General features: G+C 67.0%; 50 protein-coding genes and 1 pseudogene (1 of these 51 only partly in view). 23 read left to right on the top strand and 28 right to left on the bottom strand.

The features are described 5' to 3' along the window. From nuoE to ACJASC_RS06590, 7 genes are all read right to left on the bottom strand, one after another. Positions 1–528 carry the 5' portion of an NADH-quinone oxidoreductase subunit NuoE gene (gene nuoE / locus ACJASC_RS06620; RefSeq protein ID WP_021693261.1) on the bottom strand. Its footprint begins 531 nt before the window's first position, so only the first 528 of its 1,059 coding nucleotides appear in the window; it begins with the start codon at positions 526–528; its stop codon lies beyond the left edge, outside the window. Between the two features lie 73 nt (positions 529–601). Then, on the bottom strand, positions 602–931 hold the full coding sequence (locus tag ACJASC_RS06615; protein ID WP_415144589.1) for a hypothetical protein: 330 nt from the start codon (positions 929–931) through the stop codon (positions 602–604). An 82-nt stretch (positions 932–1,013) separates the two neighbouring features. Beyond that, positions 1,014–2,240: an NADH-quinone oxidoreductase subunit D gene (locus ACJASC_RS06610; RefSeq protein ID WP_415144587.1), complete on the bottom strand. Its 1,227-nt coding sequence runs from the start codon at positions 2,238–2,240 to the stop codon at positions 1,014–1,016. 3 nt (positions 2,241–2,243) lie between these two features. Further along, positions 2,244–2,861 (bottom strand): NADH-quinone oxidoreductase subunit C, encoded by a 618-nt coding sequence (locus tag ACJASC_RS06605; protein ID WP_415144585.1) that lies wholly within the window; start codon positions 2,859–2,861, stop codon positions 2,244–2,246. A gap of 53 nt (positions 2,862–2,914) precedes the next feature. Continuing rightward, complete coding sequence (locus ACJASC_RS06600) at positions 2,915–3,439, bottom strand: NuoB/complex I 20 kDa subunit family protein (protein ID WP_045319773.1); 525 nt, start codon at positions 3,437–3,439, stop codon at positions 2,915–2,917. Then, positions 3,439–3,804, bottom strand: coding sequence for an NADH-quinone oxidoreductase subunit A (locus tag ACJASC_RS06595; protein ID WP_017927374.1), 366 nt, complete (start codon positions 3,802–3,804; stop codon positions 3,439–3,441). The genes ACJASC_RS06600 and ACJASC_RS06595 overlap by 1 nt, the downstream gene beginning before the upstream one ends. Before the next feature lie 113 nt (positions 3,805–3,917). After that, positions 3,918–4,331 (bottom strand): DUF1622 domain-containing protein, encoded by a 414-nt coding sequence (locus tag ACJASC_RS06590; protein WP_045319778.1) that lies wholly within the window; start codon positions 4,329–4,331, stop codon positions 3,918–3,920. Between the two features lie 94 nt (positions 4,332–4,425). On the opposite strand from ACJASC_RS06590, the gene ACJASC_RS06585 reads away from it, so the two are divergent. Beyond that, positions 4,426–4,893 (top strand): CreA family protein, encoded by a 468-nt coding sequence (locus ACJASC_RS06585; protein WP_415144582.1) that lies wholly within the window; start codon positions 4,426–4,428, stop codon positions 4,891–4,893. A 121-nt stretch (positions 4,894–5,014) separates the two neighbouring features. On the opposite strand, the gene ACJASC_RS06580 is transcribed toward ACJASC_RS06585, so the two are convergent. After that, on the bottom strand, positions 5,015–5,674 hold the full coding sequence (locus ACJASC_RS06580; RefSeq protein ID WP_415144580.1) for an HAD-IA family hydrolase: 660 nt from the start codon (positions 5,672–5,674) through the stop codon (positions 5,015–5,017). 114 nt (positions 5,675–5,788) lie between these two features. On the opposite strand from ACJASC_RS06580, the gene glmU reads away from it, so the two are divergent. Next, entirely contained in the window at positions 5,789–7,141 is a 1,353-nt protein-coding gene (gene glmU / locus ACJASC_RS06575) for a bifunctional UDP-N-acetylglucosamine diphosphorylase/glucosamine-1-phosphate N-acetyltransferase GlmU (protein WP_415144578.1), read from the top strand. Between the two features lies 1 nt (position 7,142). After that, entirely contained in the window at positions 7,143–8,963 is a 1,821-nt protein-coding gene (glmS, locus tag ACJASC_RS06570; RefSeq protein ID WP_415144576.1) for a glutamine--fructose-6-phosphate transaminase (isomerizing), read from the top strand. A gap of 62 nt (positions 8,964–9,025) precedes the next feature. On the opposite strand, the gene ACJASC_RS06565 is transcribed toward glmS, so the two are convergent. Then, entirely contained in the window at positions 9,026–9,502 is a 477-nt protein-coding gene (locus tag ACJASC_RS06565) for a D-galactarate dehydratase (RefSeq protein ID WP_415144574.1), read from the bottom strand. Positions 9,503–9,617: 115 nt separating this feature from the next. Between ACJASC_RS06565 and moaA the strand changes: the two genes are divergently transcribed. From moaA to ACJASC_RS06545, 4 genes are read left to right on the top strand one after another with little or no spacing between them, the layout of a single operon-like run. Next, the gene (moaA, locus tag ACJASC_RS06560; RefSeq protein WP_415144572.1) at positions 9,618–10,646 is read left to right on the top strand and encodes a GTP 3',8-cyclase MoaA; all 1,029 of its coding nucleotides are present in this window, start codon (positions 9,618–9,620) and stop codon (positions 10,644–10,646) included. After that, a complete protein-coding gene (locus ACJASC_RS06555) occupies positions 10,643–11,929 on the top strand; it encodes a 3-deoxy-D-manno-octulosonic acid transferase (protein ID WP_415144570.1) in 1,287 nt (428 codons plus the stop codon). The genes moaA and ACJASC_RS06555 overlap by 4 nt, the downstream gene beginning before the upstream one ends. Next, positions 11,926–12,915 (top strand): polysaccharide pyruvyl transferase family protein, encoded by a 990-nt coding sequence (locus ACJASC_RS06550; protein WP_415144568.1) that lies wholly within the window; start codon positions 11,926–11,928, stop codon positions 12,913–12,915. The genes ACJASC_RS06555 and ACJASC_RS06550 overlap by 4 nt, the downstream gene beginning before the upstream one ends. Then, positions 12,912–13,526, top strand: a complete 615-nt coding sequence (locus ACJASC_RS06545) for a glycosyltransferase family 29 protein (RefSeq protein WP_415144566.1) — start codon at positions 12,912–12,914, stop codon at positions 13,524–13,526. Before ACJASC_RS06550 ends, ACJASC_RS06545 begins: the two co-directional genes overlap by 4 nt. Before the next feature lie 2 nt (positions 13,527–13,528). Here ACJASC_RS06545 and ACJASC_RS06540 read toward each other — a convergent pair whose 3' ends face one another. The 3 genes from ACJASC_RS06540 to ACJASC_RS06530 form a co-directional block, all read right to left on the bottom strand. Beyond that, positions 13,529–14,692, bottom strand: a complete 1,164-nt coding sequence (locus ACJASC_RS06540; RefSeq protein ID WP_415144564.1) for a M20 aminoacylase family protein — start codon at positions 14,690–14,692, stop codon at positions 13,529–13,531. Between the two features lie 89 nt (positions 14,693–14,781). Next, entirely contained in the window at positions 14,782–15,585 is an 804-nt protein-coding gene (locus tag ACJASC_RS06535) for a glycosyl transferase (RefSeq protein WP_415144562.1), read from the bottom strand. A gap of 72 nt (positions 15,586–15,657) precedes the next feature. Beyond that, on the bottom strand, positions 15,658–16,929 hold the full coding sequence (locus ACJASC_RS06530) for a DUF3422 family protein (protein ID WP_415144560.1): 1,272 nt from the start codon (positions 16,927–16,929) through the stop codon (positions 15,658–15,660). Positions 16,930–17,113: 184 nt separating this feature from the next. Here ACJASC_RS06530 and ACJASC_RS06525 point away from each other — a divergent pair, with 184 nt between their 5' ends. Then, the gene (locus ACJASC_RS06525) at positions 17,114–18,118 is read left to right on the top strand and encodes an LLM class flavin-dependent oxidoreductase (RefSeq protein WP_021693243.1); all 1,005 of its coding nucleotides are present in this window, start codon (positions 17,114–17,116) and stop codon (positions 18,116–18,118) included. 81 nt (positions 18,119–18,199) lie between these two features. Here the strand turns inward: ACJASC_RS06525 and ACJASC_RS06520 are convergent, their stop codons facing one another. Continuing rightward, positions 18,200–19,369, bottom strand: a complete 1,170-nt coding sequence (locus ACJASC_RS06520; protein WP_415144558.1) for a type III PLP-dependent enzyme — start codon at positions 19,367–19,369, stop codon at positions 18,200–18,202. Between the two features lie 286 nt (positions 19,370–19,655). Between ACJASC_RS06520 and ACJASC_RS06515 the strand changes: the two genes are divergently transcribed. Beyond that, positions 19,656–20,204, top strand: a complete 549-nt coding sequence (locus ACJASC_RS06515; protein WP_415144556.1) for a pseudouridine synthase — start codon at positions 19,656–19,658, stop codon at positions 20,202–20,204. Between the two features lies 1 nt (position 20,205). Here ACJASC_RS06515 and ACJASC_RS06510 read toward each other — a convergent pair whose 3' ends face one another. From ACJASC_RS06510 to ACJASC_RS06495, 4 genes are all read right to left on the bottom strand, one after another. Next, a complete protein-coding gene (locus ACJASC_RS06510) occupies positions 20,206–21,105 on the bottom strand; it encodes a DMT family transporter (RefSeq protein ID WP_415144554.1) in 900 nt (299 codons plus the stop codon). 83 nt (positions 21,106–21,188) lie between these two features. Beyond that, positions 21,189–22,688, bottom strand: a complete 1,500-nt coding sequence (locus ACJASC_RS06505; RefSeq protein ID WP_415144552.1) for an NAD(P)(+) transhydrogenase (Re/Si-specific) subunit beta — start codon at positions 22,686–22,688, stop codon at positions 21,189–21,191. A 12-nt stretch (positions 22,689–22,700) separates the two neighbouring features. Beyond that, positions 22,701–24,272, bottom strand: a complete 1,572-nt coding sequence (locus ACJASC_RS06500; protein ID WP_415144550.1) for a Re/Si-specific NAD(P)(+) transhydrogenase subunit alpha — start codon at positions 24,270–24,272, stop codon at positions 22,701–22,703. A 103-nt stretch (positions 24,273–24,375) separates the two neighbouring features. Continuing rightward, a complete protein-coding gene (locus tag ACJASC_RS06495) occupies positions 24,376–24,822 on the bottom strand; it encodes a methyltransferase family protein (RefSeq protein WP_415144548.1) in 447 nt (148 codons plus the stop codon). Positions 24,823–24,924: 102 nt separating this feature from the next. Between ACJASC_RS06495 and kynU the strand changes: the two genes are divergently transcribed. Then, positions 24,925–26,118 carry a kynureninase gene (gene kynU / locus ACJASC_RS06490; protein ID WP_415144546.1) on the top strand — a complete coding sequence of 398 codons (1,194 nt, stop codon included), beginning with the start codon at positions 24,925–24,927 and terminating at the stop codon, positions 26,116–26,118. Between the two features lie 64 nt (positions 26,119–26,182). Here the strand turns inward: kynU and ACJASC_RS06485 are convergent, their stop codons facing one another. Continuing rightward, the gene (locus tag ACJASC_RS06485) at positions 26,183–27,508 is read right to left on the bottom strand and encodes a cytochrome-c peroxidase (RefSeq protein WP_415144544.1); all 1,326 of its coding nucleotides are present in this window, start codon (positions 27,506–27,508) and stop codon (positions 26,183–26,185) included. Positions 27,509–27,741: 233 nt separating this feature from the next. Here ACJASC_RS06485 and ACJASC_RS06480 point away from each other — a divergent pair, with 233 nt between their 5' ends. The 3 genes from ACJASC_RS06480 (at position 27,742) to ACJASC_RS06470 (ending at position 33,709) form a co-directional block, all read left to right on the top strand. Further along, on the top strand, positions 27,742–28,374 hold the full coding sequence (locus tag ACJASC_RS06480; protein WP_415144542.1) for a hypothetical protein: 633 nt from the start codon (positions 27,742–27,744) through the stop codon (positions 28,372–28,374). 156 nt (positions 28,375–28,530) lie between these two features. Continuing rightward, positions 28,531–30,381 (top strand): Y-family DNA polymerase, encoded by a 1,851-nt coding sequence (locus ACJASC_RS06475; RefSeq protein ID WP_415144540.1) that lies wholly within the window; start codon positions 28,531–28,533, stop codon positions 30,379–30,381. A gap of 4 nt (positions 30,382–30,385) precedes the next feature. Next, positions 30,386–33,709: an error-prone DNA polymerase gene (locus ACJASC_RS06470; protein ID WP_415144538.1), complete on the top strand. Its 3,324-nt coding sequence runs from the start codon at positions 30,386–30,388 to the stop codon at positions 33,707–33,709. Positions 33,710–33,781: 72 nt separating this feature from the next. Here the strand turns inward: ACJASC_RS06470 and ACJASC_RS06465 are convergent, their stop codons facing one another. The 4 genes from ACJASC_RS06465 to ACJASC_RS06450 form a co-directional block, all read right to left on the bottom strand. Further along, positions 33,782–34,564: a gamma-glutamyl-gamma-aminobutyrate hydrolase family protein gene (locus tag ACJASC_RS06465; RefSeq protein WP_415144536.1), complete on the bottom strand. Its 783-nt coding sequence runs from the start codon at positions 34,562–34,564 to the stop codon at positions 33,782–33,784. Positions 34,565–34,684: 120 nt separating this feature from the next. Continuing rightward, on the bottom strand, positions 34,685–35,113 hold the full coding sequence (locus ACJASC_RS06460; protein ID WP_415144534.1) for a GlcG/HbpS family heme-binding protein: 429 nt from the start codon (positions 35,111–35,113) through the stop codon (positions 34,685–34,687). Beyond that, a complete protein-coding gene (locus tag ACJASC_RS06455; RefSeq protein ID WP_415144532.1) occupies positions 35,113–37,281 on the bottom strand; it encodes a malate synthase G in 2,169 nt (722 codons plus the stop codon). Before ACJASC_RS06455 ends, ACJASC_RS06460 begins: the two co-directional genes overlap by 1 nt. Positions 37,282–37,413: 132 nt before the next feature. Then, entirely contained in the window at positions 37,414–37,674 is a 261-nt protein-coding gene (locus ACJASC_RS06450; RefSeq protein WP_021693228.1) for a hypothetical protein, read from the bottom strand. Positions 37,675–37,798: 124 nt separating this feature from the next. Here ACJASC_RS06450 and pepN point away from each other — a divergent pair, with 124 nt between their 5' ends. The 3 genes from pepN (at position 37,799) to ACJASC_RS06435 (ending at position 42,015) form a co-directional block, all read left to right on the top strand. Continuing rightward, positions 37,799–40,351: an aminopeptidase N gene (gene pepN / locus ACJASC_RS06445; protein WP_415144530.1), complete on the top strand. Its 2,553-nt coding sequence runs from the start codon at positions 37,799–37,801 to the stop codon at positions 40,349–40,351. A gap of 83 nt (positions 40,352–40,434) precedes the next feature. Further along, complete coding sequence (locus ACJASC_RS06440; protein ID WP_415144528.1) at positions 40,435–40,995, top strand: type 1 glutamine amidotransferase domain-containing protein; 561 nt, start codon at positions 40,435–40,437, stop codon at positions 40,993–40,995. 156 nt (positions 40,996–41,151) lie between these two features. Further along, on the top strand, positions 41,152–42,015 hold the full coding sequence (locus tag ACJASC_RS06435) for a lysophospholipid acyltransferase family protein (protein ID WP_415144526.1): 864 nt from the start codon (positions 41,152–41,154) through the stop codon (positions 42,013–42,015). A 7-nt stretch (positions 42,016–42,022) separates the two neighbouring features. On the opposite strand, the gene ACJASC_RS06430 is transcribed toward ACJASC_RS06435, so the two are convergent. Both ACJASC_RS06430 and ACJASC_RS06425 read right to left on the bottom strand, forming a co-directional pair. Next, complete coding sequence (locus tag ACJASC_RS06430; protein ID WP_415144524.1) at positions 42,023–42,652, bottom strand: transglycosylase SLT domain-containing protein; 630 nt, start codon at positions 42,650–42,652, stop codon at positions 42,023–42,025. A gap of 350 nt (positions 42,653–43,002) precedes the next feature. Further along, positions 43,003–43,629: a transglycosylase SLT domain-containing protein gene (locus ACJASC_RS06425; protein WP_415144522.1), complete on the bottom strand. Its 627-nt coding sequence runs from the start codon at positions 43,627–43,629 to the stop codon at positions 43,003–43,005. A 253-nt stretch (positions 43,630–43,882) separates the two neighbouring features. Here ACJASC_RS06425 and gatB point away from each other — a divergent pair, with 253 nt between their 5' ends. The 3 genes from gatB (at position 43,883) to ACJASC_RS06410 (ending at position 46,592) form a co-directional block, all read left to right on the top strand. Next, positions 43,883–45,406: an Asp-tRNA(Asn)/Glu-tRNA(Gln) amidotransferase subunit GatB gene (gatB, locus tag ACJASC_RS06420; protein ID WP_021693222.1), complete on the top strand. Its 1,524-nt coding sequence runs from the start codon at positions 43,883–43,885 to the stop codon at positions 45,404–45,406. 20 nt (positions 45,407–45,426) lie between these two features. Then, entirely contained in the window at positions 45,427–45,837 is a 411-nt protein-coding gene (locus ACJASC_RS06415; RefSeq protein ID WP_021693221.1) for a DUF4177 domain-containing protein, read from the top strand. A 104-nt stretch (positions 45,838–45,941) separates the two neighbouring features. Continuing rightward, positions 45,942–46,592, top strand: coding sequence for a DnaJ domain-containing protein (locus ACJASC_RS06410; RefSeq protein ID WP_021693220.1), 651 nt, complete (start codon positions 45,942–45,944; stop codon positions 46,590–46,592). A gap of 85 nt (positions 46,593–46,677) precedes the next feature. Here ACJASC_RS06410 and ACJASC_RS06405 read toward each other — a convergent pair whose 3' ends face one another. Both ACJASC_RS06405 and ACJASC_RS06400 read right to left on the bottom strand, forming a co-directional pair. Beyond that, complete coding sequence (locus tag ACJASC_RS06405) at positions 46,678–47,370, bottom strand: anti-sigma factor (RefSeq protein ID WP_415144519.1); 693 nt, start codon at positions 47,368–47,370, stop codon at positions 46,678–46,680. Next, a complete protein-coding gene (locus ACJASC_RS06400) occupies positions 47,367–47,918 on the bottom strand; it encodes a sigma-70 family RNA polymerase sigma factor (RefSeq protein WP_415144517.1) in 552 nt (183 codons plus the stop codon). Before ACJASC_RS06400 ends, ACJASC_RS06405 begins: the two co-directional genes overlap by 4 nt. Before the next feature lie 169 nt (positions 47,919–48,087). On the opposite strand from ACJASC_RS06400, the gene cobS reads away from it, so the two are divergent. From cobS to ACJASC_RS06380, 4 genes are all read left to right on the top strand, one after another. Then, entirely contained in the window at positions 48,088–49,074 is a 987-nt protein-coding gene (cobS, locus tag ACJASC_RS06395; RefSeq protein WP_415144515.1) for a cobaltochelatase subunit CobS, read from the top strand. Between the two features lie 106 nt (positions 49,075–49,180). Next, complete coding sequence (cobT, locus tag ACJASC_RS06390; RefSeq protein ID WP_415144513.1) at positions 49,181–51,052, top strand: cobaltochelatase subunit CobT; 1,872 nt, start codon at positions 49,181–49,183, stop codon at positions 51,050–51,052. Beyond that, entirely contained in the window at positions 51,052–52,869 is a 1,818-nt protein-coding gene (locus tag ACJASC_RS06385) for an aminopeptidase P family protein (protein WP_415144511.1), read from the top strand. The genes cobT and ACJASC_RS06385 overlap by 1 nt, the downstream gene beginning before the upstream one ends. Before the next feature lie 33 nt (positions 52,870–52,902). Further along, on the top strand, positions 52,903–53,244 hold the full coding sequence (locus ACJASC_RS06380; RefSeq protein ID WP_021693214.1) for a DUF427 domain-containing protein: 342 nt from the start codon (positions 52,903–52,905) through the stop codon (positions 53,242–53,244). A gap of 22 nt (positions 53,245–53,266) precedes the next feature. On the opposite strand, the gene ACJASC_RS06375 is transcribed toward ACJASC_RS06380, so the two are convergent. Next, complete coding sequence (locus ACJASC_RS06375) at positions 53,267–54,964, bottom strand: chloride channel protein (RefSeq protein WP_415144509.1); 1,698 nt, start codon at positions 54,962–54,964, stop codon at positions 53,267–53,269. Between the two features lie 469 nt (positions 54,965–55,433). Beyond that, a pseudogene (locus ACJASC_RS06370) lies at positions 55,434–55,559 on the bottom strand (IS5/IS1182 family transposase); the annotation flags it as partial. Positions 55,560–55,809: the final 250 nt, after the last annotated feature.

The raw sequence follows: 55,809 nt of genomic DNA, 5'->3' as shown, positions 1-55,809 counted from the left end.
GGTCGGCACACGGCCCGCCGCCATCTCGTCGATGATCTCGGACAGCCGTTCGGTGGTCAGATCCTCGTAGTAGTCCTTGCCGATCTGGGCCATCGGCGCGTTGGCGCAGGCGCCGAGGCACTCGACCTCCTCCCACGAGAACTTGCCATCCGCCGAGATCTCGTGCGGCTTCTTGGCAATCTTCTCCTGACAAACCTTCATCAGGTCCTCGGAGCCGCACAGCATGCACGACAGCGTGCCGCAGACCTGGATGTGGGCCACCGAGCCCACGGGCTGCAACTGGAACATGAAGTAGAAGGTCGCGACCTCAAGCGCCCGGATATAGGCAAGATCGAGCATTCTCGCGACCTCCTCGATCGCGGGACGCGAGAGCCAGCCTTCCTGCTCCTGGGCACGCCACAGCAGCGGGATGATCGCGCTGGCCTGACGCCCCTCGGGGTACTTCGTGATCTGCGCCTCGGCCCAAGCCTGGTTGGCCGGGGTGAAGGCGAAGCTCTCGGGCTGGTCGGGGTGAAGTCTGCGCAGCATTCGCTCGATCCGGTGTTCTGGGCGCCCCCCATTCTGCGGGCGGCGCGTGTCATGTCAGGAAGGGCGCGGGCCCTCAGATGCAGTTGTTGGTCAGCACCCGGATGGTGCCGTCATCGGTGACCTCGGCACGGCCCTGAGCAGTGAGCTGTGGCCCCAGCTCCAGAAGCTGCTGCTGGGTCAGGTTCGCGCTGAGAAGGACTTGGCCCACATTGTCCGCGGTGATCGCGCAGCCCTGCGCCTCGATCGCAGCGACCAGCCGGTCGGCCGGGGCCGCCTGCGGCGCGCGGGCGGCGACAGAGGTCGCCCCGAAGCTGCCGACCCGCCCCTGCGCGCCGACGCCGCCGATCTGTGCGCCCGCCGTGCAGGCCCCGAGCGCGCCGAGCGCCACAAGAGCCATCGTCATCCGCATCGCCGTCATCTCGATCGTTCCCGCCTTGTGTGTCACCGGGGCACGCGGCACCGGCCTGTTGTCCGTATTGCCCGCCTCAGCGGTCGACCTCACCAAACACGATGTCCATCGTGCCGATGATCGCCGCCACGTCCGCAAGCTGGTGGCCCGAGGCGACGTGGTCCATCGCCTGCAGGTGCAGATAGCCCGGCGCGCGCAGCTTGGCGCGGTAGGGTTTGTTCGACCCGTCGGCCACGAGATAGACGCCGAACTCGCCCTTGGGCGCCTCGACGGCGGCATAGACTTCGCCCGCGGGCACGTGGAAGCCCTCGGTGTAGAGCTTGAAGTGATGGATAAGCGCTTCCATCGAGGTCTTCATGTCGGATCGCGTCGGCGGCGTGACCTTGCCGCGGGCGAGGACGTCGCCCTTTTCGACGCGCAGCTTCTCGCAGGCCTGACGGATGATCTTGGTGCTCTCGCGCATCTCGGCCATGCGGACGAGATAGCGGTCGTAGCAGTCGCCGTTCTTGCCGACCGGGATCTGGAAGTCGAACTCGTCATAGCATTCGTAGGGCTGTGCGCGACGCAGATCCCAGGCAAGGCCCGAGCCGCGCACCATGACGCCGGAGAAACCCCAGTCCTGAATTTCCTGCTCGCTCACCACGCCGATATCGGCATTGCGCTGCTTGAAGATGCGATTCTCGGTCAGCAGCCCGTCGATATCCTCGAGAAAGGCCGGGAAGCTCTCGGCCCAGGCGTCGATGTCCTCGATCAGATCGGGGGGCAGGTCCTGATGCACGCCGCCGGGCCGGAAATAGGCCGCGTGCAGACGCGCGCCCGAGGCCCGCTCGTAGAACACCATGAGCTTTTCGCGCTGCTCAAAGCCCCAAAGCGGCGGGGTAAGCGCGCCGACGTCCATCGCCTGTGTGGTGACGTTCAGCAGGTGCGACAGGATGCGGCCGATTTCGGAGAAGAGCACCCGGATCAGCGAAGCGCGGCGCGGCACCGGGGTGCCGGTAAGACGCTCGATAGCGAGGCACCAGGCATGCTCCTGATTCATCGGCGCCACGTAATCGAGGCGATCGAAATAGGGCAGGTTCTGCAGGTAGGTGCGGCTTTCCATCAGCTTTTCGGTGCCACGATGCAGCAAGCCGATATGCGGATCGCAGCGCTCGACGATCTCGCCGTCGAGCTCGAGCACGAGACGCAGCACGCCGTGCGCCGCCGGATGCTGCGGTCCGAAGTTGATGTTGAAGTTGCGGATCTTCTGCTCGCCGGTCTTCGTATCCTCGAAGCCCTTGGCGTTGATGGTCGAGCCGTCCATGACTTACCCCTTCGCGCCCGCGTCGCCGGCCTTGTCGTCGCCGGGAAGCACGTATTGCGCCCCTTCCCAGGGGCTCATGAAATCGAACTGCCGGTATTCCTGCACGAGCTTCACGGGCTCGTAGACCACCCGCTTCTGCACCTCGTCGAAGCGCACCTCGGTATAGCCCGTGGTCGGGAAGTCCTTGCGCAGCGGAAAGCCGCGGAAGCCGTAATCGGTGAGAATGCGGCGCAGGTCCGGATGGCCGGTGAAGATGATGCCGAACATGTCGAACACCTCGCGCTCGAACCAGTTGGACGAGGGGTGGAGCTCGATGATCGAGGGCACCATCTCGTCCTCGCGGACCTCGGCACGGATGCGGATGCGGTGGTTCTGGTACATCGACAGGAAGTGGTAGACCACGTCGAAGCGCTTGTCGCGGCCCGGGTAGTCGACCGCGGTGATGTCGATCAAAGTCGAGAAACGGCAGGTCGGATCGGTCTTGAGAAGCTCGACGAAGCCGGGGATCGCCTCGGGCGTGACGGTGACGGTGAGTTCGCCGAAGGCGATCTCCCAGCCGGTCACGCAGTCGGGGCGCTTGGCTTCGAGATGCGCGCCCAGGTCGTTCAGTGCCTCGCTCATGGCGATTCCCCCGAAAAAGATGTCTTGGCGGTCCGGTCCGGCCCGCCGGTGCCTCAGCGGACGATCGTGCCGGTGCGGCGGATCTTGCGCTGGAGCTGCAGGATTCCGTAGAGCAGCGCCTCGGCGGTCGGCGGGCAGCCCGGGACATAGACGTCCACGGGCACGATCCGGTCGCAGCCGCGCACCACCGAGTAGCTGTAGTGGTAGTAGCCGCCGCCATTGGCGCAGGAGCCCATCGAGATCACATAGCGCGGCTCGGGCATCTGGTCGTAAACCTTGCGCAGCGCCGGCGCCATCTTGTTGGTCAGCGTGCCGGCGACGATCATCAGGTCGGACTGGCGCGGAGAGGCGCGCGGCGCGGTGCCGAACCGCTCAAGGTCGTAGCGCGGCATCGAGGAGTGCATCATCTCCACGGCGCAGCAGGCCAGACCGAAAGTCATCCAGTGCAGGCTGCCGGTGCGCGCCCAGTTGATCATATCCGCGGTCGAGGTGACGAGAAAGCCCTTGTCGCTCAGTTCGCGGTTAAGGTTCTGCGTGGCGACCTCGCGGTCGGCCCCCGCGGTGTTGGCGCCGGTCATCACTCCCATTCGAGAGCTCCCTTCTTCCATTCGTAGGCGAAACCGATGGTCAGCACGCCGAGGAACACCATCATCGACCAGAAGGCCATCATCGACACCTCGCCGAAGGCCACGGCCCACGGAAAGAGGAACGCCACTTCGAGGTCGAAGATGATGAACAGGATCGACACGAGGTAGAACCGGACGTCGAACTTCATCCGCGCATCGTCGAAGGCGTTGAAGCCGCATTCATAGGCCGAGACCTTCTCGGGATCGGGCCTGCGCACGGCAAGCACGACGGCCGCCAAGATCAGGATTGCGCCCAGCGCGATGGCAAGGCCGAGAAAGATCAGGATCGGAAGGTATTCCGCAAGAAGCAGTTCCACGTCGGGTCCTTTCACGCGGGAGCTGTCGGTCGTTGCGCGATCCATAAACCCCGGTCAGGGAAGGGTCAACCGAGCCAGAGACCCTCGGGATGCGTCGGATGCGCGCAACGGCGTCAATCTCCGACCGGATCCTCGCGCAACTCATGCTTCACCTGTTCGAGCTCACGGTCGAGGAAGAACGAGATCAGCGAGCGGATGACAACCAGAAGGCCAAGGAACACCAGATCGGCGAATGCGAGGCTGAGGGCCGTATGGATGATGTCCGACACGATGAAGAGTTCGAGCCCGGCAAGGATGTAGCGCCCCAGTTCGATCCGCTCGGTATTGGTGCCGCGCACGCGCGCCTTGGCATTGCGGCGCGTCTCGGCATGCACCACACCCGCGATGAAGCGCAGAGCCCCGACCAGAAGCAACGCGATGGCGAAAAGATCGATCAGCGCCGCGACCCATTCGAGCCCCCCGACCAGCCAGCCGAGATGCTCGTGCAGAACGCCGGCTTCCGCCCCGAATTCCCAGATCGATCCCATCATGGCCTCCTGTTGCGTCGGGGCCTTCATCTGGGCCGTTCGGGCCACAGGTCAACCGGTGGGAACCCTCGAGGCACGAGCGCGTTGGCGGCGCATGACACATCCCCTCCGCCTTGCCGCGCTCGCTCTCGCCCTCTTACCTGCCACCTTGCATGCCGAAGTCGTCGGCAAGGTCGGGGTCGACTGGGTCGGCAACGACGTCCTCGTCGAGGCGATTCCCGACCCCAAAGTCGAAGGGGTGACCTGCCACATCGCCTATTTCGAGCGGTCGGTGATCGACCGTCTGAGCCAAGGCAACTGGTTCGAGGACCCGTCCAACGCCTCGATCGATTGTCGTCAGACCGGCCCGATCGCCCTGGGCAACATCGACCGCTCGCGCGATGGCGAATCCGTGTTCCGCGAAAGCCGTTCGATCATCCTCAAATCGCTCCGGATCACCCGGATCTACGATGAGCAGAACCAAGTGCTGATCTACCTCGCCCATGGCAGCGAACTGACGCAAGGCTCGGCCAAGATGTCCCTCTCGACGATTCCACTCTACGATACCGGCGCAGCGCAATAAGGATACGTTGATCTCTGCGGGCCGCAGAGTATTTGCAGTGAAAAGTCGCACAGTTGTCAGGACTGAGTGGCACACCTTGCCCATTGGCTTGAGTGCTCGACATGGGCGGGCTGGGGGGCGGTCAGCCCAACGCCTGCACCGCCGCCACCAGTTCGTCATAATGGCCGATCAGCGCTTCGGGGTGCAGATCGGCCGTGCGATGTCCGTTGGGACCGAACCGCACGAGGATCGACGGCACGCCCGCCGCCCGCGCGGTGATCCTGTCGGTCTCGGTGTCGCCCACCAACACGCAATAGGCCGGATCGCCCCCTGCCCGGCGCACTGTCTCGCGCAGGCATTCGGGATCGGGCTTGCGCATCCTAAGTGTGTCCGCCCCGATCAGACACACGAAATGCTCCCGCACGCCGAGACGCGAAAGCAGCTTTTCGGCCAACGCCTCGGGCTTGTTGGTACAAATGGCCACCGGATGGCCAAGCCGCTTCAACTCGGCGATCGCCTTCATCGCGCCGGGGAACAGCGTCGAATGCCGGTCGATTTCTTCTTCATAATAGGCAAGTAAGCGCGGGTATTGCCGATCGACCTCCGCCTCATCAACCTCCCCCACCCGGCTCAGCCCGAGGCGCAGCATGGCGCGCGCACCATGCATGGCCGTGGCCGCGTCCTCTTGCGGGTCGAGCAGCGCCCCAAGCCCGATATCCCTGAAACAGCGGTTGGCTGCGGCGATTAGATCGCCGCTGGTCTCGGCCAAGGTACCGTCGAGGTCGAAGATCACGGCGCGCATGGGCGGTTCTCCTGTAACGAAGCGAAGCGGGAAGTGATGCCGCCAGCGGGCGGTCGGGCTTGTGCCTCTAGATGCGGCTAGTAGAAGTCAGATCAAGCAACAAGAGGGGCAGCAATGGGCACGGCATTGATCGTCCTGGCCGCAGGCCGGGGCACGCGGATGAATTCGGACCTGCCGAAGGTCCTGCACGAAATCGGCCAGTCGCCGCTTTTGCATCATGCGATGGCGGTGGGCATGGCGCTCGAACCTGAGCGTATGATCGTCGTTGCGGGGCACGGCGCCGAAGCGGTGGAACGCGCGGCGACGGCGTATGACGAGGGCATCGTCACGGTCCGGCAGGCGACGCAGGAGGGCACCGGCCACGCCGTGCAACAAGCCCGCCCGGCGCTCGACGGCTTCTCGGGCGACGCGATCGTGCTCTATGGCGACACCCCCTTCATCCGGCCCGACACGCTCGAGGCGATGCTGGCCGCACGCGCCCGCGCCGATGTCGTCGTTCTGGGCTTCGAGGCTGCCGATCCGGGCCGCTATGGCCGATTGGTGACAACGGGCGACAGCCTTGAGCGGATCGTTGAGTTCAAGGATGCCGATGAAGCCACACGCAGCGTCACCCTATGCAATTCCGGCGTGATCGCAGCCGATTGCGAGACGCTGTTCACCCTTCTGGACCGCGTGACCAACGACAACGCCTCTGCGGAATACTACCTCACGGACATCGTCGGCCTCGCCCGCGACGCCGGGCTGAGCGCGGAGGTCGTGCGCTGCGACGAGGCCGAAACGCTCGGCATCAACACCCGCGCCGAGCTGGCCGCCGCCGAGGCCGCGTTTCAAAGGCGCGTTCGCGCCGAGGCGATGGAGGACGGGGTGACCCTGCTCGCACCCGAGACCGTGACCTTCGCCCGCGATACGGTGGTGGGCCGCGACACGGTGATCGAACCCAACGTGGTGTTCGGCCCCGGCGTGACGGTGGAGAGCGGCGCAAGGATCCGCGCCTTTTCACATCTGGAGGGCTGTCACGTCTCGCGCGGGGCCATTGTCGGCCCCTTCGCCCGGCTTCGCCCCGGTGCCGAGCTGGCCGAAGACGTGCATGTCGGTAACTTCGTCGAGATCAAGAACGCGCAGATCGGCACCGGGGCCAAGGTCAACCACCTGACATATCTGGGCGATGCCGATATCGGCGCGGGCACCAATGTCGGCGCGGGCACCATCACCTGCAATTACGACGGCGTGTTCAAACATCGCACCACCGTGGGGCGTGATGTTTTCATCGGCTCGAACACCATGCTGGTGGCGCCGGTAACGCTTGGCGACAACGCCATGACCGCAACCGGCACGGTGGTGACGCATAACGTCCCGTCGGGCGACATGGCCGTGGGGCGTGGGAAACAGACCAACAAGCCGGGCTTCGCGACCCGTTTCTTCGACAAGCTGCGCGCCGCCAAGGCCGCCAAGACTAAGGACAACTGAGATGTGCGGAATCGTAGGCGTATTAGGAACACACGAGGCTGCGCCGCTTCTCGTCGAAGCGCTGGGACGGCTCGAATATCGCGGCTATGACAGCGCTGGCATCGCCACGGTAAGCGAGGGCCGTCTCGACCGCCGCCGCGCGGTGGGCAAGCTAGTGAACCTCTCGGACCGACTGGTGCATGAGCCGCTGCGCGGTCTTTCGGGCATCGGCCACACCCGCTGGGCCACCCATGGTGCGCCGACCGAGGCCAATGCCCATCCCCATGCCGGCGCGCGCGTCGCCGTGGTTCACAATGGCATCATCGAGAACTTCCGCGAGCTGCGCACGGAGTTGGCCGCCGAAGGCATCGGCACCCGCACCGACACCGACACCGAGACCGTGGCGCTGATCTGCCAACTGCATCTCGATCGCGGCATGCCGCCGCGCGAGGCGGCCGCCGCCACGATCGCGCGGCTGGAAGGCGCCTATGCGCTGTGCTTCCTGTTCGAGGAAGAGCCCGACCTGCTCATCGCCGCGCGCAAGGGCAGCCCGCTGGCCATCGGCCATGGCGAGGGCGAGATGTTCGTCGGCTCGGACGCGATCGCGCTTGGCAACCTGACCGACCGGATCACCTATCTTGACGAGGGTGACCGCGCCGAGGTGACCCGCGCCGGCGTTATGATCTTCGACGCCGAGGGCCGCGAGGTGTCGCGCGCCGAAAAGCGCATCGCGCAGGCGGCCGCGCAGGTCGATAAGGCCGGACACAAGCACTTCATGGCCAAGGAGATCGCCGAGCAGCCGCGCGTGCTGGCCGAGGCGCTGAAGCACTACCTGACGCCAGAGGACGCGATCACCCTGCCGGAGCCTGGCATCGATTTCACTGCCATCGACCGGCTGACGCTAGTGGCCTGCGGCACGGCCTTCTACGCCTGCAATGTCGCGAAATACTGGTTCGAACAGGTCGCGCGCCTGCCCGTCGAGATCGACGTTGCCTCGGAGTATCGCTACCGCGAGCCCCCGGTCCCGGCGCGCACGGCGGCGCTTTTCGTCAGCCAGTCGGGCGAAACCGCCGACACGTTGGCGGCGCTGCGCTATGCCAAGGGCAAGGCCTCCAGCATCCTGTCGGTGGTGAACGTTACCGAAAGCTCGATCGCGCGTGACAGCGATCTCGCGCTGCCGATCCTCGCCGGCGCCGAGATCGGCGTGGCTTCGACCAAGGCCTTTACCTGCCAGCTGCTGGTGCTCGGCGCGCTGGCGCTCGAGGCGGCACGGCAGCGCGGCACACTCGATGACGCGACCTTGGCCGCCCATGTGCAGGGCCTGCGCGAGTTGCCCGGCCTGATCCATCAGGGCCTCACCATCGAGGCCGAATGCCAGCGCGTCGCGCGCGGTCTCGCGGAGGCACGCGACATCCTGTTTCTGGGCCGGGGGCGGATGTATCCCCTTGCCCTTGAAGGCGCGCTGAAGCTCAAGGAAATCAGCTACATCCACGCCGAAGCTTATGCCTCAGGCGAGCTCAAGCATGGCCCCATCGCACTGGTGGACGAGCATGTGCCAGTGATCGTCATGGCGCCGCATGACGAGCTGTTCGACAAGACCGTGTCGAACATGCAGGAAGTGATGGCACGTGGTGGAAAGGTTCTGCTGATCACCGACAGCAAGGGCGCGCGGATCGCTGGAGAAGGGGCATGGGAAGTGATCACCCTGCCCGAGATCGACCCGCTCTGGGCGCCGATCCTCTACGCAGTCCCCGCGCAACTGCTCGCCTATCATACGGCGGTGGCCAAGGGCACCGATGTCGACCAGCCCCGTAACCTCGCCAAATCCGTCACCGTCGAGTGACATGAAAAAGGGGGCGCAAGGCCCCCTTTTTCTGCAAGTTGCGAGACTCCGACGCCGCCCTCTCAGCCGCGATAGACCGTCAGCTCCGGCAGATCGGTCAACGGCACTTCGAGAAGGCGCATCGCGGGCAGGCTGATCTCGCTGCCGGACCCGGATGCCCCGCCCGAGGGCCGCAGTTCCAGCTTCACCGATTTGCCGTTCGCGGCCTCGACCCGGCCTTGGGCCACGCTGCTCACCAGCGGCGTCTCGATCCACAACCCCGGATCGGCGGGAGACCCCAGCGATGCGACGGTCGTGCCGAGCCTTTGCTCGCCCACGGGTTCGGGTGCCGCGGTGGCGGCGTCGCGCTGTTCGGGCGTGGTGGTGTCGAGCGCCTCGGCGCTGGCCGCACCCGAGGGCGGCGGCGGTGCGGGCTGCGCCACCGGCTGCGGGGCGGGCGTCGGTGCGGCGGCAGCCGGTGCTTCGACCGGAGCACTGGCGGGTTGCAGCTCGGCGCAGCCGGCCAGAAGGCCGAGCGCGGTAAGGGCGGAGGGGAGCATGAGGCGTTTCATGCTCGCAAGGATAGCGGCACCTTCCGTCCGGACAAGGGCGCGCACAAGCGCGATCACCTGCAGTTTGCTTGCCAACGCCCCCCCTCGCACCTACCTTGCGGCCATGACAATCGCACCCGTTCCGCCCCCCGCAGCCCCTCTGATCGACCCCTTTGCACGGGCGATCCGCTACCTGCGGGTCTCGGTCACGGATCGCTGCGACTTTCGCTGCGTCTACTGCATGTCGGAAAAGATGCAGTTCCTCCCCAAGAAGGAGCTGCTGACGCTCGAGGAGTTGGACCGGCTCTGCTCGGCCTTCATCCGACTTGGCGTCGAAAAACTGCGCATCACCGGGGGCGAGCCCTTGGTGCGGCGCAACATCATGGAATTTTTCAGGGCCATGACGCGGCATCTCGAGAGCGGCGCGCTCAAGGAGCTGACGCTGACCACCAATGGCAGCCAACTCGGCAAGTATGCCGAGGAGCTTTTCGCGGCAGGAGTGCGTCGGATCAACGTTTCGCTCGACACGCTTGACGAGGACAAGTTCGCCCGCGTCACCCGCTGGGGCCGCCTGCCGCAGGTGCTTGATGGCATCGACGCGGCGCTGGCCGCCGGGCTCAAGGTCAAGATCAACACGGTGGCGCTCAAGGGCTTCAACGAGGACGAGCTGTTTACCCTGACCGAGTTCTGCGCCGCGCGCGGCATGGACCTGACGTTCATCGAGGTCATGCCGATGGGCGACATCGGCAACGAGGACCGAATCGGCCAGTACTGGAACCTGCGCGAGTTGCGCGACGTGCTGGGCGAGCGCTATTCACTGCACGATCTGCCAGACCGCACCGGTGGCCCCGCGCGCTATGTCATGCTTGGCGAGACACGCCAGCGCGTGGGCTTCATCACCCCGATGAGCCATAATTTCTGCGAAAGCTGCAACCGGGTGCGTGTCACCTGCACCGGCGAGATCTACACCTGTCTCGGGCAGGAGGGTCATTCGGACCTGCGTGGGCCACTGCGCGCCAGCGAAGGCGACGCGGGGCTGGAGCGCGCAATCCGCGCCGCGATCGCGCTCAAGCCCAAGGGGCATGATTTCGATTATGACCGGCAGGAGGTCTCGGGCCGGGTCAGCCGTCACATGAGCCACACCGGGGGATGAGCGACGCCCCTTGGGCGCTCCGGCTCTGGCTCGGCGGATCTCGGGCGCTGCCCCGCATCGCCGAAATCACCCTCGCACGCCGTGTGCATCGCGCTCAGAACTCTGCCCCCGCCCGTCTTGGCGAACGCCTGGGCCGCGCCACGATCGAGCGGCCCGAAGGCATTCTTGTCTGGATCAACGCGGCGTCGGTCGGCGAAGTAGCCTCGATCGCGGATCTGGCGCGTGACCTGATGACCGAAGGGCATCGCGTTCTTGTCACCACCACCACGACCACGGGCGGATCGCGGGCGCGACAGATCGAGGAGGCGCTCCATCAATACCAGCCGCTCGATACGGCCCGCGCGGTGCGGCGCTTCCTCGATCACTGGCGTCCCGATCTGGCCTGTTTCGTCGAGGGTGATCTCTGGCCCCGCCTTCTGGCCGAAGCCTCAAGGCGCCATGTCCCGCTCGCATTGCTCAACGCCCGCCCCTCGCGCTCGCGCAGCCGTGCCCCCAGGCTCAGCGCGGCGCTGTTGTCGTGCTTTGACCTCGTGACGGCGCAGACCGACGCGGTGCGGTCCGAGATCACGAGCCTCGGCGTGCTCGCCGACCGCGTGCTCGTCCCCGGCGATCTGAAATCCGCCGCAGCCCCCCTCCCCGCCGACCCGCAGCGCCTTGCGGATCTGCGCTCCGAGTTCGAGGGCGCGCCGCTCTGGGCCGCCGTATCGACCCATGCCGAGGACGAGGCCGCGGTAATCGCGGCGCACCTGGCGGCGAGGGTGCGGCATCCCGGGCTGCGGCTGATCCTCGCGCCGCGCCACCCCGATCGGGCCGAGGCGGTAGCGAAGTCCTTGGCAGAGGCGGGGCTGACATTTGCCCGAGGCGGCATGCCCGGTCGGGCCGAGGTCTGGCTCGTCGACCGACTTGGCGAAACCGGGCTGGTCTATCGTCTGGTGCCGCTGGTGTTCTTGGGGGGCTCCCTTGGTCCGCAGGGCGGTCACAACCCTTGGGAGGCAGCCGTGCTGGGCGTGGCACTGTTGCACGGCCCGCGCGTGTCCAACGCCGCGCAGGCCCACGCCACGCTCGACGCGGCAGGGGCCGCGCGCGCGGTGCCGGAGGCATCGTCGCTCGGCGCGGCGGTGGGCGACCTGATCGACTCGGAAGAACTTGCGCTGATGGGTGCGGCGGCGGCGCAGGTCATGGCGGATCGCGGACAGGCCCGACCCCGCACGCTGGCCGCGTTGCGCGGGCTGATCGGAGCGAGGCTTGCGCCTGAACGCGCGATACCCGAGACAGCGCCATGACCCTGCGCGCCGTGATCCTCAACGACACCTCTTCGCGTTACCATCATGGCTGTTCGCGGGTGATGCGGCTGCTGGTGGCGGGATTGGAACGTCACGGGCTCACCATCACCGCCCGCAGCCCGGCGCGGCACGACTGGGCCGGGGATGACGGGCTCCTGAGCGCTATGCGCGCCGCGGACGTCATTGTCGTCAATGGCGAAGGCACGCTGCATCATGGCCGCCCGGCGGGGGCGCGGCTCCTTGCCGTGGCGCAGCATGCGGCGCGCGCAGACACACCGCTCGCGCTCGTCAACGCGCTCTGGCAGGACAACCCGGAGGAATGGTCGAAGCCTCTGGCCAAGTTCGACCTGATCGCCGCACGAGACAACGTCAGCGCCGAGGACATGGCTCATACCACGAGGGCTGAGGTACGCTGGCTACCCGACCTGTCGCTCTCCGCCCCTGCCGAGATCACGCCCGGTCCGCGCCGGGGCGTCATCATCGGCGACAGCGTGAAGCCCGGCCCGCGCCGGGTGCTGGGCCGCGCCGCGCGACGGTATCGCGACGCAAGGCTGGTGCCGACCAAGACGCTGGGCGGCCGGCTCTGGCGGTTCGCCCCGACCCGTGCCGCGCTGGCGGCGGCTTGGTTCGGCGGGCTTGGACTGCCGCCACTGGACATGCCCGGCGACGAGGCCGCCTATCTCGACCGGATCGCCCGCGCCGACCTGCATATCACGGGGCGGTTCCATGCGGTGTGCCTGTCGATGCTGACCGAGACGCCGTTTCTGGCGCTGGGCTCCAACGCGTCGAAGATCGAACGGCTGCTGGCGGATGCCGGGCTTGGACAGGCGCGGCTGCTCGGGGCCGAGGCACTGGCCCACCCTCCCGAAGCGGCCCCGTTCAGCACCGGGGAACTGGATGCGATCCGAAGCTTCCGAGAGCGGGCTCAGCGCCAAGCCGAGGCGCTGTTCGCAGATATCGCGGCACTTGCCCGGAGGGAGCCATGAACAGGATCGCCTTCGAGATCGCCAAGCGGCGCGGCGACGAAGCTCGATTGTCGCAGCTTGGTCTGCCCGAGCCGGACCTCTTGTCCCGGCTCGCGGGTCGCCACGTGGCTCTGGTCGGCAATGCGCGCTCGCTGACAGACAAGGCGCAGGGCACAGAGATCGACGCCGCCGAGATCGTCATAAGGCTCAACACCGCACCAATGCCGAGCCCGGTCTCGCACGGACGCCGCACCGATTGGCTTGCCATGTCGATCGCGGTGCCCGCCCCCGTGATTTCGGCTCTGGCGCCCGAACTGCTCCTGTGGATGACGCCCAAGCGAAAGCGCCTGCCATGGCGGGTGGCCTGCATCCCGGGCTTCGCGCTGCTACCTGCGGCCCATGCGGCGATCCTGCATCATGATCTGGGGGCACGACCCACCACAGGCATGCTCGCTATCGATCTGCTCACGCGCTCGGATCTCGCTTCGGCGAGGCTCTACGGGTTCGATTTCTTTGCGTCGAAATCGCTGTCGGGTGGTCGCGCCGCCACTGATGTGCCGCATGACTTTGCAGCAGAGCACGACCGGGTCGCAGGACTTATGGCCACCGACCCGCGCTTTTCACTGACCTGAGGTCAGGCCGCCGGCATCCGGCGCTCGACGATGCCCGCCCACCACGAACAACCCGCCGGGATCGCGTCGTCGGAGAAGTCGTACTCGGGATGGTGCACCGAAGCCGTGTCGCCGTTGCCGACGAGGATATAGGCACCGGGGCGTTCTTCGAGCATGTAGGCGAAATCCTCTCCCCCCATGACAAGCGGCGCCTCGGCGCAATCGCCCGAAACCTCGCGCGCCACTTGTATCGCGAAATCGGTCTCAGCCTCATGGTTGATCATCACCGGGTAGCCCTTGATGTAGTTGACCTTGGCCTCGGCGCCGTAGGCCCGCGCCGTGGTCTCGGCGATGGCGGTCAGCCGCTCCTGCCCCAGCTTACGCAGTTCCGGCGACATGGTGCGCACGGTGCCCTTCATCTGCACCCGCTGGGCGATCACGTTGAAGGCTTTGGACGAGGTCTCGAAGGAGGTGACGGAGACCACGATCTGCTCGGTCGGGTCGGCGTTGCGACTGGCGATCGACTGCAGGGCGAGAACGACATGCGACGCGACCAGCGTGGAATCCACCGTCTCATGCGGTTTGGCCGCGTGGCCGCCACGGCCTTCGACGGTGATCTCGAACTGGTCGGTCGAGGCGAAGAACGCGCCGGGCCGGATCGCGAACCGCCCCAACGGAATGCCGGGCCAGTTGTGCATGCCATAGACCTCCTGGATGCCGAAGCGCTCCATCAGCCCGTCTTCGCACATCTCGCGGCCACCGCCGCCTCCCTCCTCGGCGGGCTGGAAGATCACGACGACCGTGCCGTCGAAATTACGCGTCTCGGAAAGGTATTTTGCCGCCCCCAGCAGCATCGCGGTGTGGCCGTCATGGCCGCAGGCATGCATCGCGCCGGAGATCTTGGAGGCATAGGGCTTGCCGGTCTGTTCATGAATTGGCAGCGCATCCATATCTGCGCGCAGGCCGATCACCTTGCCCGAGGCGGTCTGTTTGCCACGGATCACCCCGACCACGCCGGTGCGGCCCAGCCCCTCGACCACATCGTCGCAACCGAAGGCGCGCAGCTTTTCGGCCACGACACCGGAGGTGCGGTGCGTCTCGTAGAGGATCTCGGGGTTCTCGTGCAGGTCGCGCCGCCACTCGGTGATCTCGGGGAGGAGTTCGGCGAAACGGTTCTTGATCGACATGGGGCGTCCTTCGGAGCGGAATCTCGGCAGCGATGCGAGACTGCGCCCATGCGTGGCCGGGCGCAAGACGGTGCCCGCCTGCCGCGCCGTCAGGGACGCCAGTGCTCCTCCACCCATGGCGTGGGACGGATGTAATGGCGCAGATAGCGCAACGGCTTGTCGTGCCGGTTTTTTGTGAACAGCCCGCGCAGATGCGCGCCCGCGCTTTCGGGTGCATAGGGCGGATAATGACCCTCGATCGCATGGGTCGGATGCAGCCCACCCGGAAAGATCACGATGCGGGCGTCATCGGGCAGCTTTGGCGCGGCAAGGTAGTTGAGCGGAAACGGCCTGCGGCAATGCATGCGGAAATGCCGGACCCATGCCTTGGGAAAGAGCTTCGCTCCGCCCGGCGCGTTGCGGGTCACGAAACGCTGCTCGAAGCGGAACTCGTCGGCGATGCCCTGCGGATCGGCGCGGAACCGCTCCTGCAGTGGTAGCAGCTTGCCTACCGGAAAACGGAACACCGAGGTCTGGCCCAGCTTTTCGAGCGGCGTGTTGGGGTTGCGCGACAGGATCACGTCATCCGCATCGCCATGGCTGAAGAAGTCGTCGAGCGATCCGGTGACGACCAGATCGAGATCCATGAACAGCACCGGCCCGGTCAGATCTCCCAACCTCGGCCCCCAGAGCCGCGACTTGGGCCAGATGCCCTTGGAGTTCTTCGGCATCTCCACGTCGATCGGCGGCAGGTCCTGACAATCCACCTCAGGGCGGATGCCGTCGCAGTTGTCGGTGAAACAGGTGAAGCTGAAGGGCGGCGTGATGTTGCGCGCCACCATGCCGTAGAGCCGGTTGATGAAGGACGCGCCGTATTTCGTGCCCCAGTTGATGCAGATCACCTGCTTGATCATCGCCCGTTCCTTTCGCATCCGCGGCCTGTCTAGCGCGTGGCGCGGCGGGCGACCAGCCGCCAGCGGGGCGGCCTAATGCAGCCGCTTTCGAATGCGTTGCAGCATCAGCCAGACCAGCGCCACCACCGGCAGCACCAGCGCCGCTGTCAGGGCCGTCTTGTCGATGCCCATCGGATAGGCCAGTGGCGCGAGCAGATACGTGGCAAGGCTGACCGCGTAATAGCTGATCGCCACGACGCTGAGCCCCTCGACCGTGTGCTGCAGCCGAAGCTGCGCGTCGGCGCGGCGATCCATTGACGACAGCAGTTCCTGATTCTGGGCCGACCGCTCCACATCGACCCGGGTGCGCAGCAGGTCGCCCGCCCGCGCCGCGCGCTCGGACATGGCGGCAAGCCGGCGGTCGGTCGATTCGACCGTCCGCATCGCCGGATCGAAGCGTCGCATCATGAATTCCTTGAAGGTCTGCCGTCCGCCGAACCGCGCCTCGCGCAACACGCCGATGCGCTGGTTCACCAGCGTCTCGTAGGCCCGCGTCGCGCCGGAGCGAAAGCCGGATTGAGCGCGCAGCTTCTCCAGTTCCGCCGACACCTCCAGAAGCACGGCGAGGGTCGCGGCCGGATCGCCCGGCCCGGCGGCCATTTCGGTGACGAGATCCGACAGGCGGGATTCAAGCGCGCCGATGCGCGGCCCCATGGCGCGGGCCTGCGCGAGGCCCAGCATCGCCATGGTCTTGTAGGTCTCAATCTCGCACAGGCGTTGCACCACCCGGCCGATCCGCCGCTCACCGGTGCCGGGACGGGCAAAGACGGCAAAGCGCATGTGCCCCGCCGCATCGATGCGAAAATCGCCCGCGACGATGAGCTGGTCGTCGAGCACCCGGCTCAGGGCCATGCTTTCGGCCACGAACCAAGATTCCGCGCGCCGCGCGATCTCGTCCTCGCCTGCTGCCAGCTCTACCCGGATCAGCGCCGAGGTCAGCCGCTGGCCCGGCGCGGCGGCGAGCCAGTCGGCCGGAAACCCGGCGAGCCCCTCGCGGAAGGGCGGCTCGGAGGGGCCGTCGCTCAGGATCATGTAGGTGGAAAACTCGGTGTGGCTCTCCCATTTCAGCCGGTGCCGCCCGATCTGGCCCGACCAATGCGTCGCGCCGGGTTGCGGATGCGCCGCGCCGAACCAATCGAGCAGCGCCAGTAGATGCGCGCGCTCGGCCTCGAGATCACGCGGCGCGCCCTCGGTCGGACCTATGGCCAAAAACGCCGCCTGCCCCGGCGCCACGAGGCTCGGGAAAGGCCGTGCATGCAGCTCGTTAGCCAGTTCCTGGCGCAGCGGGTGATCGGCAAGGGTCATGGCGGCTCCGGTGGTTGACGTCGCGGGAGGATGACCGGCGGCGCCCCCCCTGTAAACCGCTGAAAAGGTCGCAGTCACAGGGCTTTAGGGCATGCGTTCGCATACCGCGCCCAAGTTGTGCAGCAGGGGTGCTTTTCGCTCGCATCCCTGCGCCCCATATCGGTTGCCGACGCAGGAGCACGACATGCAGAACTTTTCCCTACTCGATCTCGCCCCGGTGACCGAGGACGAGACCCCGGCACAGGCACTTGCCCATGCTGCCGATCTTGCCCGCCATGCCGAAGCCTTGGGCTATCACCGCTACTGGCTGGCCGAGCATCACAATATGCCCGGCATCGCTTCGGCCGCCACCGCGGTGGTGATCGGACACGTGGCACAGGCCACCTCGACCATTCGCGTGGGCGCGGGCGGCATCATGCTGCCCAATCACGCGCCGCTGGTCGTGGCCGAACAGTTCGGCACGCTCGACGCGCTGCATCCCGGCCGGATCGATCTCGGGCTTGGGCGCGCGCCGGGCACCGACGGGGCGACGGCGCAGGCGCTCAGGCGCTACCACCAGTCGGCCGACGCCTTCCCGCAGGATGTGGTGGAGCTGATGGGCTATCTCGATGACGACGAAGGGCGCGGCCCGGTCCGAGCTGTGCCCGGCATGGGATCGCACCTGCCGGTCTGGATTCTGGGCTCCTCGACCTTCGGCGCGCAGCTTGCGGCCTATCTCGGCCTTCCCTATGCCTTCGCCTCGCATTTCGCGCCGCAGATGCTGGAGCCCGCCATCGAGGCCTATCGCGAGGGGTTCCGCCCTTCGGAGCGGCTGGACAAGCCCCATTTCATGATGGCGGCCGGGCTGCATGCCGCCGACACGGACGAAGAGGCGCGGTATCATCGTTCTTCGCAGATCCTGTCATTCGCACGTCTGCGCACCGGCACGCCGGGCCGCCTGTCCCGCCCAGTCGAGAATGTCGCCGATCACGTGCCCGCCTCCGCCATCGCGGGCGCCGAAGCCGCGCTGTCGGTTTCGGCCACCGGCAGCCCCGACACGGTGCGCCGCCAGTTGCGCGAGATGATCGACCGCTACCAGCCCGACGAGCTGATGCTCACCGGCATGATGTTTGAGCCCGGGGCCCGCAAGCGCAGCTTCGAGATCGGTGCGCAGATCCTGTCGGACATGAAAACGCCCACCATGACCTGAAGCCATGACGGGCGGTGACCTCGTGTGGGAATGCAGCCCCGGGGGTCGTCAGCCGGGCGGCGCGAGGCCGCCCGGTATCCTTCAGAGGATCACGACATCCAGCGGCGGGAAGCCGTTGAAGCAGACCGAGGAATAGGTCGAGGTGTAGGCCCCGGTGTTGCGGATCAGCACCCGGTCGCCGGATTTGAGGTTGAGCGGCAGGTTCATCGGCCGCTTTTCATAGAGCACATCGGCACTGTCGCAGGACGGACCGGCAAGGATACACGGGCCGGTGGCTTCGCCGTCATGCGGGGTCACGAACTGGTAGCGGATCGCCTCGCCCTCGGTTTCGGCCAGCCCCGAGAAGCGGCCGATCGAGAGATAGACCCAGCGGTGCATGTCGCGGTCCGACTTGCGCGAGGTGAGCATCACTTCACAGGCGATGACGCCGGCTTCGGCGACCATGCCGCGGCCCGGCTCGGCCATCACCCGCTCGGCACCCGGAAAACGGGCCTCGACCAGCTCCATCACGGCGGCGGCGTAATCGGTCGGGGCCTGGATCTCCTCGCCGTAGAAGGCCGGGAAACCGCCGCCGATGTTGAGAAGCTGCAGCCGGTGGCCCGCCTCCTGCGCGGCGGTCCAGATGCGCGACAGCTCGTCGAGCACCGGGACCCACATTTCGGCATGACGGGTCTGCGACCCGACATGGAACGAGAAGCCCAGCGGCTCGAGGCCCAGTTCGGTCGCGCGGTCGAGCAGCTTCAGAGCGGTGTCGCGGTCGCAGCCGAACTTGCGGGTCAGCGGCCAGTCAGCCGAGGAGGTCTCGACGATCAGGCGGACATAGACCTGCGCGCCTGGAGCATGCTCGGCGATCTTCTCCAGCTCTTCCTCGGCATCGACCGCGAACATGCGGATGCCCGCATTGTAGGCGAAGGCGATGTCGGAGACGCGCTTGATGGTGTTGCCGAAGGAGACATGCTCAGGGCGCGCGCCTTGGGACAGGCACAGCTCGATCTCACCGCGCGAGGCCGCATCGAAATGCGAGCCGAGCCGCACGAGGCGCTCGATGATCGCGGGATGCGGGTTGGCCTTCACGGCATAATGGATGTCGGCGCGACCGAGACCGGCCTTGAGCGCCTCGAACTGGGTTTCCACGCGGTCCACGTCGATGACCAGAGTCGGCCGGTCGAACTCGGCGGTGGCGGCATAGGCCTCCAGGCGGTTGGCGACGGCGAAAGAGGGGGCGCTGGCGCCCGCGTAATATGCAGTCATGTGCATCTCCGATAGACAGACGGGGGCCCCGTGAGGCCGGCGGTTCCAAGGGAGACGTTACCGTCGCTGCATAAACGCGTGCTGGTCTGTGCGTAGGCCTCCGGATCGGAGACTTGCGTCCAGGCGTGGCCAGAGGCGCGTGCGTTGGCGTCTTGAGGGGGCATTTGGGGCAAAGCCCGAGTCGGATCAAGGGGTAATCTTGCATAGCGCCCGATTTTTTCGCGATCGGTTTTGCATGCGCCTTCCCCTTGTTCTATAGGGCTTTGGCACTAGCCCAAGGACCCCCATGCCGCGTCTCGTTTTGTTCAACAAGCCGATGAACGTGCTGTCGCAGTTCACCGATGCCAAGAGCCCCTCGCCGCGTGCGACGCTGTCTCGGTTCATCGACCGCCCCGGCGTCTATCCCGCCGGGCGTCTCGACCGCGACAGCGAGGGGCTGTTGCTGCTCACCGATGACGGGCGGCTGCAGGCGCTGATCTCGGACCCGAAACACAAGATGGAAAAGACCTATCTCGTGCAGGTCGAGGGCGCACCAACCGAGGCCGATCTGAAACCGCTGCGCCGGGGGCTGCCGCTCAAGGACGGGCCGACGCTACCCGCCCGCGCGCGCCTGATCGAGACGCCGGAATTATGGGAACGCGACCCGCCGGTGCGTATGCGCAAGTCGATTCCCGACAGGTGGATCGAGATTGCGATCCGCGAAGGGCGCAACCGGCAGGTCCGCCGCATGACCGCCGCCGCCGGGTTCCCGACGCTGCGGCTGGTGCGATGGCGCATCGGCGACTGGGCGCTTGATGGGCTGGCGCCGGGGGAATGGCGCGAGATCGGAGCCTAGCTCACTTTGCGCGGCGCGCCGAACCGGCCCCTGGCCGCCAAGTGGCCAAGGTCACCATCACCGCCGCGCCGGTGATCGCGGCCACGCCCAGCATGCCCAGCCCGTCGGGCATCACGCCGAACAGCACCGCGTCGAACATCAACGCCCAGACCAGCCCGGTAAAGTCGAACGGTGCCAGTACGCCGACAGGCGCGCGCGCCACCGCCTCGGTCGCCGCGACATGCGCCAGCCCGCCGGTCAGCCCCGCACCGATCAGCCATCCCAGCATCTGTGCCGAAGGCATCTCCCAGCCAAAGGGCCATGTCGCCAGCCCGGCCAGCGCCGAGACGGCCGCGAACCAGAAGGCGATGGTCGAAGGCCGCTCGCTCGCGGTCATCGACTTGATATGCACCCGCACGAAAGCCATCGTCACCGCATAGCCCAAGCCCGCCGCGACCCCGATCAGCGCGCCCTGCCCCGGTGCCTCAAGCGCCGATCCCAGCATCGCCAGAACACCCCCAAAGCCCAGAGCAGCCGCGACCCAGACGCCCGGCCCGATCCTCTCGCCCAGCACAAGTGCCGCCAGAGGCAGCGTCAGGACCGGCGCGAGATAGCCCAACGCCTGCGCGTTGGCGACCGGCAGGTAGGCGAGCGAGACGAAGGACAGCGCCATCGACAGCGCCCCGAACAGGCTGCGCGTCAGGTGCAGGCCGGGGCGGCGCGTGGCGATGGCGGATGGAAACTCGCGGCAGAGCGCCATGTAGGCGCAGATCGGGATCAGGGCGACGGCGGAGCGCCAGAACACGATCTGCCCCAGCCCCACCTCGCGCGTCGCTACCGCCACCATTGCCGACATCGCGGTGGCGAGAAACGCGGCCAGCAGGCGCAGGCCGATGCCGTTCAGGGGGGAATGTTCAGCCATGACGCGATCATTCCCCGGATGGGGACCCGCTACAACGCGAAAGGCCCCGCACAGGGCGGGGCCTTTCTTCGATGTGACCTGGATCAGGCGATCTTGGTGAGCAGCTCGTCGAGCGACTTCTTGGCGTCGCCATAGAACATGCGGGTGTTGTCCTTGAAGAAGAGCGGGTTCTCGATGCCGGAATATCCGGTGCCCTGACCGCGCTTGGACACGAAGACCTGCTTGGCCTTCCAGACTTCGAGCACCGGCATCCCGGCGATGGGCGAGTTGGGGTCGTCCTGCGCCGCCGGGTTCACGATGTCGTTCGAGCCGATGACGATGGCGACGTCCGTCTGCGGGAAGTCGTCGTTGATCTCGTCCATCTCCATGACGATGTCGTAGGGCACGCGGGCCTCGGCCAGCAGCACGTTCATGTGGCCGGGCAGACGCCCCGCGACCGGGTGGATCGCGAAACGCACGGTCTTGCCCTGCGCACGCAGGCGGCGGGTCAGTTCCGAGACCGACTGCTGCGCCTGCGCCACCGCCATGCCATAGCCGGGGATGATTACCACGCTGTCGGCATCTTCGAGCGCTTGGGCCACGCCGTCGGAATCGATCGCGATCTGTTCGCCCTCGACCTCCATTGCCGGGCCCGACGTGCCGCCGAAGCCGCCCAGGATCACGGAGACGAACCGGCGGTTCATGGCCTTGCACATGATGTAGCTGAGGATCGCGCCCGAGGAACCGACCAGCGCGCCGGTGACGATCAACAGGTCGTTGCCCAGCGTGAAGCCGATCGCCGCCGCCGCCCAGCCCGAATAGGAGTTGAGCATCGACACCACCACCGGCATGTCGGCGCCGCCGATGCCCATGATCAGGTGCCAGCCGATGAAGCCCGCGATGAGCGTCACCAGCACCATGGTCCAGATGCCCGCGCCCGTGAGGTAGAGAAGCCCCAGGGCGAGGCACAGCGCCAGCGCCGCGGCGTTGAGCATGTGGCCGCCCGGCAGTTTCTTGGGCTTGCCGTCGACCTTGCCGGCGAGCTTGCCGAAAGCCACGACCGAACCGGTGAAGGTCACGGCACCGATGAAGATGCCCAAGAACACCTCGACCTTGAGGATGCCGATCTCGGTCGCATCCTTCAGCGCCAGCTTTTTGCCGAAGCCGGTGAGGTCGCCGAAGAAGCCGCCCCCCGCTTCCAGAAGCTCGTTCGGATCGAGCAGCGCCAGCGCCGCGCGATCGAGGCCGTTGATCACCAGAAGCGTGTTGATATCGTGCAGCATGATGTCGGCGTTGAGGCCGATGAAAACCGCGGCCAGACCGACGAAGCTGTGGAGTGCCGCGACCAGCTGCGGCATTTCCGTCATCTGCACCCGGCCCGCGACCATCCAGCCCGCAAAGCCGCCCGCCGCGATGGCGATCAGGATCAGAAAGAGGTTGTGGACGCCGGGGCCGAACACGGTGACGAAGACCGCCACCGCCATGCCCGCGATGCCGTACCAGACCGCGCGCTTGGCGCTTTCCTGGTTCGACAGCCCCCCGAGCGAGAGAATGAAGAGAATGGCCGCGACGATATAGGCGGCCGAAACGATGCCGATGCTCATGATCCGGCCCCCTTACGACTTGCGGAACATGGCGAGCATCCGGCGCGTGACCAGAAAACCGCCGACGATGTTGATCGAGGCGATCAGCACCGCGATGAACGACAAAAACACCACCAGCCAGTTGCCCGAGCCGATCTGAAGCAGCGCGCCGAGGATGACGATCCCCGAGATCGCGTTGGTCACAGCCATCAGCGGCGTGTGCAGCGAATGCGCCACGCCCCAGATCACCTGGAAGCCGACGAAGCAGGCCAGCGCGAAGACGATGAAGTGGCTCATGAAGCTTTCGGGCGCGACAGCACCGATCAGCAGCATGACAAGCGCCCCGCCCGCGAGCAGGCCGATCTGGTCCTTGGTCTGCTTCTTGAAGGCCGTAACCTCGTTGGCGCGCTTTTCCTCGACCGTCAACTCGCGCGGCTTGTCCTTCTTGGGGGCGGCTGCGATGGCAGCGGTCTTGGGCTTGGGCGGCGGGAAGGTGATCTCGCGTTCATGCGTCGCGGTCGCGCCGCGGATCACGTCGTCTTCCATGTTGTGGTTGACGACGCCGTCCTTGGCCGGGGTCAGGTCCGACAGCATGTGGCGAATGTTGGTGGCATAGAGCGTCGAAGCCTGCGCCGCCATGCGGCTGGGGAAGTCGGTGTAGCCGACGATGGTCACGCCATTGTCGGTGACGAACTTCTCCTCGGGCACGGTGAGCTCGCAGTTGCCGCCGCGCTCGGCGGCGAGGTCCACGATCACCGAGCCGGGCTTCATCGCCTCGACCATGTCAGCCGTCCACAAGACCGGCGCGTCGCGGCCCGGGATCAGCGCGGTCGAGATGACGATGTCGACATTCGGGGCGAGCTCGCGGAACTTGGCAAGCTGCTTTTCACGGAATTCGGGGCTGGAGGGGGCGGCGTAGCCCCCCGTCGCGGAGCTGTCCTGCGTGTCCTCGAAATCAAGATAGACGAACTCGGCGCCCATGCTCTCGATCTGTTCGGCCACTTCGGGGCGCACGTCGAAAGCCAGCGTCACCGCGCCCAGCGAGGTCGCGGTGCCGATCGCGGCGAGGCCGGCGACGCCCGCGCCGATCACCAGCACGCGGGCGGGCGGTACCTTGCCGGCGGCGGTTACCTGGCCGGTGAAGAAGCGGCCAAAGTTGGAGCCCGCCTCGATCACCGCGCGGTAGCCTGCGATATTGGCCATCGATGACAGCGCGTCCATCTTCTGCGCGCGGGAGATGCGCGGCACCATGTCCATCGCGACGACGGTGGCGCCCGCATCCTTGGCACGGCCCAAACTTTCGGCGTTCTGGCCCGGATAGAAGAACGAGATCAGCGTCTGCCCCTCGCGCAGTCTTGCCATTTCCTCGTCGAGCGGCGGCCGCACCTTGGTGACGATCTCGGCCTCGCGCCACAGCGCCTCGGCATCCGCGACGACGGTGACCCCCGCCGCCTCATAGGCCGCGTCGGTAAAGCCCGCGGCCACGCCGGCCCCGGCCTCGATCAGGCACTCATGCCCCAGTTTCTGCAGATCTTTCGCCGAAGCCGGGGTCATCGCGACCCGTGCCTCGCCGTCATGGATTTCCCTCGGTGCCCCGATCCTCACGCCCGTCCCCTCCGGTCATTCTGCGGTTGCGAGAGGAGTAGCGGGGGAAAGAATGTTGCACAAGGGCAGCGGCAGACTTTGCTGCCGCCGCGTCATGCCTCGGCTACAGCCAACGGCGAGTGCGCGTGGCCCAGCTTTCGAAGTCCGCACCGAAAGTCCTGCGCAGCATCGCTTCCTCAGGCTCGATGAAACGGCTTTGCAGGATCGCGGCCAGCACCGGCACCAGCACGAGCGCCAAGGGCGCGTCGAAGATCATCGCACCGCCTGCCAGCAGCAACAGGTCGCCGAGATAGATCGGGTTGCGCGAGATGCGGAACGGCCCGGTCGTGACCAGCGCCGCCGCGTCGCGGCGCGGCATGAGTTGCGTACGGTGGCGCAGCATCGTGACGCTCGCCCAGAGCATCAAACCGAGCCCCGTCGCGATGACGACCGCGCCCAGCGCCACGTGATACGGCCCGAAGCCGAGCCAGCCCGGCTCCACCCGCGACAGGCCCCACGCGGCGAGCACTCCGTAAGCGGTCCAAGCGGGGGGAAAATCGATCCAGTACATGCCGCCTCTTCTGCCCTGCCGTCGGGGCGCTGTCACGCGCTGTTGCACCAGTGCAGCCGTGCTGCCACAACTTCTCGGGCCGACAAGAGGAGGAGCGCCGAGATGAACGACTTCCAAGCCACCAAGGCGCTGTTCGACCTGCCTCCGGACGTCACCTATCTCGACGGCAACTCGCTTGGCCCCCTGCCCGCCGCCGCGCCTGCGCGCATGGCGCGCGCGATGACCGGCGAATGGGGCGAGATGCTGATCACCGGCTGGAACAAGGCGGGATGGATGGACCAGCCAGCCAAGCTCGGTAACCGGATCGGCCGGTTGATCGGCGCGCCCGAGGGCAGCACCGTGCTCGGCGACACGCTGTCGATCAAGGTGCATCAGGCGCTTGCCGCCTCGCTTGCGCTGCGCCCCGACCGCCGCGTGATCCTCACCGACAGCGGCAACTTCCCGTCGGACCTCTACATGGCCCAAGGACTGATCGAGCAGCTCGGGCGCGGTCATGAGCTGCGCGTCGTGGCCCCCGAAGAAGCCGAGGCCGCGATCGACGAGGATGTCGCAGTGATGATGATCACCGAGGTCGACTACCGCACCGGACGGCGTCACGACATGCCCGCGCTCATCGCCCGAGCGCACGAGGCAGGCGCGCTGGCGATCTGGGATCTCGCCCATTCGGCGGGGGCGGTCGATGTCGACGTGGCCGCGGCCGACACTGATTTCGCAGTGGGCTGCACCTACAAGTTCCTCAATGGCGGTCCCGGCGCGCCCGCCTTCATCCATGTCGCCCCACGCCTGATCGATCAGGTGCAACCGGCGCTCTCGGGCTGGCTCGGCCATGCCGATCCCTTCGCCTTCGAGCCGGGCTACCGTCCCGGCGCGGCGATCGCGCGGATGCGCGTCGGCACGCCCCCCGTGCTGGCCATGGCGGCGCTGGAGGCGGCGCTCGACATCTGGGACGGGGTCGAGATGGCCGATCTGCGCTCCGCCTCGCTGGCGCTCTCGGACCGTTTCATCGCGGGCGTCGAGGCCGCCTGCCCCGACCTCGCCCTCGCCACCCCGCGCGATCATGCCGCGCGCGGCAGCCAGGTCTCGTTTCGCCACCCACAGGGCTATGCGGTAATGCAGGCTCTGATCGCCCAAGACGTGATCGGCGATTTCCGCGCGCCCGACATCCTGCGTTTCGGCATCACGCCGCTTTATATCGACGAGAACGACATCGACCGGGCGGTCGAGGTGCTGGCCGCGATCCTGCGCAACGGGTCCTGGGACCGCCCCGAATTCCACGCCCGCGCCGCCGTGACCTGAGGTCATCCCTCCGCGAAGGCGCATACTCCCCCGGCGGAGAGTTCGGCATCGCAGCGGCGATGGATCAGGGCATCGCGACCGGCAGGCCGCTGGGCAGCTCCTTTGGTACGCCCAGCCGACCCTCGGTGGCCACCGGATCGGTCAGCGCGCCCAGAAATACCACCAGCGCGTCGATCTCGCCTGCATCAAGCGTCACCGCAGGGCGCGTCACCGCTGCCGCGATCGCCTCGCGTTCCGCCTTGTCGTCAAGGATGCGCCAATCCGTCACCTCCATGCGCGGCAGCACCGCCTGCGCCCGGTCATAGCGGCCCAGCGCGGTCACCGGATCGGCATGATCGGCCACGAAACCGCGCAGCGTCGCGTGGCTCCCGGCATGGCCGTAAGGAGCCGTCAGGGCCACGTTGCGCAAGCTCGGCGTGCGAAACGCATAGAGATCCCCGGCACGGCCCGTTACCCGGAACCGCCCCTCGTCGCGCGCATGGGTCTCGAACCGTGCGCCCTTGCCCGGGCCGACCTGCGGCGCGCCCATCGCGTGAAAGCCGTGATCGGTCTGGAACGGACCCGCATGACACTCGGCGCAGCCTGCCGGGCCGTAGAACAGCGCGAGCCCCGCCTCGGCCTCGGGCGGCAGCGGCACCCCCTCGCGCAGCCGTGCGTCGAAGGGGCTGGTGTCGGAGCGGAACTCGAAGGTGATGAAGGCGGCAATGGCGTCGGAGATGTCCGTGAAGCCGATCTCGTCGGGCGCAAGGCCGTAGACCGCGTCGAAGCGCCTGGCATAATCCGGATGTGCCGCCACGCGCCGCGCGATCAGATCCCACGCCCCGCCCTTCCCGGTGAGCCGTCCCTGCCGCACCGCCTGCGCCACCTCGTTCTCGCTGTAATGCCCGGCCATCTCGTCGGGGCTCAGCACTGGAAACATAGTCTGCGCCGACAGCATCGAGGCGAATCCCTCGACCATGTCCGCATCGAGCGGCGTGCGCATGCCGCCCGGGGCCGAAGGGTCCAGTTCGACCCGGCCATCGTGAAACATCGAGACGTAGTCCCGCGCACCGACATTCCACAGCGCCTGACTGTTGCGCGGCACCCGCTGCTCTGGCGGGTTTTCGAGGTCGATCGCGCGGGCGGGCCCGATGCCGTGCCCGCCGTCGCCCAAGGGCAGCGACAGCCCGTCCGAGGTGCCGAAGGCCGGGTGATGACAGGTGGCGCAGGACACCTCGCGGTTGCCTGACAGGATCGGGTCGTAGAAGAGCAACCGCCCCAGCGCCGCCTCATCCTGGTTCACTGCGGGCCATGCGGCGTCGTCGAGCGGCGCGGGCAGCTCCTGCGCGAGGGCCGCGCCGGTCCAGAACAAGGCCGTCAGCGCAGCAAGACGCGTTGTCATCTGTCTCATGAAGTCTCCCTCTCCCGCGGGCGAAGTTGCCGCAGCGCCGCAGGCCGCGCAATGGCGTCCCCACGTTTCAGGCGGCGCAGAGGCATCACAAAGCGCGGACGCGGCGCAATGACGCAGACAGCATTTGACGCAGGCAGGAACGCGCACTAGAACAAAGTAAGAACATTGATTTGTAGAGAGAACCCGTGACGTGGTCGCCCCCCGCTTCATGCCCTGCCGTTCCTGCCACATCTGTGGAAACACTGTCGCGCCGCCCCGCAACGCTGCGCCAGCCCACCCTGTCGGAGATATTTCCAGAGACGGCGGTCGATGCCGCAGCTCCCGCCTTCGCGCTGGCGCATCTCGAGGCCGCCAAGGGGCCGGTGTTGTGGATACAGGATCGGCTGTCGCTGCGCGAGGCGGGGCGGCTCTTTCCGCCCGGTCTCGGGACCTGCGAGGTCCTGCATCTTCAGGTCTCGCGCGCCATCGACGTGCTCTGGGCCATGGAACAGGGCTTGGGGTGTCCGGGCCTTGGCGGGGTGATCGGCGAGGTTTGGGGCACGGCACCGGCGGTCGATTTCACCGCGACCAAGCGTCTGGCGCTACGCTCGGAGGCGCATGCTGTGCCCGCATGGCTCATTCGTCGCGGCGCATTGCCCGAGCTGAGCGCCGCGCGCGAAAGATGGCGTCTGGGGGCGCTGCCTGCGCGCCCCATGCCGGACGACACCCGCGCGCCGGGTGCCCCGCTATGGAGCGCCGAGCTGTTTCGCGCGCGCTGGCGCGCGCCGGGGCGTTGGGTGGCCGGCCATGACCCGCAGGGCAAGGATCTGGTCTTCGGCCACGCCGTCGGCATGGAAGCGGCAGAGGCAGCGCGCGCCATGGCCTGAGCCGGGTACCCGGTCGCCAGCGCCGCATCATGCGTCTTCGAGGATCGGTGAGACCAAGCGCATGGATATGGCCCTAGGGGTCCCTTGGGGGGAACGGCCGGAGGCACCGCCATGCCCCCAAGGGGGCCTCGGCCCTTTCGCCCCGGGCGGACGACGATGAGCGGCGGGGACAAGCTGCCCGTCCTCGCCTTTCCCGCGCCTTCGGCATCCCTGCCCCGGCCCCGCGCCGCCGACCCGCGCCAGCTCGCACAGGCGACCGAGGCCTTGCGGCAGGCCGTGCAGGGCGGCCCGGCAGCCGGGCGGATCGACACGGCACCGCCCGCGCCCGACAAGTCCGCGAGCGACCAACCGGTGCACGAGGAGAGCTTCACCCCCGTCGGCATCCCGAGCCGGCGGGCCGGGTCTCGTGCGCCGCACGAGCAGGTACGCGGTGCGGCGGTGACGGCGTTGCCCGGCGGTGGCATCGACGCGACGGGCGACGCGGCAGTGGCCCGGCGCATCCTGTCGCTGCACCTGCCGCGCTTTGCCATCGAACGCTGGCAGGCACAGGCCGCGCGTCGCGGCAAGGTCCTGCCCAAGGGCACGCCCTTGGCGCTGGCGCTCGAAGGACCGCATGGCCCGGTGATCCACGCGGTGAATGACGTCGCCCAGGCACTGGGCCTCGCCCCCGGCGCTCGGGTCGTCGACATGCGCGCGATCTGCCCCCAACTGCAAACCCGTTTCGCCGATCCGCGCGCCGATGCGGCGGCGCTCGCCCGGCTGATGCTCTGGGCGCGGCGCTGGTGTCCGTGGACGGCGGTGGACGGGGCGGACGCGCTGGTCATGGATGTCACCGGCTCGGACCACCTCTGGGGCGGCGATGCGGCGATGCGGGCGGAGATCGAAGCCCGGCTCGCAGGCCTTGGCCTCACCACCCGCATGGCCATCGCGCCGACGCGCGGCGCGGCTTGGGCTCTGGCGCGCTTCGCGCCCGCGATCTGCGGCCCCGAGGAGTTGACGGCGCACACCGATCCCCTGCCCGCCGCGGCCCTGCGGCTCGGCGCGGCGACGGTGCAGACGCTCGACAGGCTGGGCCTCTCGACCATCGGCGCGCTGCGCGCCGTGCCGCGCCTTTCGCTCGCGCGGCGGTTTCGCGCGGGGTTGCCCGAGACCGATCCTCTCTTGCGGCTCGATCAACTTTCGGGCCGCACACCCGAACCGATCGACAGCCCCGACGATCCGCCGCGCTTTGCCGTGCAGGCCCGCCTGCCCGAACCCGTGATCGACCCGGTGCCGCATCTGCCGGCCTTGGCCGAGGAGCTTTGTGCCGGGCTGGTAGCGGCGGGCTTCGGCGCGCGCCGCCTCGCGCTGGCGCTCTACCGCATCGATGGAGAGGTGGCGCAGGCGCAGGCCGCGACATCGCAGCCGACCCGCGATCCCGCGCACATGGTGCGGCTCTTCGAGGGGCGCCTCGACGGGCTCGATCCGGGCTTCGGTTTCGACCTGATCACACTGGCTGCCTTGGTGGCCGAGGCCCTGCCCACCCGGCAGCGCCGCCTCGATGGCGCCGCCGACGACGCCGACGATCTCGCGCGGCTGATCGACCGGCTCTCGGCCCGTTTCGGGGTGCGCGCCCTGACCCGCCCCCTGCCCGCGCCGAGCCATATCCCCGAGCGTCAGGTGCTCTGGCTTCCGGCGCTGCATGTGACGCCGCACCGCTTCGTGCCGCGTCCCGATCGCCCCCTGCGGCTGTTCGAGCCGCCAGAGGAGGTGCGCGTGCTCTATGCCGTGCCCGAAGGCCCGCCCGCGCAATTCGTCTGGCGCCGCCAGCGGTTGCGCGTCGCGCGCTTTGCCGGACCCGAGCGGATCGCGCCCGAATGGTGGCGCGACAGGCCCGGCACGCGGCTACGCGACTACTTCCGCATCGAGGATCACACCGGGCGGCGGTTCTGGCTCTACCGCGAAGGGCTCTTGGGCGACGGGCGCGGGGCCGAGCCGCGCTGGTTCGTCCACGGCGCCTTTGCGTGACGCCATGCCCGAGATCGAGAAACATCCCCGCCGCAACGTCGCCCCCGAGGCGGAGTTTCCGCCCAACACGGCATCGGCCTATGTCGAACTGGGCCTCGCCTCGTGCTTTTCCTTCCTGCGCGGGGCCTCCGACGCGGTGGACCTCGCGGTGCAGGGCTGGAGCCAAGGCTACGACGCGCTGGGCATCGCCGATCTCAACACGCTGGCCGGGGTGGTGCGGATGCATGTCGCGGCCAAGCGCGTCAATGTGAGGCCGGTGATCGGCGCGCGGCTCGCGCTGGTCTCGGGCGAGGTCTTCCTCGCCTACCCGACCGATCGCGCCGCCTATGGGCGACTTTCGATGCTGCTGTCCAAGGGCAAGATGCGCGATCCCGAGGGGCGCTGGCAGAAGAAGGGCATCTGCGACATCACCCTGAACGATCTCGCGGATCATGCCGAGGGGTTGCGCCTGACCCTCGTGCCGCCCGAGGACCCAAGCGCGCTTGAGGCTGCCCTACCCCGCCTGTTGCGGCGCCTGCCCGGTCTCACCCATATCGCGGCCGCACATCTCTACCGCGGCGACGACCGCGCCCGGATCAATGCGCTCGACCGCCATGCCCGCGCCGCCGGGCTGTCGCTGATGGCCACGAACGACGTGCTCTACCACGCGCCCGAACGCCGTCCGCTGCAGGACGTGATGACCTGCATCCGCGAGGGCGTGGCGCTGGCAGAGGCTGGGCCGCGCCTATTGCCCAATGCCGAACGGCACCTGAAGTCGCCCGAGACCATGCAGAGGCTCTTTGCCGAATGGCCACACGCGATCCGCGCCACGCGTGAGATCGCCGATGCCTGCCGTTTCGACCTTGAGGAACTGGCCTATGAGTACCCGCGCGAGGTGGTTCCCGAAGGACGCAGCCCGCAGGACTATCTGGAGCGGCTGACATGGGAGGGAGCGCAGGCGCGCTGGCCCGAGGGCATTCCGTCCGCGACCCGCGCCGTGCTCGACAAGGAACTGGCGATGATCGGGCGGCTCGACATCGCGCGGTATTTCCTCACCATTCACGACATCATCCGTTTCGCGCGCGAAACGGCAAGCCCGCCGATCCTGTGCCAGGGGCGCGGTTCGGCGGCGAACTCGGCGGTGTGCTTCGTGCTGGGCATTACGGCGGTCGACCCGGCGCAGCACCAGCTTTTGTTCGAGCGCTTCATCTCCGAGAAGCGAAAGGAGCCGCCCGACATCGACGTGGATTTCGAACACGAGCGCCGCGAGGAGGTGATCCAGCACATCTATGCCAAGTATGGCCGCGAGCGCGCCGGCCTCTGCGCCACGGTGATCCATTACCGCCCGCGAAGCGCGATCCGCGAGGTGGGCAAGGTGATGGGCCTGTCCGAAGACGTGACCGGCGCGCTGGCCAAGACGGTCTGGGGCCATTGGGGCAGCGGCATCGAAGAGGAGAACGTGCGCGAGGCCGGACTCGACCCGCATGATCCGCTGTTGCGCAAGGCGCTGCTGATCGCGGGACAGATGGTCGGGATGCCGCGTCACCTGAGCCAGCATGTCGGCGGCTTCATCCTGACCGAACGCCTACTGACCGAGACCGTGCCGATCGGCAACGGCGCCATGGCCGATCGCAGCTTCATCGAGTGGGACAAGGACGACATCGACGCGCTGGGCATCCTCAAGGTCGATATCCTGGCACTTGGCATGCTGACCTGCATCCGCAAGGGCCTCGACCTGATCGCCGCGCATTGGGGGCGGCGCGAGGATCTCGCCTCGATCCCGCGCGAGGACCCGCGCGTCTTCGACATGCTGTGCCGCGCCGACAGCCTCGGCGTGTTCCAGGTCGAGAGCCGGGCGCAGATGAACATGCTGCCGCGGCTGCGCCCGCGTTCGTTCTACGACCTCGTGATCCAGGTCGCCATCGTCCGCCCCGGCCCGATTCAAGGCGACATGGTGCACCCCTATCTGCGCCGCCGCGCGGGCGAGGAGGCGGTGGAATACCCCTCGCCCGGCCATCCGCACGATCCTTCGGAGCTGAAGTCGATCCTTGGCCGGACGCTTGGCGTGCCAATCTTTCAGGAGCAGGCGATGAAGATCGCCATCGACGCGGCGCGGTTTTCGCCTGCCGAGGCAAACGAGCTGCGCAAGGCCATGGCCACCTTCCGTTCGCGCGGGACCATCGCGCTCTTGCAGGAGAAGATGGTCGGGCGGATGGTGGCGCGCGGCTATGGCGAGGACTTCGCGGCGCGCTGCTTCGAGCAGATCAAGGGCTTTGGCGAATACGGGTTTCCCGAAAGCCACGCGACGAGCTTTGCGCATCTGGTCTATGTCTCGTCATGGCTGAAATGCCATTTTCCCGGCGCCTTCGGCGCGGCGCTGCTGAACTCGCAGCCCATGGGCTTCTATGCGCCCGCGCAGATCGTGCGCGACATGTGCGAGCACGGGGTCGAGGTCAGGCCTGTCGATGTGAACATGTCCGAATGGGACTGCACGCTCGAGCCGATCTCCTCGGGTGGCTTCGCGGTGCGGTTGGGGCTGCGGATGATCGGCGGGCTGGCCGCCGAGATGGCGGCGCGGATCGTGGCCGCGCGCGACGCCCCCTATCAGACGCCCGAGGATCTCCAGTCCCGCGCCGGGGTGAGCGCGGCGGCGATCCGGCGGCTGGCGGCGGCGGATGCGATGCGTTCGATGTTCCTCGATCGGCGGCAGGCACTCTGGGAGGCGCGCGGGCTCAGGGACGCGCCCGACCTGCCGCTGTTTCGCGAGGCGCGCGACGAGGGCGCGGAGGTGCCGGTGCCGCTCCCGGCCATGCCCGTTTGCGAGCAGGTGGTGGCCGATTACCAGACACTGCGCCTGTCGTTGAAGGCGCATCCGATGGCGTTTTTGCGCCGCAGCCTGACCGCGCAGGGTTATGTCAGCGCCGCCGATCTGAGCCGGGCGCCTCAGGGCCGTCGCCTGAAACTCGCCGGGCTGGTGCTGATCCGCCAGAAGCCGGGCAGCGCCAAGGGGGTGTGCTTCATCACGCTGGAGGACGAGACCGGGGCCGCCAACCTCGTGGTCTGGCCCAAGGTCATGGCGCAGTTCCGCCGCGTGGTGATGCAGGCGCGGCTTCTGGTGGCCGAAGGCTATGTGCAGCGCGACGTGGAGATCGTGCATTTCGTGGCGCAGCGGCTGGAAGACCGCTCGGACGCGCTCACGCGTCTCGCGCCGGGGAGCTTCGTGCCGCCGCTGAGCCACGCCGACGCGGTGAAGAACCCGGTGCAGGGCTCGGCCCGCGGCACCGGCGCGCCCGACAACGGGCATCCGCGCAATGCGCGAATCGTCCCGAAGAGCCGGGATTTTCATTAAGAGGGCGCGCGGGTCGCGGCGGGATTTGCGTAGTCGGGAATGGGTGAGAGGCAGGGCAGCCCCCCGAACCGCTCAGGCGCTGCGCCGTGCCGCTTCCATGGGCTGCTTTTTCGCCGCCCAGTCACGTGCCGCTGCGCCAAAAGCCTCGAACAGCGGCCTAGAGACCGGATCGGCCCCGGCGTTCCATTCGGGGTGCCACTGCACCGAAAGCGTGAAGCCCGGCGCGCCCTCGACATAAAGCGCCTCCGGCGTGCCGTCCGGCGCATGACCGTCGATGACGATGCGGCGGCCGGGCTTGTTCACCCCCTGCCCGTGCAGCGTGTTGGTCATCACCTCGCGCGCGCCGAACAGCCGATGGAACGGGCCGTCTTCGCTCAACGTCACCACGTGGCGCAGCGCGAATTTTTCCTCGAGCGTGCCGTCGGGGGGCATGCGGTGGTTGGTCCGCCCCGGCAGGTCGCGGATCTCGGGAAAAAGAGAGCCGCCCATCGCCACGTTGACCTCCTGAAAGCCGCGGCAGATGCCCATGAACGGCTGCCCCCGTTCGACGCAGGCCCGCACGAGCGGCAGCGTGATCGCATCGCGCGAACGGTCGAAGGCCCCGTGCGCGGGCGTCTCTTCCTCGCCATATTCATCCGGGTGCACGTTGGGCCGCCCGCCGGTGAGCAGGAAGCCGTCGCAGGTCTCCAGAAGGTCTCCGACCGAGACGAGCTTGGGGTCGGCGGGGATCACCAGCGGCAGGCCCTTTGCCACCTGCGCCACGGCCGAAGAGTTCATCGCGCCGCCCCCATGAGTGACGTAATGGCCGTCGATGACGTGGTTGTTGCCGATGATGCCAATGACAGGACGGGTCATGATCGCTCCGGTTGCTTCCCCGTACAGATATACAGCCCGACGCCCCCTGAAAAGCATCGCGCGGCCCGAGAGATCCGGACCGCGCGCACATCTGCCGTCAATAAAGGCACATGAAAGGCGTCAGGCGTCGCCCTTCAGCCCCGCCGCCTCGATCCCGGCAAGGGCCGCCGTAGCATCGTTGTCCGAGGTGTCGCCCGTGACACCGACAGCTCCGAGCACGGAGCCGTCCTCGCCGCGCACGATGACGCCGCCGGGGACCGGCACGACCTTGCCGCCGAAGGCGCCGTTGGCCGCGGTCATGAAGTAGTGCTGCGCCTCGGCACGGGCCATCTGCGCCGAGCCGGGCATGCCCAGCATCACGGCGCCGTAAGCCTTGCCCTCGGCAATGGCATAGCGGCCCGGTGCCGCGCCGTCCTCGCGTTCGAAGGCGAGCGGGTGGCCGCCCGCGTCGAGCACGATCACCGACATGGGCTTGAGACCCATCTCGTGCGACTTGGCGAGAGCCTCGCGAATGATGGTGCGGGCGGCGTCGATGGTCAGCTTGGTCATCAGCGGGTCTCCAGATTCTTCAGTTCGAGGCGACGGCGGTGCAGCACCGGCTCGGTGTAGCCCGAGGGCTGTTTGCGTCCCTCGAAGACGAGGTCGCAGGCCGCCTGAAAGGCGAGGCTGTCGAAATGCGGCGCCATCGGCTTGTAAGAGGCGTCACCCTCGTTCTGGCGGTCCACCACTTCGGCCATCTTCTTCATGGCCTTCATCACCTGGTGCTCGGAGACGACGCCATGATGCAGCCAGTTGGCCAGCGCCTGGGACGAAATCCGGCAGGTCGCGCGGTCCTCCATCAGGCCGACATCGTTGATGTCGGGCACCTTGGAGCAGCCCACCCCCTGATCGATCCAGCGCACCACGTAGCCGAGGATGCCCTGCGCGTTGTTCTCGATTTCGCGCGTGACCTCGGCGTCGTCGAAGTTGCGGCCCGTCGCCAGCGGGATCGTCAGCAGGTCCGCGAGCGTGCCGCGCGCGCCGCCTTGGGCGATCTCGTCCTGACGGGCCATAACGTCGACATGGTGGTAATGCGCCGCGTGCAGCGTCGCAGCGGTGGGCGACGGCACCCAGGCGCAGGTGGCACCCGCCTTGGGGTGGCCGATCTTCTGGTCGAGCATGTCGGCCATCCGGTCGGGCATCGCCCACATCCCCTTGCCGATCTGGGCCTTCCCCTTGAGGCCGCAGGCAAGGCCGATATCGACGTTGCGGTCCTCATAGGATTGAATCCAGGCCGAGGATTTCATCTCGCCCTTGGGGATCATCGGGCCGGCTTCCATCGAGGTGTGGATCTCGTCGCCGGTGCGATCGAGGAAGCCGGTGTTGATGAAGGCCACGCGGTTCCTGGCGGCGCGGATGCATTCCTTGAGGTTGGCCGAAGTGCGGCGCTCCTCGTCCATGATGCCGAGCTTGACGGTGTCTTGCGGCAGGCCGAGCATCTTCTCGACGGCCGAAAACATGTCGTTCGAGAGCGCGACCTCCTGCGGCCCGTGCATCTTGGGCTTCACGACATAGACCGAACCATGGGTCGAGTTGCGCGGGCCGTCCTCTTTCCTGAGGTCGTGCATGGCGATGAGAACGGTGATCACCGCGTCCATCAGCCCTTCGGAGATTTCGCGCTTGTCATCCTTGCCGATGATCGCGGGGTTGGTCATCAGGTGACCGACATTGCGGATCAGCATCAACGAGCGGCCCTTGACCGTGCGGGTCGAGCCGTCGGGCGCGGTGAATTCCCGGTCGCCCTCCATGCGGCGGGTCATCTCCTCGCCGCCCTTCATGAAGCTGGCCTGCAGCGTGCCCTGCATCAGCCCGAGCCAGTTGCGATAGGCCAGGACCTTGTCCTCGGCATCGACCGCCGCGACCGAATCCTCGCAATCCATGATGGTCGAGACGGCACTTTCGAGCCGGATGTCGGAGATCCCGGCCCGGTCGGAGCCGCCGATCTGGCTCGACGGATCGACGACGATCTCGATCAGCAGGCCGTTCTTTTCCAAGAGCACCTGCAGATCGGCCTTGCCATCCGTGGCAGAGCCCGCGAACTGCTCGGGCTCCTTCAGACCGTGCTCAGCATCGCCCTTGGAGGCGACGAGCGTGCCGCCCTTGATTTCGAGCTGGTCGATTTCGGCCCAGGACGTGCCGTCGAGCGGGGCGACCTCGTCGAGGTGACGGCGGCCCCATGCGATGACCTGCGCGCCACGCTCCTCGTCATAGCCCTTGCCCTGCGGCAGGCTGCCCAGCGCGTCGGTGCCGTAGAGCGCGTCGTAAAGGCTGCCCCAGCGCGCATTGGCGGCGTTGAGCGCGAAGCGCGCATTGGTGATCGGCACCACGAGCTGCGGGCCCGGAGTATGTGCGATCTCGGGGTCGGTCCCCTTGGTGCCAATCTCGAAGTCGCCGCCCTCCGGCACCAGATAGCCGATGCCCTCCAGCATCCGGCGATACTCCTCCGCGTCGATCTGCTGACCCTTGCGCGACAGGTGCCAGGCGTCGATCTCGGCCTGTAGCTTGCTGCGATCCGAAAGCGCGTCGCGGATGCGCGGGCCGAACTCCTGCGCGAGTGCTGCAAACCCTTTCCAGAACTCGTCGGCGTCGATCCCCGTCCCCGGAAGCGCCTCATCCTTGATGAAGGCCACCAATTCGGGGGCCACCATCAATCCGTGCTTGTCGATCCTCTCGGCCATCTGCCTCTCCTCCTCGCATACGGTTGTGCATTGGCTAATCCATCCCGAGGGGACCGGCAACTAGATGCCGCCGTCACGCGAAAAGGCGCGAGCCCCATGGCCCGCGCCTTTTCGTTTCCCCCTTCGGGAGCGTCACTGCTGCGGCTGCGCCGGTGTCTCGTCGGCAAGCTGCTCGGGCGCGCCGACGATATCAGCATCGTCGGCGGTCTCGACCTCGCCGCTGCCCACGGCCTCGACGGTGGCCTCGGCCTCGGGCTCATTGCCCTGACCAAAGCCCATGAACACGAGAAACAGGATCAGCAGCACACCGAAGATGGCGACGATCGCCATGCCGGTAAGCGGGCCCTTATGGCGCTTTTCCTGTTTTTCGACATCAGTATGGGGGGCGGACATGGGTATTCTCCTCGAAAGGTTGCCGCGCCGCCAATCACGGTCGCGGTCGGGGGCGCGCTTGAAGCCCACCTGTCTCAGCCCTAACGTCCCGCAGGCTCGAAGGTTCAGCGAAAGGTTCCCGGACATGACACAGCACGATCCCCGCACCGTCTATCTGAGGGATTACACGCCCCCCGCCTATCTCGTGGACGAGGTGCGCCTGACCTTCCGGCTCGCGCCGCATGCGACGCGCGTGCTCTCCGAAATCCGGTTCCGCCCCAACCCCGATGCCACCGGGCGCGACTTCTTCCTGCATGGCGAGGGGCTCAAGCTGATTTCCGCGCATATCAACGGGGCGCAGGTCACGCCCGAACTGATCGAGGGCGGGCTGACGCTCGATGCGCCCGATGCGCCCTTCACCTTCGAGGCCGAGGTCGAGATCGACCCCGAGAACAACACCGCGCTCGAAGGGCTCTATCGTTCGAACGGCATGTATTGCACGCAATGCGAGGCCGAGGGCTTTCGCAAGATCACCTTCTATCCCGACCGCCCCGACGTGATGGCCCCGTTTCATGTGCGCATCGAAAGCGATCTGCCGGTGTTGCTGTCGAACGGCAATCCCGGCGCTTCGGGCGAAGGCTTTGCCGAATGGTCCGACCCCTGGCCCAAGCCCGCTTATCTCTTCGCGCTGGTCGCAGGCGATCTCGTCGCGCATTCGGGCAGCTTCACTACCATGTCGGGCCGCGATGTCGCGCTGAACCTCTGGGTCCGCAAGGCCGATATCGACAAATGCGCCTTTGGGATGGAGGCGCTGAAGAAGTCGATGACATGGGACGAGGAGGTTTACGGGCGCGAATACGACCTCGACGTGTTCAACATCGTCGCGGTCGATGACTTCAACATGGGCGCGATGGAAAACAAGGGGCTGAACATCTTCAACTCCTCCGCCGTACTCGCCTCTCCCGCCACCGCGACCGACGCCGATTTCGAACGGATCGAGGCGATCATCGCGCATGAATACTTCCACAACTGGACCGGCAACCGCGTCACCTGCCGCGACTGGTTCCAGCTGTGCCTCAAGGAAGGTCTCACGGTGTTCCGCGACCAGCAGTTCACCGGCGATATGCGCTCCCATGCGGTCAAGCGGATCGACGATGCGATGCTCTTGCGCGCGGCGCAGTTCCGCGAGGACAATGGCCCGCTCGCCCACCCGGTGCGGCCCGAGAGCTTCGTCGAGATCAACAATTTCTACACCGTTACCGTTTATGAGAAGGGCGCCGAGATCGTTGGCATGCTCCGGCGGCTGGTGGGAGATGAAGGCTACGGCAAGGCGCTCGACCTCTATTTCGAGCGCCATGACGGTCAGGCGGTGACCATCGAGGACTGGCTCCGCGCCTTCGAGGATGCCACAGGCCGCGACCTGTCGCAGTTCGCCCGCTGGTATTCTCAGGCCGGCACGCCGCGCGTCCATGTGGCCGAGGACTGGTCGGAGGGGCGTTATACGCTGACGCTCAGGCAGGAGACCCCCCCGACCCCCGGCCAGCCCGACAAGCAGCCGGTGGTAATCCCCGTCGCGGTGGGCCTGCTGAACCCGAATGGCGACGAGGTGGTGCCGACCCAGGTGGTTGAACTGAACGAGGCCGAGCAGAGCTTTGCCTTCGACGGCCTGTCGGCCCGGCCCGTCCCGTCGATCCTGCGCGGCTTTTCGGCGCCGGTGATCCTGCGGCAGGAGCAATCCGACGAGACTCGCACCTTCCTGCTCGCGCATGACACCGACCCGTTCAACAAATGGGAGGCGGGGCGCGATCTGGCGCGCACCAACCTCATGGCGATGATCCAAGACGGCACGGGCCCCGATGCGGGCTATATCGACGCGCTGGGCCGCGGCATCGCCGACGAGAGCCTCGATCCGGCGTTTCGCGCACAGCTTCTGGCCCTGCCAGGCGAGGACGAGCTGGCGCAGGCGATCTTCGAGACGGGCCACGCCCCCGACCCGACCGCGATCCATGAGGCCCGCGAGGCGCTGCGCCATGCGATCGCCGACAGGCTGGGCGACGTGCTAACCCGGCTTTACGACACGCATCAGGTCACCGGCCCCTACAGCCCCGAAGCCGCCGACGCGGGCCGCCGGTCGCTCACCAACGCGGCGCTGTCGCTGCTGTCGCTCACGCAGGGCGGCGACCGGGCGCGGGCGCAGTACCGTGCCGCCGACAACATGACCCAGCAGATCGCGGCGCTGGGCGTGCTGCTCAGGATCGGTGAAGGCGAGGCCGAACTGAAGGCGTTCGAGGATCAATGGAGCCACGAGCGGTTGGTGATGAACAAGTGGTTCGGCTTGCAGGTTGCGGCCTCCGCACCGCGGGACGCCGCCGCCACGGCCGAGGCGCTCACCGCGCATCCGGCCTTCGACTGGAAGAACCCCAACCGCTTCCGGGCCGTGTTCGGCGCGCTATCGGGCAACGCGGCGGGCTTTCATGCCCCCTCTGGTGCGGGCTACCGGCTGCTCGCCGACTGGCTACTTAAGCTCGACCCGCTGAATCCGCAGACCACGGCGCGGATGACGCAGGCCTTCTCGACCTGGAAGCGCTATGATGCGGATCGCAAGACGCTGATCCGGGCCGAGCTGGAGCGGATCGCAAGCACAGAGGGCCTCAGCCGCGATACTTCCGAGATGATCGGGCGAATGCTCGCCGATTGACCCAAGCGTGAGGGGGCGCATGGAACGCCCCCTCACCCCTTGCCGTTTGGACCCCGATACCCCCGAACCGCAAGGAGACGGACATGACCGACATTACCGACGCCAAGATCCTCATCATCGCCACCGACGGCTTCGAGAAGGTCGAACTGGAAGTGCCGCGAGACAAACTGCGTGCCGCGGGTGCGACCGTTCACGTGGCCAGCCCGGACGGCGAGGCGATCAAGAGCTGGGACGAGACCGACTGGGGCCCGAAGGCCGATGTCGACCTCGCCATCTCGGATGCGAAGATGGATGATTACCACGCCATCGTGCTGCCCGGCGGCCAGATCAACCCCGATGTGCTGCGCACCAAGCCCGAGGCGGTACAGCTCGTGAAGGACTTCACCACAGCGGGCAAAATCGTCGCGGCGATCTGCCACGGGCCGTGGGTGCTCATCGAAGCCGAGGTGGTCCGGGGGCGCGAAATGACCTCCTATCCCTCGCTTCGCACGGATCTCAGAAATGCGGGCGCCAAAGTGGTCGACCGCGAGGTCGTCACCGATCAGGGCATCATCACCAGCCGCAACCCCGACGATCTCGACGCTTTCGTAGCAAAGATCATCGAGGAAGTACGCGAAGGCCGTCACGAACGTGACGCGGCCTGACGCATCTTTTGCGGGGCGGTGGCCGGTCGCCGCCCCGTATCTCAAAGCGGCGCTCGCTTGCCGCTCTGCCCCTGCCTCGGGCAACTCCATTGCCAAAAGCATGACAATCCCGCAAATGTCACGGAACTGCCTTGTGCTGATGGTTATTAAAGCTTCATGAAAGACCGCATTGACCCGCTGATTGCCGAGCGTGCCCCGTGGATGTTCCGGCAATCACCCTTGGTGAAGCCGTTGCGCGGTCTTTTGCACCTCGCTCTGTCTTACGACCGCACCGTCTCGATCGGTACAAAGCTTCGCGACGAGCCGACGGCGCGGATCATGGGTGACATGGGCGACATGCTCGCCAAGCACCTTACGGTGATTGGCCTCGACAACGTGCCGCGCCACGGCCCGGCGCTCATCGTGGCCAACCATCCCACCGGCATCGCCGACGGGATCATGCTTTACCACGCGCTCAAGACGATCCGGCCCGATCTGTTCATCTATGCCAATGGCGACATCCTGAGGGTGCTGCCGCAGATGCAGGACCTCATCCTTCCGGTCGAATGGCGCAAGGACAAACGCAGCCACGCCAAGACCAAGGTCACCATGGACCTGACCCGGCAGGCGGTCGCGGAGGGGCGGCTTGGCGTGATCTTCCCGTCGGGTCGCCTTGCCAAGCGGCGGGGTCTGCGACTGCACGAGCGGCCATGGATGCCATCGGCGGCGATGCTTGCGCGCAAATTCGATCTGCCGGTGATCCCGGTGAACATCCGCGCCCGCAATTCGGCGCTGTTTTATCTCTTCGACATGGTCCACCCGACGCTACGCGACATCACCCTGTTCCACGAGATGCTGAACAAGGATCGCCAGCCCTATGTCATTACCGTGGGTGAGGAAATCTCGCCCGCCTCACTGCCCATCAAGGCCGAAGGCGGCATCGAGATGCTGCGGCGGGCAACGCTGGGTCTGGGCGGTCGCGATGCGCCGACGGTAAGCCTCGTGCGTTCGACCCGTCCGATCCTTCGCACTCGGGCCTGAGCCCGGGTCAGGTTTCGGGCCGCGCTTGGGGACGTGGCACACTGAGAAGCGCCTTGCGCTTGCAATAGCTCTGCTCTCGGGTCCACGCCGCCATTTCGGCGCGCATGGACGGCTTGGTCATCGGCCCCCAGTCGGCGGCGATCCCGGCTCGCCTGCCATCCTTGAGCGCCACGGCCCGGTCACGAGTGACGGTGCGCGCCATGATCCGTGCTGCGCAGCTAAGATTGCGCACCGGATCGCGCAACATTGCCCCGTCGCGCGCCACGCAGCCATAGCCGCGCGCCGTGCCGGGCAGGATCTGCAATAACCCGTGATAAAGCCCGCCGCCGCCCACCGCATCGGCGCGGTGCCTGCTTTCGAACCGGGCCAGCGCGGACATGACACCGACCCAGAAGGCCCGGCGCAGCCGGGGCGGATTGTCGGCATAGGCCGGACACCATGTCGCGATATCGTTAGGCACGACGTCGGCGAGGTCCGACGCCGGGCCGCGCAGCGCCGCCATGAGCCCCCGCGTCCACAGCCCGGCACCCGGCTTGCCGTCCCAGCGAGCCTCGGGCAGGAACGGATCGCGAGCTTGCGGGCGCAGTTCCGGCACGGGCAGGATCGAGCTTGCGGCCAACGAGGCGGGGCGCAGCATCGGACGCAAGGTGGCAGGGGGTGCTTGGTCGATCCGAAGATCGGAGGCATCGAGGACGGGTGGGTCGAGGCGCGGTGCAGCGGGACCGGGTGTAGGCGGCGCAGGCGTTGCCTGAACGTCAACCTGCAAGCGTCTGACGGGTATATGTAATTCCGCCGGGTCCGACGGCTCGGCATAGACCGTCGAACCCGACGACACGGCCGTCGATCCCCCCAGGATCGTCAGTGCCACGAGCATGTGGGGATAACTGCACTGTCGCCGCGACACGATGCAACGCGAAAGTGATCTCAGGACGCGCGCGGCTCCGCGACGGCGCGAGGCCTGTGTCGCGGAGGCGACAGCCCTCACGCTCAGCCGGCCTTGCCAGTCTTGTCGGCGACAGCGGCTTGGCGCGGCTGACAGTAGCTCTGGTTGCGGGTCCAGTTGGCCATATCGCTGCGCTTGCGAGAAGAATGGAACGGGCCCCAGTCGGCGGCGAGGCCGCGCATTCCCGCTGAGACCACGCCATCGCGACGCACCGTGCGCGCAGCGATGCGCACGGCGCAGGAGAGGTTGGACACGCCATCCTTGAGCGCCGAGCCGCTGCCCGCCGTGCAGCCATAGCTGCGCGCAGTGGCCGGGGCAATCTGCACGAGCCCGAACCATTTGCCGCCTCCGCCGACGGCGCCGGGATTCCAGGTGCTTTCATGCTTGGCCAAGGCCGAGAGCATCCCCGCCCAGAAGGCCGCGCGCTCGTCCCGTGAGGCCTCGGCATAGCCGGGGCACCATGTCGCGATATCACCGGGCACTTGGCTCAAAAGCGGCGCACCATGCGCCTTGAGGGCCGCCAGCGTGGCGTCGGTCCACTGCGCACTTTCGGGGCGATGATCCCATGCCATCACCGGCATGGCGGCGGGTGTGGGGGCGGGAGCGACAGGTGCCTCCGGCTCGGGGATCTGAGCGCAGGCGGCGCCGAGACTGAGAAGAGCGATCGGCATGAGGCGGCGCAGACGCGCAGAGACACTCGTCGGGAACATTTTCTGATCTTGTCCGTTGTGGCAGCAACTGAGAGCGATCTGTCCCAGACCGTCGCCTTGAGTCGAGCGCGCAGGCAGTCCTACCATATTTTCGGCGAGATACCGCCCAATCGTCGCGCCGGTCCGCCGATCCCCGACATCCTCTCCCTACCCTTGAAGCGCGGGGCGTTCGCGCCTAATCAGACCCGCGACAACGGTGCAAGGAGAGGCTCCCATGCTGGACCTGACATACGAGGCCCCCGCCCCCAAGGTGATCGCGGGCGCAACCGGGGATTGGGAGCTGGTGATCGGCCTTGAGGTGCATGCGCAGGTCGCCACCCGCGCCAAGCTGTTCTCGGGCGCGTCGACGGCCTTCGGCGCGGAACCCAACTCCAACGTCTCGTTCATCGACGCGGGCATGCCCGGCATGCTGCCCGTCATCAACGAGGGCTGCGTGGCGCAGGCGGTGCGCACCGGCCTCGGCCTCAAGGCCGAGATCAACCTGCGCTCGGCCTTCGATCGCAAGAACTACTTCTATCCGGACCTGCCGCAGGGCTACCAGATCAGCCAGCTCTACCACCCGATCGTCGGCGAAGGCGAAGTGCTGGTCGAGATGGGCAACGGTCAGGCGCGGCTGGTGCGGATTGAGCGCATCCATCTCGAACAGGACGCGGGCAAGTCGATCCACGACATGGACCCCAACATGTCCTTTGTCGACCTCAACCGCACCGGGGTGGCGCTGATGGAGATCGTCAGCCGTCCCGACATTCGCGGCCCCGAGGAAGCGGCGGCCTATGTCGGCAAGCTGCGCCAGATCCTACGCTATCTCGGGACCTGCGACGGCAACATGCAAAACGGCAACCTGCGCGCCGACGTGAACGTCTCGGTCTGCCGTCCCGGCGATTACGAGCACTATCAGGAAACGCAGGACTTCTCGCATCTGGGCACCCGCTGCGAGATCAAGAACATGAACTCGATGCGCTTCATCCAAGCCGCGATCGACTTCGAGGCGCGGCGTCAGATCGCCATTCTCGAAGATGGCGGCAGCGTCGTGCAGGAGACGCGCCTCTACGATCCCGACAAGAACGAGACCCGCTCGATGCGCTCCAAGGAAGAGGCGCATGACTACCGCTACTTCCCCGACCCCGACCTGCTGCCACTCGAGATCGAGCAGGCCTGGGTCGACGACATCGCGGCGCATCTGCCCGAGCTGCCCGATGCCAAGAAGGCGCGCTTCATGGGCGACATGGGGCTGTCGGAGTATGACGCGGGCGTGCTGACCGCGGAGTTGGCCAACGCCGTGTATTTCGAGGCGGTGGTGAACCACATCGACAGTGCCAAGGATGGCAAGCTCGCCGCGAACTGGGTCATCAACGAGCTGTTCGGTCGCCTCAAGAAGGACGATCTGGGCATCGAGCAGAGCCCGGTCAGCCCTGCGCAGCTCGGTGATATCGTGGCGCTGATCGCCAAGGGGGACATCTCGGGCAAGATCGCCAAGGACCTGTTCGAAATCGTCTACACCGAGGGCGGCGACCCGGCGCAGATCGTCGAGGATCGCGGCATGAAGCAGGTCACGGACACCGGTGCCATCGAGGCGGCGGTCGACGAGATCATCGCCGCCAACCCGGCGCAGGTCGAAAAGGCCAAGCAGAACCCCAAGCTCGCGGGCTGGTTCGTGGGCCAGGTGATGAAATCCACCGGTGGCAAGGCCAACCCCGCTGCCGTCAACCAGATCGTCACGCAAAAGCTCGGGCTTTGAGCCCGCGCAAGGAGAGCGCCATGACCGCCTATGACTACCGCGTCGTTCCCGCGCCCAAGCGCGGCGTCAAGGAACGCGGGCTGAAGACCTCCGAGGACCGCTATGCGCATGCCTTGCAGTCCACGATCAATGAGATGGCTGCCAAGGGCTGGGAGTATCAGCGCGCCGAGACCCTGCCCTGCGAGGAGCGGCAAGGGTTTCGGGGCCGGAGCACGGTCTATCATTCGGTGCTGGTGTTCCGCCGTGCCACGGCGCAGGTCACGCCCGTCGCCGCAGATCCGATCGCAGCGCAGCCCCAGCCCCAAGGGCTGAGCGCGAGCCGGGCCGAGACCCCGGCCCCGGCTCCCACCCGCGCCGTGCCCGGTGCGCGCGAGGCGCAGGAGATTCCGGATCGTCCCGCTCCGGCGGTCACCGCCTCGCGCGACGACTGAACCGGCACTCCGGTGCCGAAGGGGCGGAAAATGCCCTCCGCCCCTTCAATCTCCGGCTCTTTGGACTAAACTGCCGCGTCCGACTCGAAAGGATGAGGCAGAGCATGGCTAAGAACGACCCCTTCGGTTTCGATATGTCGGTATCGGCATCGAAGAAGAAAAACCCGCGCGGCAGACGTGGGATGTCCGGCGCCTTCGAGACCTCGACACGGGTCTGCGACCATCCGGGCTGCGAAGAGGCGGGCAAGTACCGCGCCCCGAAATCTCCTGATATTCTCGACGATTACTTCTGGTTCTGCAAAGACCACGTGCGCGAATACAATCTCAAATGGAATTTCTTCGACGGCACCACCGAGGCCGAATTCTCCGAGCAGGTCGAGAACGACCGCGTCTGGGGCCGCTCGACCAAGCCCTTCGGCAAGCGCAGCGAGGAGCAGCGCGCCTGGGCGCGGCTGGGCGTCGACGACCCGCATCAGGTGCTGGGCGAGAACGCCACCCGCAACCCCGGCAAGAACGCGGCCCAGCAAGGCGGCCACACCCGCCGCCTGCCCGCGACCGAACGCCGCGCGCTGGAAGTGCTCGATGCCAAGGACAGCTGGTCCAAGGCCGAGATCCGCAAATCCTACAAAGCGCTGATCAAGGTGCTGCACCCCGACATGAACGGCGGTGACCGTAGCCAGGAAGAGCAGCTCGGCGAAGTCGTATGGGCTTGGGACCAGATCAAGGAAAGCAAGTCGTTCCGCGACAAGGATTGATCGGATAGTCCCCCGGCACGCATCGGGCGGTGCCGGGGAAGCTGACTTGCCTCGGGGTGCGGGTCGCGCTCCGACGGTCAGGCGATCAGAGCGTCGTGACCGGCCCCGCGCCCAGCACCGCGCCCGTAGGCGCTTTAGTGGGCGATCCGCCCTCGGGCTCGTCCGAAACGGCGAGCACGGCCTGCGCCAGCAGCGGACGCAATGCCTCGGGAACCGCCACCCGGCCATCGCGGTCCTCGGGCAGCACGCCGAGCGAGACCGGAGCCGCTTCGCCCGCGATCAACCAAAGCTCCAACGCCCGACCGGGCGCGGCCGCACCGCTTGGGCGCGAGATCTGCAGCGCGTCCGGATCGGCGGGGTCGTAGGCCACCTGCACCACGAGACTGCCATCCTCCGCCGCGATTTCCGCGCGCAGACCCGGGCCTACGGGTTCGGAGCGCATCAGGTCGAGGTTGGTCACCACCAGATATGTGCCCGCCGCCAAGGCCGCCGCCGACAGCGCGGGCCACAGCCCCAACCGCCGCAACAGGCCCTCGCGGCGCGCCCCGAAGAGCCGCTCGTCGATGGCGCGCCTGACCCGCAACGGCGGCGTCACGGGCGCGATTTCGTCGGTGAGCGAGGTGAAATCCTCGGTCCAGAGCGCATGGAGCGCGCGGTACTCCGCGTCGCTCTCGAGCCGCCTCTCGGCGCGCGCGAGATCCTCGCCCTCCAGCAGTCCCAGCACGTGTTCGGCGGCCAGAACGGTGTCGTCCTCATGATGATCCCCGGCCCCGGTCATCGCGTCAGGCACTCCTTGAGCCGCATGAGACTGCGACGCAGCCAGGTTCGCATCGTATTGAGCGGCACGTCGTAGCGCGCGGCCAGATCGGCATAACTATCGCCCGCGAGATAGGCCCCGCGCACCGCACCGGCCCGGTCGGGCTCAAGCTCGGTCAGACAGCGCTCGATCTGCGCGCTGTCCGAGGCCGCGACCGCGAGCGCCTCCGGCCCCGGCGCGGTATCGGCCATCGCGGCCACCGCGTCCATGTCGCCACCTCGGCTCTCGGCCTTGCGGCGCATCCGCAGCCGATCGATGGCGTGGTTGCGCGCGATGGTGATGAGCCAGGTCATCGGGCTCAGCCCGTTTACCTGATAGCGCCCCGCGTTGTGCCACACCTTCACGTAGATCTCCTGTAGAGCGTCCTCGGCCTCGGCCCTGTTGCTCAACACACGCAGGCAAATCCCGAAGAGTTTCGCGCTGGTGGCGTCGTAGAGGGCCCCGAACGCGTCGCGATCGCCCAGCGCGATGCGGGCGATCATCGCTTCGATCTCGGTCAGGCGCGACATGATGATGCGGGTCCTCGGGCTCTTCGTGCGAAGCCAGACAATGGCGTGTCCCGCCGAAAAGGCAAGCGGCCGGGCCCGTGCTCCCGGGGGCCTTGAACCCCGACGCGCGATGCTACATCACTTGCGCGACCGCAAATGAGGGCCCCTGCCCGCACGCGAAAGGATCATCATGGCCGACGCCCAGACCGACCCCAATGCCCGCCCGACCGAGGAGATCGACATCCGCGAGACCTTCGGCTTCGACAGCGCCATGAAGGTCAAGGGCTTCGCCGAGCGCTCGGACCGGGTGCCCGACATCGACCCGACCTACAAGTTCGATCCCGACACCACCCGGGCCATCCTCGCGGGCTTCGGCAACAACCGCCGCGTCATGGTGCAGGGCTATCACGGCACCGGCAAGTCGACCCATATCGAGCAGGTCGCGGCCCGGCTCAACTGGCCCTGCGTGCGCGTCAACCTCGACAGCCACATCTCCCGTATCGACCTGATCGGCAAAGACGCGATCAAGCTGCGCGACGGCAAGCAGGTGACCGAATTCGCCGAAGGAATTCTCCCCTGGGCGCTGCGCCACCCCTGTGCCATCGTGTTCGACGAATACGACGCCGGCCGCGCCGATGTGATGTTCGTGATCCAGCGGGTGCTCGAGACCGACGGCAAGCTGACGCTGATGGACCAGAACCAGGTTCTGACGCCGAACCCTTACTTTCGGCTCTTCGCTACGGCCAACACCGTGGGCTTGGGCGACACCACCGGCCTCTATCACGGCACCCAGCAGATCAACCAGGCGCAGATGGACCGCTGGTCCCTCGTCGCGACGCTGAATTATCTCAGTCACGACGCCGAGGCCGCGATCGTGTTGTCGAAGGCGCCGCATTACAACACCGCCGATGGACGCCAGATCGTCTCCCAGATGGTCACGGTGGCCGATCTCACCCGCACCGCCTTCATGAATGGCGACCTTTCGACCGTGATGAGCCCGCGCACAGTGATCAACTGGGCCCAGAACGCCGAGATCTTCCGCGACGTGGGCTATTCCTTCCGGCTGTCGTTCCTCAACAAGTGCGACGAGCTGGAGCGCCAGACCGTAGCCGAATTCTACCAGCGCTGCTTCGACGAGGAGCTTCCCGAGAGCGCGGTGAGCACCGCCGGGCGCTGAGCCCTTTCGACGCTGTGCAGAGGCCCGGATCGAAAGAGCCGGGCCTTTCGTTATCATGGGAGCGTGCCGCCTTGCCGCCCCCTGCCGCCAGTGGGATACATTTGCCATGAGCCCCCAGTCCGACAACCCCGCCGATCCGTTCAAGAAGGCCCTGACCGAAGCCACCAAGGTCATGGCCGACGACCGCGAGCTGACCGTGAGCTTCTCGGTCGACCCGCCCGGCCTCACGCATGACAGCGTGCGCCTGCCGCAGGTCAGCCGCCGCATGACCCGCGACGAGGTGCTGCTGGCGCGCGGCACCGCCGATGCACTGGCGCTTCGCCACCGCTATCACGACGCTGCCGTCAACGCCCGCTACCAGCCGCAGTCGGGAATCGCGCGCGATCTTTACGACGCGATGGAGGGCGCGCGCGTCGAGGCGGTGGGCGCCAGATACATGCCTGGCACCGCCGGAAACATCGACGCCAAGATCGGATCGGATGCCCGCCGCAAAGGTTATGACCAGATCCGCGACAAGGCCGACGCGCCGCTCGCCGTCGCGGCCGGATACCTGATCCGCCACCTTGCCACGGGCCGCGACCTGCCCGGTGGCGCGGACAACGTGATGGAGCTCTGGCGCGGCTTCATCGAGGATCAGGGTGGCGCGCGGCTCGAGGATCTCGCCGAGGCGCTGCACGACCAGAAGAGCTTTGCCCGCTTCGCACGCGAGCTGATCCGCGATCTCGGCTATGGCGACCAGCTCGGTGACGATCCGGACATGGAAGACCCCGATCAGGAGGACGAAGCCTCCGAGGAGGAGGACGACCAGGACCCCGATTCCACCGGCGAGGACGACGAGGACGATCAGGAGGACGAGGCGTCCCCCGAACAGAGCCAGGACCAGCAACAGGACCAGTCTCAGGCGCAGGTCTCGATGGATGATCAGGCCGAAGCCGAGGATGCCGAGGAGCAGGAGATGCCCGAGGGCGAAGCCCCTCAGGACCCTCCGCCCCCGGCCGCTTCGGATGCCGATCCCAACTACCTCGTTTTCGAGACGAAGCACGATGAGGAGATCGGCGCCGAGGATCTGGCCGAAGCCGCCGAGCTGGAGCGGCTGCGCGCCTATCTCGACCAGCAGCTCGACCCGCTCAAGGGCGCGGTCAGCCGCCTCGCCAACAAGCTGCAGCGCAGGCTTCAAGCGCAGCAGAACCGGTCTTGGGAGTTCGACCGCGAGGAAGGCATCCTCGATGCGGGCCGCCTCGCCCGGGTCATCGCCAACCCCACGACGCCCCTGTCGTTCAAGGTCGAGAAGGACACCGAGTTCCGCGATACCGTGGTGACGCTGCTGATCGACAATTCGGGTTCGATGCGCGGACGGCCGATCTCGATCGCCGCGATCTGCGCCGACGTGCTGGCCCGTACGCTCGAGCGCTGTCAGGTCAAGGTCGAGATCCTGGGCTTCACCACCCGCGCATGGAAGGGCGGTCAGGCGCGCGAGGCATGGCTCGCCGCCGGTCGTCCCGCCGGACCCGGCCGTCTCAACGATCTGCGCCACATCATCTACAAACGCGCCGATGCGCCGTGGCGGCGCACCCGCGACAATCTCGGGCTGATGATGAAGGAAGGCCTGCTGAAGGAGAACATCGACGGCGAGGCGCTCGAATGGGCGCATCGGCGGCTGCTGGCGCGGCGCGAGGCTCGCAAGGTGCTGATGGTGATCTCGGACGGCGCACCAGTCGATGACAGCACGCTGTCGGTGAACCCGGCCAACTACCTCGAAAAGCACCTGCGCGACGTGATCGCCATGGTCGAGAAGCGCAAGGCGGTGGAGCTGACCGCCATCGGCATCGGCCATGACGTGACGCGCTATTATGACCGCGCGGTGACGATTACCGACGTGGACCAGCTCGCGGGGGCCATGACCGAGCAGCTCGCCTCGCTCTTCGACAGCGATCCGCGCAAGCGGGCCCGCGTCCTCGGAATGAACAGGGTCGCCTGATGTACCAGAACTTTGCCACCACCGCCCGCCCCGAACAGGGCCCGCCGCGTCTCGCCAAGCTGCGCGAACGCATGGCTGCCGAAGGCCTTAACGGCTGGATTGTGCCGCGCGGCGACACCTGGCGCGGCGAAAACGTGCGCGCGCGAGACGAGCGGCTCGCTTGGCTCACCGGCTTTACCGGATCGGCCGGGTTCGCGGCGATCCTCGCCGATAAAGCGGGCGTCTTCATCGACGGGCGCTACAAGATCCAGATCAAGAGCCAAGTGGCACCCGAATTCACCCCCCTGGATTGGCCCGCCACCAAGCTCGCCGACTGGCTGATCTCGGAGCTGCCCGAGGGCGGCACCGTGGGCTATGACGCGTGGCTGCACACGCCCGAGGAGATCCGCGAGCTGCATAACAGGCTGCACCCCAAGGGGATCGGCCTGAAACCCTGCGACAACCTCGTGGACGCGATCTGGGAGGACCGCCCGGCCCCGCCGCCCGCGCCCTTCATCGCATGGCCCAAGGAGTTCGCGGGCAAGAGCCATGCCGAGAAGCGCGCCGAGATCGCCGCCATGCTGAAGCGCGAGGGGCAGCGCTGTGCCGTGCTCACCCTGCCCGACTCGATCGCGTGGCTTTTGAACATTCGTGGCGACGACGTACCCTGCACTCCGGTGCCCCTGAGCTTCGCGATCCTCGATGAGACCGGACGCTGCGAGCTGTTCTGCCCCAGGGGCAAGGCCGACGGCCTGCGCGACCATCTGGGGCCGGATGTCGATGTGCTCGACATCGACGCCTTTCTTGGAGCGCTGGGCCAGCTTGCCGGCCCGGTGCGCGTCGATCCCAAATCCGCGCCGTCGATCATCGAGACCACGCTCAAGGGCTGGGAGACCGAGATCGCCGAGGCCGAGGACCCCTGCATCCTGCCCAAGGCCCGCAAGAACGCCGCCGAGATCGAGGGCGCAAGGCAAGCGCATCTGCGCGACGGCGCCGCCGTCTGCCGTTTCCTGCACTGGCTCGACGCCGAGGCGTCGCGGCTGGCGGACGAGCCGGGCCACAAGCTCACCGAGATCGGCGTCGTCACCGCCCTCGAAGGCTTTCGCCACGAGACGAACGAGCTGCGTGGCATCAGCTTCGAGACCATCTCAGGCGCGGGCGAGCACGGCGCGATCACGCATTACCGCGTGACCGAAGACACCGACCGCGACGTGCGGATGGGCGAGCTCCTGTTGGTGGATTCGGGTGGGCAGTATCTCGACGGGACCACTGACATCACCCGCACCATCGCCATCGGCGCGCCCCCCGAGGACGCCGCCGAGTGCTACACCCGTGTGCTGCAGGGCATGATCGCGCTCAGCCGGGCACGGTTTCCCAAGGGGCTCGCGGGACGCGACCTCGACGCGCTGGCGCGCTTCCCGCTGTGGACTGCCGGTCTCGACTATGATCACGGCACCGGCCACGGGGTCGGCGCCTATCTCTCGGTGCATGAGGGACCGCAACGGATTTCCAAGGGTTCGGAGAGCAAGATCGAGCCGGGCATGATCCTGTCGAACGAGCCGGGCTATTACCGCGAGGGGCATTTCGGCATCCGCATCGAGAACCTGATCGTCACCCGCGAGGCCCCGGCCCTGTTTGGCGCCGACGACCGCGAGATGTACGACTTCGAGACCCTGACCTTTGTGCCGCTGGAACGGCGGCTGATCGTCGCGGAGATGCTTTCGCCTGCCGAGCGGGACTGGATCGACGCCTATCACGCGACTACACTCGACAAGATCGCCCCGCGCCTCGACGGCGCGGCGTTGGACTGGCTCAAGGCCGCCTGCGCGCCGCTCTGACGGCAGGGCTCAACCCACAGGGAGCACGAATACATGAGCGATCACATCACGATCCGTCCCGCCGAGGGCACTTGGGTGGTGCGCGCGGGTGGCGCGGTGCTGGGCGAAAGCAGCCGCGCGCTGGAACTGGTCGAGGGCGACTACCCGGCGGTCATCTACTTCCCGCGCGAGGACATCGCCATGGCCTTCCTCGAGCCCTCCAAGACCCGCTCGCACTGCCCCTGGAAAGGCGACGCGCGATACTACAACATCATCGCCAAGAGCGGCGCGATCGAAGATGCGGTCTGGTCCTACGAGGATCCCAAAGCAGGCATGGAGCAGATCAAGGACTGCCTTGCCTTCTACAAGAACAAGGTCGCGGTCGAGCAGGTCTGACCCGTCCCTCGTATGGCGGCCGTCAGGAATGTTCCTCGGCCGCCATGCGCGTCAGCGCCCGGTTCACGGCCCGCAGCGCATCGACCTGAAACAGCGCCCCCCACAGTTCCGGCGCCTCGTCTTCGGGGCCGAAGCGGACCACCGGCACGAAGGGGCGCTGCACCGTCTCGAACAACGGCATCGCCTGTTCCAGCGTCGCCCCCGACTGCACGAAGACCCCTTCGGCGATCATTTCCCGGCAGATGTCTTCGGGGGCCGCGCGCGGCGCGCCGGTGGCCCGCATCACCGTCTCGACCCGGATCGTGCCCAGAAGCCATGCCTGCGGCCCTGCCGCCAGATGCACGCCGCGCCGCGCCAGCTGCGTCAGGAAAAACGAGCGCTGCACCAGCCGCGAGGCCACCGCCGAGGCCAGTGAAACCGCAACCATCACCGCGAGCCCGGTTTGCCAGTCGCCCGTCAGTTCGAAAACGATCAGCGTGGTCGAGATCGGCGCGCCGAGCACGGCGGCGGCAACCGCGCCCATCCCCGCCAGCGCATAGAGCGTGCCCTCGCCCGAGAATTCGGGCGCGATGGCGGTTGCAACGGTGCCGAAAGCCAGACCCGTCAGCGCCCCGATCATCAGCGAGGGCGAAAAGATCCCGCCCCCCATGCGTCCGGCCATGGTGATCGCCACCGCCGCCACCTTGATCACCACGAAGATCACCGCGAGATCGAAGGCGAGGCTGCCCTGCAAGGCGGCGGAGGTCGTCTCATAACCGACGCCGATAATGTGCGGAAAGAAGATCGCGATCATCCCGAGGATCAGTCCCGTTGCCATCGGACGCAGCCAGCGCGGCAGCGACAATCGGGCCTGCACCGCATTGGCCAAATCGTCGGCCCAGAAGATCGACCGCATCAACGCCACCGCGACAAGACCGCATAACAGTCCCAGAAGCACGAAAGCGGGCAGCTCGACATAGAAGGCCAGCGCGTTCTTGTCGGGAAGCGTGAACTCGGTCACGTCGCCCCAGACGAGCCGGCCCAGAACCGTGCCCGCGACGCTGGCGATGGCGATGGGTGCGAAGGCATGCACCGCGAAGTGCCGCAGCACCACCTCGAGCGCGAAGAGAGCGCCCGCGATGGGCGCGTTGAAGCTCGCTGAGACCGCGGCAGCGACGGCGCAGCCCAGAAGGTCGCGCCCGGTGATGCCATCGGCGCGGATCCATCCAGACACATAGGTCGCAAGCACCGAAGCGAGATGTACCACCGGCCCCTCGCGCCCCGTGGAGCCCCCGGTGGAGAGGGTGATCATCGAGGCCAGAGCCGAGATCAGCCCCCGCTTGCGCTCCACCCGGCCCTCGCGCAACGCCGCGCCTTCGATCACCTCGGCCACGGAGCGCACGCGCGCATCCTCGGTGAACCGGTCGAGCAGCAGCCCGACGGTCAGACCGCCTATCACCGGCAAACACAGGAGCCAGTACCATGGCAGCGAGGCCGCGAAACTATGCAACATCGCGACGTCATCGGTGCCGTAGAGCGCGGCCTGCAGGGTTTCGACACCGGCGCGGAATCCGATCGCGGCAATGCCCGCGGCGCTGCCCAGCACCAAGGCGATGAACCAGAACTGAACTTGGCTCGGCCCGTGGCTGCGGATCAGCGACCAGACCTCCCTCCAGCTTGCGCCGAGGCGTCCGACCGAGGCGCGCAGGCGTCCCCCGGACCGATTTGAGCTGTCTGTCATCGTCCAATGCCACCTCTCGCCCCGCTTCGGTTCTAGATCGGAACAAGGCGCGATTGAAGATGCGGCAACGTCATCGTCATGTGGCTTACAGTGGGCACATGAAGCTAAATGGCGAAACTACTGCTAAGGAGGTATGGCGCGGGAGCAAGAAATTTTCGATAAAGCTTGTATTGAAGCGAGATATTTATCGTCTCATGGGCTCAAGTCTCAGGTGACGAGCGTTACTGTTTTACCGAGGACGGAGGTGAGTGGCCGTCCAAGGAGTGAAGTTATTTACCCTTGGCAGGGTCAAAGCCGGACTTCGCGGTGTGAGCATTGAAACCTTGCGAGGTTTTGAAGCTCACACCGTTTTTTTTAGGGTCAGGACCCGTTTTTTTTGGTGAGGCTATGTGATTCAGGCTCTCCGAGTGCATTGTTGCAGAACTTGGGCTTGAGCCGCATTTGCCCCTTTCCCCCGTAGTTTCTAGTTTCATCCCACGCGAACGATCTCGGCGGTGCTGAGGGCTGAGAAGCGGTTCATGAGGCCAATGCGAATGTGGACTTTGGCGGTCTGGCGGTCGGGGACTCTCGCGGCGATGCGCTCCCCGAATGCCTTGTGAACTGGCCCCAGTTTCGAGCGGACACTCAGGCATAACCATGGAGGCTTAGGCATATGCCTAAGCACGTGCTTATGTCTGACTACGAGATCATCACCGATGGCGGCCGCAGGCGCCGCTGGTCGTAAGCATCCGGGGTGGGCCGCGGCTAAGCAGCCTTGCGTGATGCTGGTGCCGATCGCCAGTTCCACGGGAGGAGGTCCGGCACGCGGGATGCCGTCATGTCGGGCAGCCGGGCGAGAGTATCGG

Source organism: Limimaricola cinnabarinus (assembly GCF_047631075.1).
Classification (GTDB): domain Bacteria; phylum Pseudomonadota; class Alphaproteobacteria; order Rhodobacterales; family Rhodobacteraceae; genus Limimaricola; species Limimaricola cinnabarinus.
This window is presented reverse-complemented; position numbering and strand designations above follow the sequence as displayed.

What these genes read in the sequence shown, in the direction of transcription:
- ACJASC_RS06615 (WP_415144589.1), bottom strand. Translation starts at nt 931, where the DNA reads ATGACGATGGCTCTTGTGGCGCTCGGCGCGCTCGGGGCCTGCACGGCG.
- ACJASC_RS06610 (WP_415144587.1), bottom strand. Translation starts at nt 2,240, where the DNA reads ATGGACGGCTCGACCATCAACGCCAAGGGCTTCGAGGATACGAAGACC.
- ACJASC_RS06605 (WP_415144585.1), bottom strand. Translation starts at nt 2,861, where the DNA reads ATGAGCGAGGCACTGAACGACCTGGGCGCGCATCTCGAAGCCAAGCGC.
- ACJASC_RS06600 (WP_045319773.1), bottom strand. Translation starts at nt 3,439, where the DNA reads ATGACCGGCGCCAACACCGCGGGGGCCGACCGCGAGGTCGCCACGCAG.
- ACJASC_RS06590 (WP_045319778.1), bottom strand. Translation starts at nt 4,331, where the DNA reads ATGGGATCGATCTGGGAATTCGGGGCGGAAGCCGGCGTTCTGCACGAG.
- ACJASC_RS06585 (WP_415144582.1), top strand. Translation starts at nt 4,426, where the DNA reads ATGACACATCCCCTCCGCCTTGCCGCGCTCGCTCTCGCCCTCTTACCT.
- ACJASC_RS06580 (WP_415144580.1), bottom strand. Translation starts at nt 5,674, where the DNA reads ATGCGCGCCGTGATCTTCGACCTCGACGGTACCTTGGCCGAGACCAGC.
- glmU (WP_415144578.1), top strand. Translation starts at nt 5,789, where the DNA reads ATGGGCACGGCATTGATCGTCCTGGCCGCAGGCCGGGGCACGCGGATG.
- glmS (WP_415144576.1), top strand. Translation starts at nt 7,143, where the DNA reads ATGTGCGGAATCGTAGGCGTATTAGGAACACACGAGGCTGCGCCGCTT.
- ACJASC_RS06565 (WP_415144574.1), bottom strand. Translation starts at nt 9,502, where the DNA reads ATGCTCCCCTCCGCCCTTACCGCGCTCGGCCTTCTGGCCGGCTGCGCC.
- moaA (WP_415144572.1), top strand. Translation starts at nt 9,618, where the DNA reads ATGACAATCGCACCCGTTCCGCCCCCCGCAGCCCCTCTGATCGACCCC.
- ACJASC_RS06555 (WP_415144570.1), top strand. Translation starts at nt 10,643, where the DNA reads ATGAGCGACGCCCCTTGGGCGCTCCGGCTCTGGCTCGGCGGATCTCGG.
- ACJASC_RS06550 (WP_415144568.1), top strand. Translation starts at nt 11,926, where the DNA reads ATGACCCTGCGCGCCGTGATCCTCAACGACACCTCTTCGCGTTACCAT.
- ACJASC_RS06545 (WP_415144566.1), top strand. Translation starts at nt 12,912, where the DNA reads ATGAACAGGATCGCCTTCGAGATCGCCAAGCGGCGCGGCGACGAAGCT.
- ACJASC_RS06540 (WP_415144564.1), bottom strand. Translation starts at nt 14,692, where the DNA reads ATGTCGATCAAGAACCGTTTCGCCGAACTCCTCCCCGAGATCACCGAG.
- ACJASC_RS06535 (WP_415144562.1), bottom strand. Translation starts at nt 15,585, where the DNA reads ATGATCAAGCAGGTGATCTGCATCAACTGGGGCACGAAATACGGCGCG.
- ACJASC_RS06530 (WP_415144560.1), bottom strand. Translation starts at nt 16,929, where the DNA reads ATGACCCTTGCCGATCACCCGCTGCGCCAGGAACTGGCTAACGAGCTG.
- ACJASC_RS06525 (WP_021693243.1), top strand. Translation starts at nt 17,114, where the DNA reads ATGCAGAACTTTTCCCTACTCGATCTCGCCCCGGTGACCGAGGACGAG.
- ACJASC_RS06520 (WP_415144558.1), bottom strand. Translation starts at nt 19,369, where the DNA reads ATGACTGCATATTACGCGGGCGCCAGCGCCCCCTCTTTCGCCGTCGCC.
- ACJASC_RS06515 (WP_415144556.1), top strand. Translation starts at nt 19,656, where the DNA reads ATGCCGCGTCTCGTTTTGTTCAACAAGCCGATGAACGTGCTGTCGCAG.
- ACJASC_RS06510 (WP_415144554.1), bottom strand. Translation starts at nt 21,105, where the DNA reads ATGGCTGAACATTCCCCCCTGAACGGCATCGGCCTGCGCCTGCTGGCC.
- ACJASC_RS06505 (WP_415144552.1), bottom strand. Translation starts at nt 22,688, where the DNA reads ATGAGCATCGGCATCGTTTCGGCCGCCTATATCGTCGCGGCCATTCTC.
- ACJASC_RS06495 (WP_415144548.1), bottom strand. Translation starts at nt 24,822, where the DNA reads ATGTACTGGATCGATTTTCCCCCCGCTTGGACCGCTTACGGAGTGCTC.
- kynU (WP_415144546.1), top strand. Translation starts at nt 24,925, where the DNA reads ATGAACGACTTCCAAGCCACCAAGGCGCTGTTCGACCTGCCTCCGGAC.
- ACJASC_RS06485 (WP_415144544.1), bottom strand. Translation starts at nt 27,508, where the DNA reads ATGAGACAGATGACAACGCGTCTTGCTGCGCTGACGGCCTTGTTCTGG.
- ACJASC_RS06475 (WP_415144540.1), top strand. Translation starts at nt 28,531, where the DNA reads ATGAGCGGCGGGGACAAGCTGCCCGTCCTCGCCTTTCCCGCGCCTTCG.
- ACJASC_RS06470 (WP_415144538.1), top strand. Translation starts at nt 30,386, where the DNA reads ATGCCCGAGATCGAGAAACATCCCCGCCGCAACGTCGCCCCCGAGGCG.
- ACJASC_RS06465 (WP_415144536.1), bottom strand. Translation starts at nt 34,564, where the DNA reads ATGACCCGTCCTGTCATTGGCATCATCGGCAACAACCACGTCATCGAC.
- ACJASC_RS06460 (WP_415144534.1), bottom strand. Translation starts at nt 35,113, where the DNA reads ATGACCAAGCTGACCATCGACGCCGCCCGCACCATCATTCGCGAGGCT.
- ACJASC_RS06455 (WP_415144532.1), bottom strand. Translation starts at nt 37,281, where the DNA reads ATGGCCGAGAGGATCGACAAGCACGGATTGATGGTGGCCCCCGAATTG.
- ACJASC_RS06450 (WP_021693228.1), bottom strand. Translation starts at nt 37,674, where the DNA reads ATGTCCGCCCCCCATACTGATGTCGAAAAACAGGAAAAGCGCCATAAG.
- pepN (WP_415144530.1), top strand. Translation starts at nt 37,799, where the DNA reads ATGACACAGCACGATCCCCGCACCGTCTATCTGAGGGATTACACGCCC.
- ACJASC_RS06440 (WP_415144528.1), top strand. Translation starts at nt 40,435, where the DNA reads ATGACCGACATTACCGACGCCAAGATCCTCATCATCGCCACCGACGGC.
- ACJASC_RS06435 (WP_415144526.1), top strand. Translation starts at nt 41,152, where the DNA reads ATGAAAGACCGCATTGACCCGCTGATTGCCGAGCGTGCCCCGTGGATG.
- ACJASC_RS06430 (WP_415144524.1), bottom strand. Translation starts at nt 42,652, where the DNA reads ATGCTGCGCCCCGCCTCGTTGGCCGCAAGCTCGATCCTGCCCGTGCCG.
- ACJASC_RS06425 (WP_415144522.1), bottom strand. Translation starts at nt 43,629, where the DNA reads ATGCCGATCGCTCTTCTCAGTCTCGGCGCCGCCTGCGCTCAGATCCCC.
- gatB (WP_021693222.1), top strand. Translation starts at nt 43,883, where the DNA reads ATGCTGGACCTGACATACGAGGCCCCCGCCCCCAAGGTGATCGCGGGC.
- ACJASC_RS06415 (WP_021693221.1), top strand. Translation starts at nt 45,427, where the DNA reads ATGACCGCCTATGACTACCGCGTCGTTCCCGCGCCCAAGCGCGGCGTC.
- ACJASC_RS06410 (WP_021693220.1), top strand. Translation starts at nt 45,942, where the DNA reads ATGGCTAAGAACGACCCCTTCGGTTTCGATATGTCGGTATCGGCATCG.
- ACJASC_RS06405 (WP_415144519.1), bottom strand. Translation starts at nt 47,370, where the DNA reads ATGACCGGGGCCGGGGATCATCATGAGGACGACACCGTTCTGGCCGCC.
- ACJASC_RS06400 (WP_415144517.1), bottom strand. Translation starts at nt 47,918, where the DNA reads ATGTCGCGCCTGACCGAGATCGAAGCGATGATCGCCCGCATCGCGCTG.
- cobS (WP_415144515.1), top strand. Translation starts at nt 48,088, where the DNA reads ATGGCCGACGCCCAGACCGACCCCAATGCCCGCCCGACCGAGGAGATC.
- cobT (WP_415144513.1), top strand. Translation starts at nt 49,181, where the DNA reads ATGAGCCCCCAGTCCGACAACCCCGCCGATCCGTTCAAGAAGGCCCTG.
- ACJASC_RS06385 (WP_415144511.1), top strand. Translation starts at nt 51,052, where the DNA reads ATGTACCAGAACTTTGCCACCACCGCCCGCCCCGAACAGGGCCCGCCG.
- ACJASC_RS06380 (WP_021693214.1), top strand. Translation starts at nt 52,903, where the DNA reads ATGAGCGATCACATCACGATCCGTCCCGCCGAGGGCACTTGGGTGGTG.
- ACJASC_RS06375 (WP_415144509.1), bottom strand. Translation starts at nt 54,964, where the DNA reads ATGACAGACAGCTCAAATCGGTCCGGGGGACGCCTGCGCGCCTCGGTC.